We start from the raw sequence: 57,671 nt of genomic DNA, 5'->3' as shown, positions 1-57,671 counted from the left end.
CACCTCATCAAAAGCGATGCGCACCGGAATCCGCTGTGCCAGACGTACCCAACTGAACGCCGGGTTGACGTTGGGCAGCAGGTTGCTGCCGCTGGTGCGGTCGCGGTCTTCGATACCGGCGACGATGCTTTCGACATGCCCGCGCAACCGCGCGCGGTCACCGATCACGCGGATATCCACCGATTGCCCGACATGAATACCGTCGAGTTTGGTTTCTTCGAAATAGCCATCGATATGAAAGGAGTTGCTGTCGACCACCGACAACACCGGACGCCCGGCGGTGACGAATTCCTGCGGACGCGGCGCGCGGTCGTTGACGTAACCATCGACCGGGCTGCGGATCACCGAACGATCGAGGTTGAGCTGCGCACTGTCCACCGCCACCAACGCCTCGGCCAGCGCCGATTGCGCGCGGGCCACCCGCGACTGGCTTTCTTCCAGTTGCTCGGCCGGCACCAGATTGCCGAGGCCACGGTTACGCTTGGCTTCACGCTGGGCCTGGGCGAGGGTTTCTTCGCGATCGGCCACCGCGGCCCTGGCTTGGCGCAGGGCCAGTTTGAAGCGGTCCTGGTCGATGCTGAACAGCACCTGACCACGCTTGATCAACTGGTTGTCCTTCACCTCGACCTGCTGGATCAACCCGGACACGTCCGGGGCGATCTGGATGATGTCGGCGCGAATGTGGCCGTCGCGAGTCCACGGCGCGAACATGTAATACATCACCATGCGCCAGACGAGGACAACGGCAAAAGTCACGATCAGCAGGGTCAGAACCACGCGACCGATGGTCAGAAACGGTTTTTTCATGTCATCAGGTATCGACTGAGTGAGTCCACGCCGTACAGCAGCACGGCGTAAAGCGCCACGTTGAACAATGCCCGGTGCCAGACCAGACGGTAAAAGTGCAGGCGTTGCAGCACGCCATGCACCAACAAAAACAGCACGTAAGTAATGCCCATCAGCACCAGCAGGGTCGGCAGGAAAATGCCGCTGATATCCAGATCACCGATCATAGGGGCGCTCCATCGGGCAGCGGTTCTTCGGGCTCGGCGCTGGAGACGAACTCGACGCCGGGCAGCAAGGCCAGACGCAGACCGCTCAAGGCGTGCAACAGGTGGCGACGGGTTTCATCGTCGCCCTGGCCGTTGAGCGCACGGCGGGTGCGATCAAGGGTCATCAGCAGACCGCTCGGCGCCGGCAGGCGTTCGTCGGCTTTGAGGCACGCGCGGAAATACTCGCCGACCTCGCCCACCACCTGCCGCAACAGGGCGTTTGGCACGCCAGTAACGCGCGGGGTGTAGGCAAGCAGATCGAGCATGTTCAGACCGACACGCACTTCACGCATGGCGATGCCGGTGTCCTGACCGGTCAGGGCCAGACGCGGCAGGTGCTGCATCAGCCGATCGAGCAACTGCACACCCAAATGCCGATGTTCGGCGAGGCTGGCCGGTTCGGTCATGCTGACGATGTCTTTCCAGCTGAATCGGGTCAGACGCTTGGCCGCCAGCTCGGCGCCGAACGGTCGCGCCACCAGCGTCCAGATAAAGGCGAACAACAGCCCCAGCGGCCCGGCCAGGTTGGAGTTGGCGAAGGCGAAAAAGTCAGCGTCGTACGCGCCCTGAATACTGATGAACGAGGAAGTGTTGACCAGCGTCAGCAGCATGCCGAGGTAGAAGCGCGGCTGCACCGTCAGCGTACCGATGCAAATGAACGGCACGGCAAACGCCAGCACCAGCATCGGAAAATCATGCAGGTTGGGCAGAATCAGGAACAGATAAAGGCTGGCGAACAGCACCGACATCCCGGTCCAGAAAAAGAACCGGTAAATCTGCGGTGCCGGGTCGTCCATCGAGGCGAAGAAGCTGCACGCCACCGCCGCCAGGATCACCGCGCTGCCGCCGTCCGGCCAGCCGAGCAGGATCCACAGCACCGAAGCAACGATGATCGCCAGAATGGTCGAAGCCACCGAATACAACATCAGCCCGCGATCGATGAACGGCGTCAACCGGCCGAGGCGCCAGTGCCGGTACACCGCGCGCCAGTTGTCCTGGCGCTCGCACAGGATCGCATCCTGCAGGCTGCGGCAGTCCTGCCACAGATCGATGAATTCACCGAGGCGGTAGATCGCGTTGGAGAACAGCAACTGTTTGCGGTCTTCCAGCGCTTCGGCGCTTGGTTGCAGTGCGTCGAGTTGATCTCTCAGCGCTTGCCAGCGCTCGAGATTGGCGTCTGCGTGGCCCAGCCATTCCCGGGTCGCGGTCAGCAACGGCTGGAATTTTTCCACCAGCTCCGGGGTGCGGCGTTCGAGGGCGTACAGCGAATCCTCAAGGGCATCGATCACCGGCAACAGATGAATCATTCGCCCGCGCAGTTCCTTGGTGTTGCGCACGGTTTGTGGCCGCGCGCCTTCGTGGGGCAACTGGCCGATCATCAACTCGAGGCTGTTGAAATTGGCGACCATGGCCATGCGCAGCGCGGTGACTTCTTCCGGCTGCACATCGCGGCTGAGAAACTTCTGGCTGTAGCTCGTCGCATCGGCGAACCACTTGCTTACCGCGTCGTTGAACACCGGCGCCAGCCGTCGCGGCCAGAACATCGCACCGACCACCGCAGCGACGGCGATGCCAAGGAAAATCTCTTCGGTACGCGCCTCGGCTACGTCCCACACCGCCAGCGGATTATCGACCACCGGCAGAGCAATCAGCGGCAAGGTGTAACCGGCCAGCATCAGCGCATAACTGTTGGCCGTGCGCAGATGCAGGGACATGAACAGCAGAATGCCGGTCCACAACGCGATCACCACCACCAGCACATAGGGACTCTGCACGAACATCGGCACGAACAGCACCGCCGCCGCCGCGCCCAGGAAAGTGCCCGCCGCGCGGTACAGCGCTTTGGAACTGGTCGGGCCGAGAAACGGGCTGGAAACGATGTACACCGTGGCCATCGCCCAGTACGGACGCGGCATTTGCATGAGCAAGGCGATGTACAGCGCGATCATCGACGCTGCAAAAGTACGGACCCCGTAAAACCAGTCACGGGCCGGCGGCATGCCAGTGAAAAAACCGTTCAAGAATTGACCACCACAGGCGAACTCGCCGCCTCAAAAGCCCTCAGTACCCGAAGCGTAGCTTCCAGATCGCTGCGCTCGATGCCTTCCAGCACTTCGTGGCGCAAGCGCACCAGCTCGGCTTCGACCGCTTGCACCAGCTCGCGGCCGGTATCGGTCAGGCTCAGGCACTTGGCGCGGCGATCCTGAGCGTCTTCGGTGCGACAGACGTAACCGGCATGGCACAACTGATCGAGCAACCGCACCAGCGAAGGACTCTCCATCCCCGCAGCCTGGGCGACTTGCACCTGACGCACGCCCTCGCCCAAACGCCCGATCATCAACAAAGGCACGGCGCAGGCTTCGGAAATTCCGTAGTTGACCAGCGTGGTCTGGCAGATCTTCCGCCAATGCCGGGCGGCCACCACCATGGCGCTGCTGATGTTCATCTGAAGACTGTCGAGGGAATCGGACACGGGATAACGGACACTGTTAGTTTGCTAACTATCAATATCGCATTGGAGGGGAATTTCAGTCAAGTTTTGAAACAAATCTCTCCGTTAGTCGCACTATCTGACTCAAAGCTTTCTCCATCGATACTGACAAGGTATGTACGTTGTCATCACCTAATTCAGGAGCCTGATATGTCAAAACAAGCCGTTTTCACCATGAAACTGGAGCCGGAACTGCGGGAGGAGTTCATGGCGGAAGCCGAAGCGGCACACCGGCCGGCGTCGCAAATCATGCGAGACATGATGCGTCAGTATGTTCAAACCCAGCGAGAGGCCCGCGAATATGAAGCGTTCCTGCAACGCAAGGTTGAAATCGCTCGGGAATCCGTACGTGCCGGAGACGGATTGAACAACGAAGACGTAGAAGCAGCGTTCGCGGCAAAGCGCAGGCAGGCAGAAGATCACCTATGAAAATCATATGGACGCCAGCCGCCGCACAGGATCGTGCAGACATTTGGGACTACTTGCAGGCCGCCAACCCAAGAGCGGCCATTGAAATGGATCTGCGCTTCAGCGAAGCGGTTCATCGCCTTTCCGACAATCCGTTGATTGGCCGTACCGGCATTATTGCCGGTACGCGTGAAATGATTCCGCATCCCAGTTACCGTCTTGTCTAACAAACGGAGCGAGACGCCGTCTGGATCATGGCGCTGGTGCATACGGCACGGACTTGGCCTCAGCCGAAGTAATCAGCCCGCCCCTTACGCAACATCACATTCAACTGATCCACCACCTCCGCCCAATCCGCATCATCCAGAATCTCCTCGCGCAGAAACTGCGCCTGACTTTCCGTCCAGAAAAACGCGTCGGCCAGATGCAATTCCGGTTTGAGCGGGGAATGGCTGGCGATGAATTGGTCGATGCTGACCGGGTCGTCAGCGAGGCCGAGTTGTTTGAACAGGGCCGGTAGGCTGTGCTGCGGATTTTCCATGATGCAACTCCTCTGCAATTCGGTTCCGGCGTTACGCCGTTTGCTGCAGTGGAGTTGATCATAGCTGTCGCTGCGGGTTCAGGGTCTGGCGACGTCAGGTGAGCCTGCGGCCAGTTGCTCTGCCGGATAGACCGATTGCCATCCGCCGCCCAACGCTTTGTATAAACCGACCATCGCCAGGGAAACGCCGGTCGAGCTTTCCACCCATTGTTCCTGCGTGGCGAGCAAGGCGCTCTGTACGGTGAGGACGTTGACGAAATCGACCACGCCTTCGACGTATTGCTGTTGCGCGGTGCGCAGGGCGATCTGATTCTGGCGCACGGCTTCGGCGAGGCTGTCGCGACGACGCTGGCTGGCGTTGTACGCGGTGAGTTGATCGTCGATTTCATGCCAGGCGCGCAGCACAGTCTGCTGGTAGGCGATGGCCGCTTCCTGCTGTTGGGCTTCACGCAGTTGGAGCATGCCGCGCAGGCGACCGCCGTCGAACAACGGCAGGCTGAATTGCGGGCCGATGGCAAAGGCACGCGAGCCCCATGAACCGAAATCGCTGAGTTGCATCGCTTGCGAACCGAGGTTGCCGGACAGGGTGATGCGCGGATAGAAATCGCCCTTGGCCACGCCGATGTTGGCGGTGGCGGCATGCAGACGCGCTTCGGCCTGGCGGATATCGGGACGACGTTCAGCCAATTGCGACGGCAGGCCGATGGCGACTTGCAGTGGCGACTGCGGCACTGCCGCGTCTGTGGACAACGCTTGAGCGAGGGCCTGCGGCGGTTCGCCCATCAGCAGACTGATTGCGTTGATCAGTTGCGCCTGACGCTGCTCAAGTGCCGGCAGCCGTGCTTCGATGGCGGCGACTTGCGCGGCGGCTTCGGCGACATCCAGATCGGTGGCCACGCCATCGGCCAGCCGCAGCTGCGAGAGTTTAAGGCTGTGGCGGGCGACATCGAGATTCTGCTCGGTGACGGCGCGGGTGCTCTGCACCCCGCGCAGCTGAATGTAGTTTTGCGCGGTGTCGGCAAGCACCGTCAGCAGCACGCCGCGACGATCGTTTTCCGCCACCTCGAGGTTGGCATCAGCAGCTTCGGTTTCACGGCGCACGCGGCCCCAGAAGTCCAGTTCCCATGACGCCGAGAAACCGGCATCCCACAGATTGAAAGCCTCGTCGCCGTTATTTCCCGATGGATCGTTCAAGCCTTTGCCACTGTTGCGTTTGCGCCCGTAGCTGCCGCTGGCGGTGCTGTTCGGATAACGCTCGGCGGTGATCACCTGACGCGCGGCGCGGCTTTGTTGCAGGCGGCTGCTGGCCAGTTGCAGGTCGAGGTTGCTGTTCAGCGCGCGCTGGGTAAGCGCGGAAAGCTGCGGGTCGTGGAAGGTTTCCCACCAGCGTTCGTTCAGGGGTTCGCTGACGGCCTGGCTTGGGGCGGACCGGGCAGGTTTGGCCCAGTCGGCAGGCTGAGGGACTTCGGGTTTCTGGAAATCTGGGCCGACAGTGCAGGCGGTGAGACTCATTGTGAGCAAGGCACTGAAGGTTAGCTGCTGCCACTGGCTTTTTCGTGAGCAGGCTCGCTCCCACAGGGGGAACGCATTAAAAAATGTGGGAGCGAGCCTGCTCGCGAAGGCGACAGCCGATTCAACACCGATCATCGCTGCGTCACCTCGCGCCCGGACGCCGTCGAGCTGGCGGTATCAATACTCGCCTCGACCGACATCCCCACCCGCAAGCGCTCGGCCAGTGGCTGGCCCGGTTCCAGCACAATCTTCACCGGAATCCGCTGTACAACTTTGGTGAAATTACCCGTCGCGTTATCAGGTTTCACCGCCGCAAAGGTCACGCCCGTTGCCGGCGCAATGCTCTCGACGCGGCCGGTGAGGGCTTCGCCGCCGAGGCTGTCGACCCGCACTTGCACATCCTGCCCGGGCTGCACGTCGGTCAACTGGGTTTCCTGAAAGTTGGCGACCACGTAGGCCTGTTGCAACGGCACCACCGCCAACAGCTTGCTGCCCGGCGTGACGTAAGCGCCGACACGCACCGCGCGCTCGCCGATCATGCCGTCCTGCGGCGCGGTGATACGCGTATAGGACAAGTTGAAACTGGCGATTTCCAGCGCCGCCTGCGCGTGTTTCAGATTGCCTTCAGCGGCGTTGCGCTGGGCGGTGAGAATCTCGACCTGCTTGCGTTCGGCCGCCAGTTTCGCCGTCGCGGTATCGAGGCGTGCCGAGGCCTGATCGATGCGCGTGCGTGCCTGCTGCGCGTTCTGCACGGTGCCGGCGCCGACACCGGCGAGATGGTTGTAGCGATTCAGTTCCTGTTGTGCGAACGCCATTTCCGCTTTGGCCGAGACCACGGTGGCCTGCGCCTGAGCAATCAGCGAAGCCTGCCGCTCCAGAGTCGCGTTGGCGTTCTGCAACTGTGCCCGCGCGACCAGGGTTTGCGCATCCGCCGCTTCCGCCGCTGCGCGCAAATCACGGTCATCGATCAGCGCCAGCAACTGCCCGGCATTGACCTGCTGGTTGTCTTCGACCAGCACCTGCTTGATGAACCCGGCCACGCGCGGCACCACCAGGGTGTAGTCGGCAGAGACGAAGGCGTCGTTGGTGGTTTGCTCGGTGCGTTGGCCGAACAACCCGGGCATCGCCAGATACACCAGCACGCCCACCGCCAGCGCGGCAGCCACAGCCACCGCGAGTTTTTGCTTGGATTGAGTCATAAAAAAACCTTCTGTTTCAGTACAGCTGTCAGGTCGGCGCGCGCGGCGGATAGATCCGCGTCGGCAGCCAGAAAATCAGCAGGATCAACGCCACGGCAACGCCGGCCATGCACAGGTACAAATCGGACGAAGTCAGCACCACCGCCTGCTCGTGCACGCGGTGAGCGAGGCCCGGATCGCTGTGATCGGCCAGCGGCGAATTGCCGAGGCTGTCGACCAACATGGTCGAATGGAAATGCAGGCGCGCGGTGGTCAGCGCTTCGATGACGCCGGTGGCAACCACGGCGGCCAGGCCTTTGACGGTGTTGAACCACGCCGACGCGAACGGTCCTTCCATCGGCGTGATACTGCCGGTCGACAACATCAACAGCGGCAACACCGCCATCGGCTGGCCGAAAATCTGCAGCCATTGCAGGACGTAGAAATCATTGCGGATCCACTGCGAAGTCAGGTGCGAACCACCCAGGCAGGACAGCGCGAGCATGCTCAGACCAATGCCGAGCACCCAGCGGCAATCGACCCAGCGCAAGTTGCATAGCGCCGCCACCAATGGCAGCGCGATCAACTGCGGCAGCGCGGCAATGAGCATGATCGGCGCGGTTTGCGCCGGACGATAACCCTGCACCTGGGCCAGATAACTCGACGGAATCAGCACCACCGCCAGCAGCACGATCAGCACCCCGGCGAGGGTGATCAACGCAAACAACAGGTTGCGGATGCCGAGCATCTGCAGCTTGAAAAACGGAGTCGGCTGCGACCATTCATTGATCAGAAACGCCACCAGCAGCAGCGAACCGGCACCAAGCAATCCACAGATCAGATTCGACTCGAACCAGTCCAGCCGATTGCCCTGCAACAAACCGATCACCAGCATGCAGATCGCTGGAAAGCCAAGCAGCAGGCCTTTCCAGTTGAACGTCCTGAGACGTTCCAGCCGCAGCGGATCCTGCGGCAAACCGTAGGCAACGGCGACCATGGCGATCAGACACGGCACGATGATCTGCCAGAAGGTCCATTGCCAGCCGACGTATTCGGTCCAAAGACCGGCCAGCGGCGTGCCGAGCCCCGGGCCGAACGTCGCGGTCAACGCGTAGCCGGCCAGCCCGTAGAGCTTGATGTTCGCCGGGAGAAAGCGCAGCGCGACGGTCATCAGCATCGGCGGCAGCGCGCCGCCGGCGAGGCCCTGAAGGATGCGCATCAACAATAGACTTTCGTAATTCGGGGCGAACGGGCACAGCACGCCGAGCAGGGTAAAAAGACCGATGGCGCACAGAGTGAAGCGACGCAGCGAGAAGGTCACCGAGCACCACGGCGCGAAGGCCATGGCCGCGACCGACGTCGCCGTGTAGCTGGCGACCAGCCAGGTGCCTTCGTCGTAGCCGATGTGCAGCGCGCCGCGAATATCGGCCAGTGCGACTTTGGTGACCATCTCGTTGAGGCCCGAGACCAGCACGGCCAACAGCACGCCGACCAGACCAATGATGATCCGCGCCCCGAACACCGGAGGCGCAACCGCCGTCGCCGGGCTGGCCGCGGCGAGAGGCGCCGAGACCGTCAGGGATGTCATGAATGAAAAGCTCCGGGGGTGAAAATACCGGAGCATTTTAGTGGGGCTTGATGCTGACGAAAATTGACTTATTGGCAGGTTATAAGTGCATCAGACACAAATATCAAAAGCAAAAGATCGCAGCCTTCGGCAGCTCCTACAGGGGGAATGCATTCCAGTGTAGGAGCTGCCGAAGGCTGCGATCTTTGCTTTGCTTTTTATGGCTGCGCCGCCAGCCACGTTTCATCGCAGCAGGTCTTGAGGGTTTCGCGCAGCCAGCGGTGGGCCGGGTCCTTGTCGAAGCGCGGGTGCCAGGCCTGGGTCAGCATCAGCATGGGCAGTGGAATCGGCAGGTCGAATGAACGCAGTTTCAGGCCCAGCCGCCGTACGCTGAGCAGGGCCTCTTTAGGCACCGGCAGGATCAGGTCGGAGTCGGGCAGGGCAAACATGGCCGCATGGAAACTCGGCGCGATCACCGCCACCCGGCGCTCCAGCCCCAATGCATTCAACGCTGTGTCGATCGGGCCGCGAGCGATGCCACGGCGCGACATGCTGATGTGGGAAAAACCGGCGTAGCGCTCAGCCGTGATTTCGCCATCGAGCAACGGATGATTTTCGCGCACCAGGCCGACGAAATGCGTGGAGAACAGGTTCTGCACTTTCACTTCCGGCGTGAGCGGACGGGTGTTGCTGACGCTCAGATCGATGCGCCCTTCGCGCAGCGCCTCATCGTCGCCATCGCCTTCCGGGACAAAGCGCAATTCGCAATGCGGGGCGAGTTGGTCGAGGGTGTCGAACAGCTTGCCGCCGTAAACGCCGACGAAGAAATCATTGGCGCGGATGCTGAAGCGCCGGCGCAAGGTGCCCAGCTCGACGCTGTCGGCGGAGCGAAACAGCAGCGCCGCCTGCTCGACCACGTCGCGCACCTGTTCGCGCAGTTCGAGGGCTTTGGGGGTCGGCACCAGGCCACGCCCGGCGCGCACCAGAATCGGATCGCCGATGGCGTCGCGGATCCGCGTCAGCGTGCGGCTCATGGCCGCCGGGCTGAGGTTCATCCGCCGCGCCGCGCCGACCACACTGCCCTCGTCGAGCAACGCATCGAGGGCGACCAGAAGGTTCATGTCCGGGAGTTGCATGCTGAGCACTCTTGGCTAATCTGGATTGATCCGGGCGCAATGCTAACAAACATCCCTCAAGAGTGACGATGCCAGCGCTGGCCTCTTCGCGAGCAGGCTCGCTCCCACATGAGTACGCATTCCAAGGTGGGAGCGAGCCTGCTCGCGAAGAGGCCGGCCCAGCCAACGAAGAAATCAGCGCTGCATACCCCAGCGCTTGACGGTCACCCGCTCGAGGGTGGCAAACACCAGATTCTCCACCAGCAAACCAATCAGGATCACCACCGCCAACCCGGCAAATACCTTGTCGGTGTACAGCTCATTGCGATTCTGAAAGATGTACCAGCCCAGCCCGCCCTTGCCACTGGTCGCGCCAAACACCAGTTCGGCGGCGATCAAGGTGCGCCAGGCAAACGCCCAGCCAATCTTCAAACCCGCGAGAATCGACGGCAGCGCGGCCGGGATCAGGATGAACAAGACCAGGCGCAATCCCTTGAGGCCATAGTTGCGCCCGGCCATGCGCAGCGTATCGGAGACGCCGAGAAATCCGGCATAGGTGTTCAGCGCCAGCGCCCACAAGACCGAATGCACCAGCACGAAAATCAGGCTGTTCTGGCCCAATCCGAACCAGAGCAGCGCCAACGGCAGCAGGGCAATCGCCGGCAACGGGTTGAACATCGAAGTCATCGTACTGAGCAGATCACGTCCCAACTGGGTCGATACCGCCAATGTCGTCAGGGCAAAGGCGAGGCCGATGCCGATCAGGTAACCCTTGATCAGCACCACCAAAGATATCCACACCTTGACCAGCAACTCGCCACTGAGCAGACCGTCGAACAGTGCCTGCGCGGTTTGCAGAAAACTCGGCAGCATCAGGTCGTTGTTCTGAATCCGCGCGACCACTTCCCAGATAATCGCCAGCACGATCAGGATCAGGCTTTTGCGCAGCCAGCCCTGTTGCCACAGGCGCGTGCCGAGCGGCAATTCACGCTCGACCGGCACTGCGGTCAGCGGCTCGAGCACGGTTTCGAATTCTTCACGCACGGATGATGAATGGCTCATCGGGTAGTCCTCCTGGCCGCTCAATAGGCGATGCGAATGTCGTTGAAGTCGTGATCACGTTCGGTCTCCGGCGCCTGGCCCTCATCGAACAGCAGACGATGAATGCGCCGCGCCGATTCCTGAAACGCTACGCCGCCGAGACTGTGCAGATCGTATTGATGGCTGTGCACTTCGGCGCGCACCCGGCCCGGATGTGGCGACAGCAAGAGGATGCGATTGCCTACCACCAAGGCTTCTTCAATCGAATGAGTGACGAACAGCAGGGTGAAGCGCACCTCTTCCCAGAGCAGCAGCAACTCCTCCTGCATCTTGCGTCGGGTCAGCGCATCGAGTGCAGCGAAGGGTTCGTCCATCAAGAGGATTTTCGGCTGCATGGCCAAGGCCCGGGCGATCGCCACCCGCGCTTTCATGCCGCCGGACAAGGTGTGCGGATAGGCGTCGGCGAACGCCGCCAGACCGACCTTTTGCAGATAGTGCAGCGCGCGTTCTTCCGCGTCTTTCTTGTTCAAGGTGCGCGAGGCGAGCAGCGGGAACATCACGTTCTGCTTGACGGTTTTCCACGGCGGCAGCTGATCGAATTCCTGAAACACCACAATGCGGTCCGGCCCCGGCGCATCGACGCGCTGGCCTTGCAGACGGATCTCGCCTTCGCAGGGCTGGATGAACCCGGCCACCGCTTTGAGCAGGGTCGATTTACCGCACCCGGACGGGCCGAGCAGGACGAAACGATCAGCGGGGTCGACGGCGAAACTGACTTGGTGGGTGGCGCGCACCACGCGTTGCGGCGTGCGGTATTCGAGGCTGACGTGATCGACGGTCAGCAACGCTTCGCTGTGGGCGATCGGGTTGCTGGCCGCGTGGCCTGGCAAAGGGGCGTTCATGGTCGATCTCCGGCAAATCAGAAAGGCGCATCGCCCTGAATGGTCGTGCGATACAGCTTGCGGCGCAGGTGCGCAGGACAGCCGGCGGCGAGATGGATCAGCGAACGGTTGTCCCAGAACACCAGATCATGCGGCTCCCATTGATGGCGGTAGATATTTTGCGCAAGCACGCTGTGGGCGAAGAGCTCGGCCAGCAACTGGCGGCTCTCGTCGTCGGGCAGACCGACGATGCGCGTGGTGAAGCCTTCGCTGACGAACAAGGCCTTGCGGCCGTTTTCCGGATGAGTGCGCACCACCGGGTGCACCACTTCGGCGACCTGAGCCAACTGTTCAGGGGTCAGGGTCGGGCGCCAGTTGCCTTCGAATTTGCTTTCGCTGTAGCGCGCCGTGTAGGAGTGCGCGGCAAAGCGCCCTTCAACCGCATTGCGCAACGCGGCCGGCAAGTCGTCCCAGGCTTTGTGCATGTCGGCGAACAGCGTATCGCCGCCCTCGGCGGGCAGCTCTTGGGCGTGCAGCATCGAGCCGAGGCTCGGCAGCTCTTTATAGGAAAGATCGGAATGCCAGAACTTGCCGGCGTCACCGAGACCGATGTTCTGGCCGTTCTCGATAATGTTGGAAACAATGAGGATTTCCGGGTGGTTGGCCAGCAGGAATTGCTTGAGCACATGGATCTGCAATACGCCGAAGCGACGGCTGAAATCGATTTGCTGTTGCGGGGTGATCTGCTGATCGCGAAAGACCACGACATGGTGATCCAGATGTGCGCGGTGAATCCGCGCGAAGTCCTGATCATTCACTGGCCGGCTCAGGTCGAGGCCAACGATCTCGGCACCGACGGCACCGCTGAAGGGACGAATTTCGAAGATTTGCGGCGCGGCAGTTGCGGCGCTTTCGATGGCAGTAGCGGCGGACATCAATCATCTCCCACGCACGGCGCGCTCACAAACGCGCTCGTCGATCAGACACTCACGCTGGATTGCGTGTCGGTTCAGGTCGTGCGGCGCGCCGATTGGTCGGCAGGTACGCAGGAGGATGACTTTATAGCTATAAGAATTTGAAATTAAATACCGTTAATGAATAACGATATGGCGAATGGTGAGGAGGTGGGTGACGATTTGTGTCACTTACCGACAGTTTCGTAGAGCCTCAGCGGGCGCCTTCGCGAGCAGGCTCGCTCCCACAGTTGGAATGCAATCTCCTGTGGGAGCGAGCCTGCTCGCGAATGGGGCGTCAACAGCGCTGAAGACCTAGCGCTCGTGCAACGCCTCAGCCCGTGCGCGGATAATCGGCTTGAGCAAATAGCTCAACACCGACTTCTTGCCAGTGATGATATCCACCGAAGCGACCATCCCCGGAATGATCAACAGAGGTTTCTCGTCTGTGCCCAAATGACTGCGCTCGGTGCGTACCTTGATCACGTAGTAAGTGGTTTTTTTGTCTTCATCGGTGATGGTATCCGCGCCGATCTGCTCCAGCTGCGCCTTCAGCCCGCCGTAAATGGTGTAGTCATAGGCGGTGAATTTGACGATCGCTTCCTGCCCCGGATGCAGGAACGCGATGTCCTGCGGGCGGATCTTGGCTTCGACCAGCAGGGTGTCGTCCAGCGGCACGATTTCGACCATGTCGCTGCCCGGCTGGATCACGCCGCCAATGGTGTTGACCAGCAACTTGTTGACAATGCCCCGCACGGGCGAGGTGACCAGCGTACGGCTGACGCGGTCTTCCAGTGCTTTGCCGGTGGCCTGGGCCTTGTTCAGATCGGTGCGCGCTTCGTTGAGTTGGGTCAGCGCTTCGCTGCGGAATTTGCCACGGGTTTCGTCGATCTTGCGCTGCACTTCCTTGATCGCCGATTCGGCGCGCGGGATCGCCAGCGTGGTCGCATCGAGCTGGCCTCGGGTTTCCACTTCGGCACGCTTGAGGCGCAACACTTCCACCGGCGAGACCGCGCCCTGCGCCACCAGTGGCTCGGACATGTTGATTTCCTGACGCTGCAAGCCGAGTTGCTGGCGGTACTGCGCCTGCTTGGAGCTGAACTCACGCAGCTCTTGCTGACGCTGGATCAACTGTTCCTGCAAACCACCGATTTCGTCGTGCAACTGCTGACGCCGGCTGATGTACAGCGACTCTTCGCTTTTTGCCTGGCCCGGCACGGCTTTGAGCACGTCCTCGGGAAAATTCAGCGGACGATCATCGACTTCCGCGCTCAGACGCTCGACCCGCAGCAACATCGACAGGCGATCGGCCTCGGTTTCGCCAACGTTGGAGGCGAAACGCGTGTCATCGAGACGAATCAGCGGCGCGCCGGCCTCGACGATCTGGCCTTCCTTGACGAACAGCTCGGAGACGATACCGCCCTCCAGGTTCTGGATTTTCTGGATCTTCGACGACGGAATCGCCTTGCCGTCGCCCTTGGTCACTTCGTCGATTACGGCGAAGTTGGCCCAGAGCATGAGGAACACGAAGAAGCCGATAATCGCCCAGATGGTCAGGCGCACGACGCGCGGGGCGTCTTCGATCAGCGCCTTGTTGACCTCCGGCAGCGGCTGGCCCTGCAGCGAGGCAGAGCCCTTGAAGTAGCGACGGATCGACTCCTTGACACCGGACTTAAGCAACACTGATCTGCCCCTTCTTCAACGCTTCCATCACGGCGGCTTTCGGGCCGTCGGCGAGAATCTGCCCGCGATCGATCACCAGCAGGCGATCAACCAGCGACAACAGCGATGCCCGGTGCGTGACCAGCACCACGGTCTTGTTTTCAATCACCGCTGCGAGGCGTTGCTTGAGGCGTTCTTCACCGGTGTTGTCCATCGCACTGGTTGGCTCATCCATCAGCAGAATCGGCGGATTGAGCAACAGCGCCCGGGCCAGGGCGACGTTCTGTCGTTGGCCGCCGGAGAGGTTCTGCCCGCGCTCGCCGACTTGCAGTTCATAGCCTTGCGGGTGCAAACGGGCGAATTCGTGGACGCCGGCCAGTTCTGCGGCTTGCAGCACCAGCTCGTCTTCGACGTAACGCGCGCCGGACACCAGGTTGTCACGCAGCGTACCGGACAGCAGTTGAATGTCCTGCGGCACGTAGCCGATGTTGTAGCGCAGTTCGCTGACATCGATCTGGCGGATGTCCACGCCGTCGACCAGCAAGGCACCGTCGTCCGGTTGGTAGAGGCCGACCAGCAGTTTCGCCAGCGAACTCTTGCCCGAACCGCTGCGGCCAATGATGCCGATCTTCTCGCCGGGACGGATGACCAGGTTGATGTTCTTCAGCGCCGGGTTCTGCTGGTCCGGGTAGGTGAAACTGAGCTGACGGCATTCGATCGCACCCTGCAAGACCTTGCGGCTCAGCGGGCGCTCCTCGAAATTGCGCTCCTGCGGCAGCTCCATCATCTGGTCGACCGAAGTCATGGTCACACGCGCCTGTTGATAGCGCGTGAGCAGGCCCGACAGCGACGCCAGCGGGCTCAGCGCACGGCCACTGAGCATGTAACAGGCGATCAGCCCGCCCATGCTCAGGTTGCCGGCGATGATCTGGTACACGCCGAAGACGATCATGATCACCCCGGCCAGTTGCTGGATCAGCAAGGTGATGTTCATCGCCAGGCCGGAGAGCATTTTCACTCGCAGCTCAAGGCGGCTGAGGGTGCCGATGGTTTGCTCCCACTGATACTGGCGCTCGCTTTCGGCGTTGTTGACCTTGACCGCATCCAGACCGGCGAGGGTTTCGATCAGGCTCGACTGGCGCTCGGCGCCCAGCGCCATGGTGCGCTCCATGGTCGCGATCAGCGGCTTCTGCAAGGCATAGCCGATGAGCAGGGCAATCGGGAACGCCAGCACCGGAATCCACACCAGATGCCCGCCGAGAATGGCGATGACGATGAAAATCAGAATGGTAAACGGCAGGTCGATCAGGCTGGTCAGGGTCAGCGAGGCGAGGAAGTCGCGCAGGCTCTGAAACTCATGGATGTTCTGGGCAAAACTGCCGACCCGCGCCGGGCGGTATTTCATCGCCATGCCGACGATGCGCTCAAACAGCGTGGCGGAGATGATCAGGTCGGTTTTCTTCCCGGCCAGATCCAGGCACAGGCTGCGCAGACTCTTGAGGATCAGGTCGAAGATATAGGCGCCGGTAATGCCCAGCGCCAGTACCCACAGAGTTGCTTCGGCCTGGTTCGGCACCACGCGGTCGTAGACGTTCATCACGAACAGCGGCGCGGCCATGGCGATGATGTTGATCAGAAAACTGGCGGCGATCGCATCGGCGTACAGCCAGCGCGAACGCTTGAGGGTGTCACGGAACCACGAGCGTGCGCGCGGGATCAGCGTGCCGTGGTTGACGTCGAATTTGTGCTGCGGCTGGGCGAAGAACACTTTGCCGATGTAATCGTCGCTCAGCAGTTCGCGGCTGACCACCGACTCGCCGCCGTCGCTTTCGCTGAGCAGCACGCGCGCTTCGTGGTCGCCCTGCCAGCCGAGCAGAACGGCACTGCGGCCATCCTTGAGCAGCAGCAGCGCGGGCATGGCGATCGCCGGAATTTCTTCGAGCTTGCGCTGCAACACCCGACCCTGCAGGCCGGCGCGAGCCGCTGCGCGCGGCAGCAGCTCGATACTCAAACGTTGCTTGGGCAGCGGCAGGCCGGTGGTCAGCATCGCCGCGCTGGCAGGCTTCTGGTGCAGCATGCACAGGGCGAGCAGACCATCCAGCAACGGATCGTCATGCAACGCGCGTGGATCATGGCTGAGTTGAACTCGACTGACTTCTGATTCCACGCTCGACACTCTTTAACAGTTGAAAGGGATAACTCAGTTCATCCCAGGCAGCTGGACCTTGGGCTTCACGTCGTTCTGCACAACGGATGCCAACGGCGCGACCACTCCCTGGCTTTTGAGCAATTGGCCCATGGTCGCCTTGATTCGGTACTGAGTAAATAACTGAATGTTCTTGATTTCCGCCAGACGCCGCGAAGCAGTGAACAGTTCGTTTTCGCTGTCGAGCAAGTCCAGCAGGGTGCGCTCGCCGAGGCTGAATTGACGCTGGTAGGCGGTACGCACCGAGGTGCTGTGGTCGACGTACTGCTGAGCGATCGGCACCTGGGCATTGGCATTGTTCAGGGCGTTCCAGGCCAGGCCGAGCTCTTCGTTCAACTGGCGCAGGGCGTTGTTGCGGATGTCCAGCGCCTGGTTGGCCAGGTACGACTTGGATTCCAGATCAGCCTTGTTGCTGCCACCGGAATACAGGTTGAAACGCATGCGCAACATGGCCTGCCATTCGTTGTTGTGACCGTTCTGGCCGTCGAGATCGTTGTCGGCGGTACGGCCCAGTTCGGCGTCGAAGCGTGGGTAGAAGGTCGATTTGGCGGTGGCGAACTGCTTCTCGGCAGCGGCGATGTCCGACTCGGCGGAGCGCAGGATCGGGCTGTTTTCCAGCATCTGCGCACGGGCCTCATTGAGGTTGGCCGGCATCATCGCCATGAACGGTGCCGGACGCTCGAGCTGGTCTGGCATCTGGCCGACGGCGCTGAGGAAGTTGGTTTCCGCGTCGGCGAGGTTGGTCTGTTCGGTGATCAGGTTGTTGCGGGCCTGCGCCATACGGGCTTCGGCCTGATCAAGGTCGGCACCGCTGCCGACGCCGCGCTGGGTGCGCAGCTGGATCTGGTCGTAGATGCGCTGGTGGCTCTTGAGGTTTTCCTCCGCCAGACGGACGAATTCGCGACGGGTCAGGACGTCCAGATACACCTGGGCGACTGTCAGCGCGGTACGCTCTGAAGTGCCGAGCAGAGAGTACGCGCGCGAGCTGACGTTGGCTTGTTGACGCGCTACTTCGTTGGACGTCGCGAAACCGTCAAAAACCATTTGCGAGAGACGTAAACTTGACTCACTGCGGTTCAACGTCTCCCAGTGATTGCCGCCGCCATTGGCCCGGGTCGTTACGCTGTCAGTGCCTTCGCGGCCATAACCGCCCAGCAGATCGACCTTGGGCAGGTATCCCCCTTTCGCAGCCTTTAACTGATAATCCGCCGCCAATCGACTGTTGACCCCCGCCTGAATCTCCGGATGGACATCCAGCGCCTGTTGCATGGCTTCTGGTAAGGATTGTGCTTGTACAAAAGAGGCGGCGAGAGCGAAGGGAGCGGCAAGGAGCAAAAGCGAACGCATGGTTGGAATTTTCCCGGAACTTCTTGTCTTGAATCACAGCAGAAACGTGGCGCTGCGTCGGATGATGGCAACCCGAAAGACCGTATGTCGGAAAGTTCAAAACAGGAACTGGATGACAGGCTGAAGGACAGGTCGCCGCGGAAATATCAATGTGACATTAGTGGGGCGATTGTTTAGGATGGCTCCCAGAAGGTCAATAGTTTGGCATAAAGTTAATCGCGATAATTTATAGCCAGATTATTGACGAAAACCCAGCGTCAATAAGTTATCCATTTATAGAAAGTACGTCCAGACTGAAGTGGCGCCGACGCCCGTCAGGTCCATGGAAGTCAACTGAATGTGACACCCCGGAGAGTCTTCAATGAGCAGTGTTGTTGCCGTCGTCAAAAGCATTGTCGGTCAGGTTTTCGTGGTGTCCCCAGAGGGCGTGCGTCGCGTACTCGTTGAAGGCGATCGCCTGTATGTCGGCGACCAGATCGATACCGGTCTGTCCGGCGCGGTGTCGCTGGAACTGGCCGATGGCCGCATGCTCGATCTGGGCCGCGACACCCAGTGGAGCGCCAGCTCGCCTGAGTCCAGCACTGACCTGGCCGAGGCGACGGCGCAGGCTGCGCCTTCTGTAGAAGAACTGCAGCAAGCCATTGCCGCCGGGGTCGACCCGACCACCGCACTCGAATCCACCGCTGCCGGCCCAACTGCCGCAGGTACCGGTGGTGCTGCCGGTGGCGGTCACAGCTTCGTCATGCTCGACGCCACCGCTGGCCGCGTCGATCCGACCATTGGCTTCCCTACGGCGGGCATCAACTCCGCCGGGCAAGTCGCGCAGGACACCACGGGCGGCCTGACCACCGACACCACCACCAATGCGCTGCGTGATTCGACCCTGAGCCTCAGTGCCACGCCGACCATCACCGAAGCCGGCGGCGTGCTGGTGTACACCGCGACCCTGACTCAGGCGCCGCTGACCGACCTGACCATCACTCTGTCCAATGGCGCAGTGATCGTCATCCCGGCCGGCGCCACCACCGGCACCGTCAACGTGCCGCTGGCGCCGAACGACACGGTCTATAACGACCCGACCCAGATCGACGTGACCGTCACCGGCACCACCGGCGGCAACGGCATCACCGTGACCCCGCCAACTGTCCCGGCGACCACGCAAGTCACCGACACTGTCGACACCACTACCGTTACTTTGACGGCTGGTTCGAGCGTGACCGAAGGTGGCCAGATCACTTACACCGCGACATTGACCAACCCGGCGCAAACCCCGGTAACCGTCACACTGTCGAACGGCTCGACCATTACCATTGGCGCTGGCCAGACTACCGGCACCGTCAACGTGCCGACGCCGGCCAACGACGTGTACAACAACGGCAGCACCGTCAGCACCACGATCACTGGCGCTACCGGTGGCAACTTCGAAAACCTGGTGCCGAACCCGACGCCAGCCGTCACTACGATCACTGATTCGGTCGACAACACCGGCCTGACCTTGACCGCGACCAACAACGTCGTTGAAGGCGGACAGATCACCTACACCGCGACCTTGACCAACCCGGCGCAAACCCCGGTAACCGTCACCCTGTCGAACGGCTCAACCATCACCATTGCGGCTGGCGAAACCGTCGGCACCGTGAACGTGCCGACTGCGGCCAATGACGTTTACAACAATGGCAGCACCGTCAGCACCACGATCACTGGCGCTACCGGTGGCAACTTCGAAAATCTGGTGCCGAACGCTACGCCAGCCGTCACTACGATCACTGATTCGGTCGACAACACCGGCCTGACCCTGACCGCGACCAACAACGTCGTTGAAGGCGGACAGATCACTTACACCGCGACGCTGACTAATCCAGCCCAGACGCCGGTAACCGTCACCCTGTCCAACGGCTCGACCATCACCATTGCGGCCGGCGACACCGTGGGCACCGTGAACGTGCCGACTGCGGCCAATGACGTGTACAACAACGGCAGCACCGTCAGCACCACCATCACCAGTGCAACCGGTGGCAATTTCGAAAACCTGGTGCCGAACCCGACGCCAGCCGTTACCACCATTACCGACTCGGTCGACAACACCGGTCTGACCCTGACCGCGACCAACAACATCGTTGAAGGCGGACAGATCACCTACACAGCGACCTTGACCAACCCGGCGCAAACCCCGGTAACCGTCACCCTGTCGAACGGCTCGACCATCACCATTGCTGCGGGCGAAACCGTGGGCACCGTCAACGTGCCGACTGCGGCCAATGACGTTTACAACAATGGCAGCACCGTCAGCACCACGATCACCGGGGCTACCGGTGGCAATTTCGAAAATCTGGTGCCAAACACCACACCTGCCGTGACCACCATCACCGACTCGGTAGATGACACTGGCCTGACCCTGACCGCGACCAACAACATCGTTGAAGGCGGTCAGATCACTTACACCGCGACACTGACCAACCCGGCGCAAACCCCGGTAACTGTCACCCTGTCGAACGGTTCGACCATTACCATTGCTGCGGGCGAAACCGTTGGCACCGTCAACGTGCCGACTGCGGCCAACGACGTTTACAACAACGGCAGCACCGTCAGCACCACGATCACTGGCGCTACCGGTGGCAATTTCGAAAATCTGGTGCCGAACGCTACGCCAGCCGTCACTACGATCACTGATTCGGTCGACAACACCGGCCTGACCCTGACCGCGACCAACAACGTCGTTGAAGGCGGACAGATCACTTACACCGCGACGCTGACTAATCCAGCCCAGACGCCGGTAACCGTCACCCTGTCGAACGGCTCAACCATCACCATTGCGGCTGGCGACACCGTGGGCACCGTGAACGTGCCGACTGCGGCCAATGACGTTTACAACAATGGCAGCACCGTCAGCACCACCATCACTGGCGCTACCGGTGGCAATTTCGAAAACCTGGTGTCAAGCAACACGCCTGCGGTCACCACGATCACCGATTCTGTCGACAACACCGGCCTGACCCTGACTGCGACCAACAATATCGTTGAAGGCGGTCAGATCACCTACACCGCGACGCTGACTAATCCAGCGCAGACGCCGGTAACCGTCACTCTGTCCAACGGTTCGATCATCACCATTGCGGCCGGCGACACCGTCGGCACCGTCAACGTGCCGACTGCGGCCAATGACGTTTACAACAACGGCAGCACTGTCAGCACCACCATCACCAGTGCAACCGGTGGCAACTTCGAAAACCTGGTGCCGAACGCTACGCCAGCCGTCACTACGATCACTGATTCGGTCGACAACACCGGCCTGACCCTGACCGCGACCAACAACGTCGTTGAAGGCGGTCAGATCACTTACACCGCGACGCTGACTAATCCAGCCCAGACGCCGGTAACCGTCACCCTGTCCAACGGCTCGACCATCACCATTGCGGCCGGCGACACCGTGGGCACCGTCAACGTGCCGACTGCGGCCAATGACGTTTACAACAATGGCAGCACCGTCAGCACCACGATCACTGGCGCTACTGGTGGCAATTTCGAAAACCTGGTGCCAAGCAACACGCCAGCGGTGACCACGATTACCGACTCGGTGGATGACACTGGCCTGAGCCTTAGCGCCACCGGCTCCGTGGCCGAGGGTGGCCAGATCACCTACACCGCCACGCTGACGAATCCGGCCGGCACCCCGGTAACCGTGACCCTTAGCAACGGCTCGGTGATCACCATTGATGCCGGCAAAACCACCGGCACCGTTACCGTTCCAGCGCCTGCCGATGACGTCTACAAAGACGCCGGCCAGGTCGAAGTCAGCATCAAGGACGCCACCGGCGGCAACTTCGAAAATCTGGTGCCGAACACTACGCCGGTAGTGACCGAAATCACTGACACCGTCGATACCTCGACGGTGAAGCTGACCGCAGACACCTCGGTTGCCGAAGGCGGCACCGTGACTTACACCGCCACCGTCGGCGCGCCAGTCACCGGCTCCCCTGTGGTCGTGACGTTGGCCAACGGTCAGAACATCACCATCGCCGTCGGCCAGACCACTGGCTCAGTCACCTACACCGCACCGAACGATGCCTTGGACGGCAACGCTCCGCTGACCAACGCGATCACTGGCGTAAGCGGTGGCAACTACGAAAATCTGGTGGCGGACAACACTCCAGTTTCGACTTCAGTCACCGACGTTACCGACACCACTAACCTGTCGCTGAGTGCGACCGGCTCTGTGGCTGAAGGTGGTTCGATTGTTTACACCGCGACTTTGACCAACGCCGCTGGCTCGCCAGTAACCGTTACCTTGTCGAACGGCGCCGTGATCACCATCAAGGCTGGCGAAACCAGCGGCACTGCAACCGTTGCGGCCCCGTCCGATGACGTTTACAAAGACGCCGGTTCCGTCCAGGCAACGATCACCAGCGCTACCGGTGGCAATTTCGAGAACCTCGTTCCGAGCACCACGCCAGCGGTCACTCAAGTCACCGACACCATCGACACTTCGACCGTCAAACTGACTGCTGATACTTCAGTGGCCGAAGGCGGTACCGTGACTTACACCGCCACTGTCGGCGCGCCAGTCACCGGCACGCCCGTTGTCGTGACCCTGGCCAACGGCCAGAACATCACCATCGCCGTCGGCCAGACCACCGGCAGCGTCACCGCCCCGGTATCGAATGACGTGCAGATCGGTCACGCACCGCTGACCAATTCGATCACCAACGTCAGCGGCGGCAACTACGAAAATCTGGTCGCCGACAAGACCCCGGTCAGCACCACCGTGACCGACACCGTCGACACCACCAGCGTCGCGCTGACTGCCACTGGCAACGTCAACGAAGGTGGTCAGATCACCTACACCGCGACGCTGAGCAATCCTGCCGGTACGCCGGTCACCGTAAATCTGAGCAACGGCTCGGTCATCACCATTGAAGCCGGCAAGACCACCGGCACCGTGACCGTTCCGGCACCTGCCGATGACGTCTACAAAGACGCCGGCAAAGTCGAAGTGACGATCAAGGACGCCACCGGTGGCAACTTCGAAAATCTGGTGCCGAGCACTACGCCTGCGGTGACCAATGTTGCCGACACGGTCAACACCACGCACCTGACCCTCAGCGCAGAAAGCTATGTGCTCGAAGGCTCTTCGATCACTTACACCGCAACGTTGACCAACGCCGCGCAAACGCCGGTAACCGTCAACCTGAGCAATGGCCAGACCATCACCATCGAAGCCGGCAAGACCAGCGGTTCGGTGACGATTGCCGCACCGAGCGATGACGTTTACAAGGACGTCAGCAAGCTCACCGTGACCATGACCGATGCCAGCGGTGGCAACTTCGAGAAACTCGACGTCAGCAAGACCCCGGTCAGCACCACGGTCAACGACACCGTCGACACAACCGCACTGACCCTGACTGCCAGCGATACCGTCAGCGAAGGTGGCCAGATCACCTACACCGCGACCCTGAGCAACCCAGCCGGCACTGCGATGACCGTGACCCTGGCCAACGGCGCGGTGATCAACATCGCGGCCGGTGCCACCAGCGGTTCGGTGAATTTCCCGGCGCCTGCCAACACGCCGTACATCGATGGCAGCAACGTGCGGACGGCGATCGCCAGCCACAGCGGCGGCAATTTCGAGCGCGTCGATGCCGATCGTTCGGCTGTGGTGACCAAAGTCACCGACGCCGTCGACACCACCAACATCAGCCTGAGCGCCACCAGCAGCGTGGCCGAGGGCGGCTCGATCGTCTACACGGCGACCCTGAGCAATCCGGCCGGCACGGCCATGAGCGTGACCCTGAGCAACGGCGCGGTGATCAACATTGCCAAGGGTGCGAGCACTGGCACTGCGACCGTCGCTGCGCCTGGCGATGATGTGTACAAGGACGCCGGCAAGGTCGATGCGAGCATCACCAAAACCAGCGGCGGCAACTTTGAAAATCTGGTTATCGACAAGACTCCTGCGGTAACTGATGTCACCGACACCATCGACAACAGCACCGTTGCGCTGACCGCCAGCGCCAGTGCGGTTGAAGGCGGCGTGGTTGTCTACACCGCGTCCGTGACCGCACCGGTCACCGGTTCGCCAGTGGTGGTGACCCTTTCCAACGGCCAGACCATCACCATTCCGGTTGGCGCCAGCAGCGCCAGCGTGAACTTCACCGCACCGAACGATGCACAGGCCGGCGGCAACACCCTGAGCGTGAAAATCGACGGTGCCAGCGGTGGCAATTACGAAAACCTCGTAGCCGACCAGACCCCGGCGGTGACCTCGGTGACTGACGTCGCCGACACCACCAGCTTGTCGCTGTCCGCGACCGGCTCTGTGGCCGAGGGCAGTTCGATTGTCTACACCGCGACCCTGAGTAACCCGGCCGGCACGCCGGTGACCGTGAATCTGAGCAACGGCGCAGTGATCACCATCGAGGCCGGCAAAACCACCGGCACCGTCACCGTTCCGGCACCTGCCGATGACGTCTACAAAGACGCCGGAAAAGTTGAAGTCACGATCAAGGACGCCACCGGCGGCAACTTTGAAAACCTGGTGCCGAGCACCACGCCAGCGGTCACCGATGTCACCGACACCGTCGACACCTCGACTGTCAAACTGACCGCCACCGAAACCGCAGCCGAAGGTGGCACCGTCACCTACACCGCCACCGTTGGCGCACCGGTCACCGGTTCGCCTGTGGTCGTAACCCTGGCCAACGGTCAGAACATCACCATCGAAGTCGGCAAGACCAGCGGCAGCGTGAGCACCACCGCGCCGAACGACGCACTCGCCGGCCACGCGCCGCTGACCAACTCGATCACCAACGTCAGCGGCGGCAACTTCGAAAATCTCATCGCTGACCAGACCCCGGTCAGCACCACCGTGACCGACACCGTCGACACCACCAACCTGTCGCTCAGCGCGACCGATGCGGTGAACGAAGGCGGCCAGATCACCTACACCGCGACCTTGAGCAATGTTGCCGGCACACCGGTCACCGTGACCCTGTCGAACGGTGCGACCATCCTCATCGAGGCCGGTAAAACCACCGGCACCGTGACGGTCGATGCTCCGAAAGACGACGTCTACAAAGACGCCGGCAGCGTTGAAGCGACCATCCAGAGCGCAACCGGCGGCAACTTCGAAAACCTCGTTACCAGCAAAGCGCCAGCGGTGACTGCGGTCAACGACACCATCGACACCTCCACCGTATCGCTGAGCGCCACCGCGAACGTTGCTGAAGGCGAAACCGTGGTCTACACCGCGACCGTGGGCGCGCCAGTGACCGGCTCTCCGGTCATCGTCAGCCTGTCCAACGGTCAGACCATCACCATCGCCGTTGGCGAAACCACCGGCAGCGTCAACTACGTCGCGCCGAACAGCCCGCTGGCGGGTGGCAGCTCGCTGAGCGTGACCATTGATGGCGCCACGGGCGGCAACTACGAAAAACTCGTGGTCGACGGCAAGTCCGCCGACACCGTGGTATCGGACACTACCGACACCACCAACCTGAACCTGACCGCCAGCGATTCGGTCGCCGAAGGTGGTCAGATCACCTACACCGCAACCCTGACCAACCCGGCCGGCACACCGGTGACTGTGACCCTGTCGAATGGCGCCACGATCACTATCGACGCGGGTAAAACCACCGGCACCGTGACAGTCGATGCACCGAAAGACGACGTCTATAAAGATGCCGGTAAAGTCGAAGTGACCATCGAGGGTGCGACCGGCGGCAACTTCGAGAACCTGGTGCCAAGCGCGGTTCCAGCGGTGACGAATGTCACCGATACCATCGACACTTCAACGGTCAAACTGACAGCTGATACTTCGGTGGCCGAAGGCGGTACCGTGACTTACACCGCCACCGTCGGCGCGCCAGTCACCGGCTCACCAGTTGTGGTAACTCTGGCCAACGGTCAGACCATCACCATCGGCGTCGGTCAGACGACTGGCACTGCAACTGCTGTTGCTGCGAACGATGCGTTGGCCGGTAATGCTCCGATCACCAATTCGATCACTGGCGTGAGCGGCGGCAATTTCGAAGATCTGGTGGCGGACAAAACTCCGGTTTCGACTTCTGTCACCGACGTTGCCGACACCACCAACCTGTCGCTGAGTGCGACCGGCTCTGTGGCTGAAGGTGGTTCGATTGTTTACACCGCGACATTGACCAACGCCGCTGGCTCGCCAGTAACCGTTACCTTGTCGAACGGCGCTGTGATCACTATCAAAGCAGGCGAAACCACCGGCACCGCGACCGTTCCTGCGCCGTCCGATGACGTCTACAAAGATGCCGGCTCCGTGCAGGCGACGATCACTGGCGCTACCGGCGGCAACTTCGAGAACCTCGTTCCGAGCACCACGCCAGCGATCACCCAGGTCACTGACACCATCGACACTTCGACGGTCAAACTGACCGCTGATACTTCTGTAGCCGAAGGCGGGACGGTCACCTACACCGCTACCGTTGGTGCTCCGGTCACCGGCTCGCCAGTTGTGGTAACTCTGGCCAACGGTCAGACCATCACCATCGGCGTCGGTCAGACTACTGGCACTGCAACCGCTGTTGCTGCGAACGATGCGCTGACCGGCAACGCGCCGATCACCAACTCGATCACTGGGGTAACCGGCGGTAACTTCGAAGATCTGGTGGCGGACAAAACTCCGGTCTCGACTTCTGTCACCGACGTTACCGACACCACCAACCTGTCGCTTAGCGCGACCGGTTCTGTGGCCGAAGGTGGTTCGATTGTTTACACCGCGACATTGACCAACGCCGCTGGCTCGCCAGTAACCGTTACCTTGTCGAACGGCGCTGTGATCACTATCAAAGCAGGCGAAACCACCGGCACCGCAACTGTTCCGGCACCGTCCGACGACGTCTACAAAGATGCCGGTTCCGTGCAGGCAACGATCACCAGCGCTACCGGTGGCAACTTCGAAAATCTGGTACCGAGCACCACGCCAGCGGTCACTCAAGTCACCGACACCATCGACACTTCAACGGTCAAACTGACCGCTGATACTTCGGTGGCCGAAGGCGGGACGGTCACCTACACCGCCACCGTTGGTGCTCCGGTCACCGGCTCGCCAGTTGTGGTAACTCTGGCCAACGGCCAGACCATCACCATCGGCGTCGGTCAGACCACTGGCACCGCAACCGCTGTTGCTTCGAACGATGCGTTGGCCGGTAATGCTCCGATCACCAACTCGATCACTGGCGTAACCGGCGGCAACTTCGAAGATCTGGTGGCGGACAAAACTCCGGTCTCGACTTCTGTCACCGACGTTGCCGACACCACCAGTCTCTCGCTCAGCGCCAGCAATTCGGTGGCTGAAGGTGGCCAGATCACTTACACCGCGACACTGACCAATGCTGCTGGCTCGCCAGTGACCGTGACCCTGTCGAACGGCGCCGTAATCACCATCAAGGCTGGCGAAACCACCGGCACCGCAACTGTTCCGGCACCGTCCGACGACGTCTACAAAGATGCCGGTTCCGTGCAGGCAACGATCACCAGCGCTACCGGTGGCAACTTCGAGAACCTCGTTCCGAGCACCACTCCAGCGGTCACTCAGGTCACTGACACCATCGATACTTCGACCGTCAAACTGACGGCTGATACGTCGGTGGCTGAAGGCGGCACCGTGACTTACACCGCCACCGTTGGTGCGCCAGTTACTGGTTCGCCTGTTGTGGTAACTCTGGCCAACGGTCAGACCATCACCATCGGCGTCGGTCAGACTACTGGCACTGCAACCGCTGTTGCTGCGAACGATGCGCTGACCGGCAACGCGCCGATCACCAACTCGATCACTGGCGTAACCGGTGGCAATTTCGAAGATCTGGTGGCGGACAAAACTCCGGTTTCGACTTCTGTCACCGACGTTGCCGACACCACCAACCTGTCGCTTAGCGCGACCGGTTCTGTGGCCGAAGGTGGTTCGATTGTTTACACCGCGACATTGACCAACGCCGCTGGCTCGCCAGTAACCGTTACCTTGTCGAACGGCGCCGTAATCACCATCAAGGCTGGCGAAACCACCGGCACCGCAACTGTTCCGGCACCGTCCGACGACGTCTACAAAGATGCCGGTTCCGTGCAGGCGACGATCACCGGCGCTACCGGCGGCAACTTCGAGAACCTCGTTCCGAGCACCACGCCAGCGATCACCCAGGTCACTGACACCATCGACACTTCGACGGTCAAACTGACCGCTGATACTTCTGTAGCCGAAGGCGGGACGGTCACCTACACCGCCACCGTTGGTGCTCCGGTCACCGGCTCGCCAGTTGTGGTAACTCTGGCCAACGGCCAGACCATCACCATCGGCGTCGGTCAGACTACTGGCACCGCAACCGCTGTCGCTTCGAACGATGCGCTGACCGGCAACGCGCCGATCACCAACTCGATCACTGGCGTGAGCGGCGGCAATTTCGAAGATCTGGTGGCGGACAAAACTCCGGTCTCGACTTCTGTCACCGACGTTACCGACACCACTAATCTGTCGCTCAGCGCCACCAACTCTGTTGCCGAAGGTGGCCAGATCACTTACACCGCGACTTTGACCAACGCCGCTGGCTCGCCAGTGATCGTGACCCTGTCGAACGGTGCTGTGATCACCATCAAGGCTGGCGAAACCAGCGGTACTGCGACCGTTCCGGCGCCGTCCGATGACGTCTACAAAGATGCCGGTTCCGTCCAGGCGACGATCACCAGTGCCACCGGCGGCAATTTCGAGAACCTCGTTCCGAGCACTACGCCTGCGATCACCCAGGTCACTGACACCATCGATACCTCGACCGTCAAACTGACCGCCGATACATCGGTCGCTGAAGGCGGCACTGTCACCTACACCGCCACTGTGGGCGCGCCGGTAACCGGTTCGCCTGTCGTCGTGACTCTGGCCAACGGCCAGACCATCACCATCGGCGTCGGTCAGACTACCGGCACTGCAACCGCTGTTGCGTCGAACGATGCACTGACCGGCCACGCTCCGATCACCAACTCGATCACTGGCGCAACCGGTGGCAACTTCGAAAACCTCGTCGCCGACAAGACTCCGGTCAGCACCACCGTGACCGACACCGTCGACACCACCAACCTGTCCCTGTCGGCGACCGGTTCCGTGGCCGAAGGTGGCCAGATTACGTACACCGCGACATTGACCAACGCCGCTGGCTCGCCAGTGACCGTGACCTTGTCGAACGGTGCAGTGATCACCATCAAGGCTGGCGAAACCACCGGCACCGCAACTGTTCCGGCACCGTCCGACGACGTCTACAAAGACGCCGGTTCCGTCCAGGCGACGATCACCAGCGCTACCGGTGGCAACTTCGAGAACCTCGTTCCGAGCACCACGCCAGCGATCACCCAGGTCACTGACACCATCGACACTTCGACCGTCAAACTGACTGCTGATACTTCAGTGGCCGAAGGCGGGACGGTCACCTACACCGCCACCGTTGGTGCTCCGGTCACCGGCTCGCCAGTTGTGGTAACTCTGGCCAACGGCCAGACCATCACCATCGGCGTCGGTCAGACGACTGGCACTGCAACTGCTGTTGCTGCGAACGATGCGTTGGCCGGTAATGCTCCGGTCACCAATTCGATCACTGGCGTGAGCGGCGGCAATTTCGAAGATCTGGTGGCGGACAAAACTCCGGTTTCGACTTCTGTCACCGACGTTACCGACACGACAAATCTGTCGCTGAGTGCGACCGGTTCCGTGGCCGAAGGTGGCCAGATCACGTACACCGCGACATTGACCAACGCCGCTGGCTCGCCAGTGACCGTGACCTTGTCGAACGGTGCAGTGATCACCATCAAGGCTGGTGAAACCAGCGGTACTGCGACCGTTCCGGCGCCGTCCGATGACGTCTACAAAGATGCCGGCTCTGTGCAGGCAACGATCACCAGTGCCACTGGTGGCAACTTCGAGAACCTGGTGCCGAGCACTGCTCCAGCCGTCACGACAGTCACCGACACCATCGACACCTCGACCGTCAAATTGACCGCCGATACTTCGGTGGCTGAAGGCGGTACCGTGACTTACACCGCCACCGTCGGCGCGCCAGTCACCGGCTCGCCTGTGGTCGTGACTCTAGCCAACGGCCAGACCATCACCATCGGCGTCGGCCAGACTATCGGCACTGCAACCGCTGTTGCGTCGAACGATGCACTGACCGGCCACGCTCCGATCACCAATGCGATCACCAACGTCAGCGGCGGCAATTTCGAGAATCTCGTCGCCGACAAGACCCCGGTCAGCACCACCGTGACCGACACCGTCGACACCACCAACCTGTCCCTGTCGGCGACCGGTTCCGTGGCCGAAGGTGGATCGATTGTTTACACCGCGACATTGACCAACGCCGCTGGCTCGCCAGTGACCGTGACCTTGTCGAACGGCGCCGTAATCACCATCAAGGCTGGCGAAACCACCGGCACCGCAACTGTTCCGGCACCGTCCGACGACGTCTACAAAGATGCCGGTTCCGTCCAGGCGACGATCACCAGCGCTACCGGCGGCAACTTCGAGAACCTCGTTCCGAGCACCACGCCAGCGATCACCCAGGTCACTGACACCATCGACACTTCGACCGTCAAATTGACCGCCGATACGTCGGTGGCCGAAGGCGGGACGGTCACCTACACCGCCACTGTGGGCGCGCCAGTTACTGGTTCGCCTGTCGTCGTGACTCTGGCTAACGGCCAGACCATCACCATCGGCGTCGGTCAGACCACTGGCACCGCAACCGCTGTCGCTTCGAACGATGCGCTGACCGGCAACGCGCCGATCACCAATTCGATCACTGGCGTGAGCGGCGGCAATTTCGAAGATCTGGTGGCGGACAAAACTCCGGTTTCGACTTCTGTCACCGACGTTACCGACACGACAAATCTGTCGCTCAGCGCCAGCAATTCGGTGGCAGAAGGTGGCCAGATCACTTACACCGCTACGCTGACCAACGCCGCTGGCTCGCCAGTGACCGTGACCCTGTCGAACGGCGCCGTAATCACCATCAAGGCTGGCGAAATCACCGGCACCGCAACTGTTCCTGCGCCATCCGATGACGTTTACAAAGACGCCGGCTCCGTCCAGGCGACGATCACCAGTGCCACTGGTGGCAACTTCGAGAACCTGGTACCGAGCACTGCTCCAGCCGTGACGACAGTCACCGACACCTTCGACACCTCGACCGTCAAATTGACCGCCGATACGTCGGTGGCCGAAGGCGGCACCGTGACTTACACCGCCACCGTCGGCGCGCCAGTCACCGGCTCGCCTGTGGTTGTGACTCTGGCCAATGGTCAGACCATAACCATCGGCGTCGGTCAGACTACCGGCACTGCAACCGCTGTTGCTTCGAACGATGCACTGACCGGCCACGCTCCGATCACCAACTCGATCACTGGCGTAACCGGTGGCAACTTCGAAAACCTCGTCGCCGACAAGACCCCGGTCAGCACCACCGTGACCGACACCGTCGACACCACCAACCTGTCCCTGTCGGCGACCGGCTCCGTGGCTGAAGGTGGCCAGATTACGTACACCGCGACATTGACCAACGCCGCTGGCTCGCCAGTGACCGTGACGTTGTCGAATGGCGCCGTGATCACCATCAAAGCAGGCGAAACCACCGGCACCGCTACTGTTCCTGCGCCATCCGATGACGTTTACAAAGACGCCGGCTCTGTGCAGGCGACGATCACCAGTGCCACTGGTGGCAACTTCGAGAACCTGGTGCCGAGTACTGCTCCGGCCGTGACGACAGTCACCGACACCATCGATACCTCGACCGTCAGATTGACCGCCGATACTTCGGTGGCTGAAGGCGGTACCGTGACTTACACCGCCACCGTCGGCGCGCCAGTCACCGGCTCGCCTGTGGTTGTGACTCTGGCCAATGGTCAGACCATCACCATCGGCGTCGGTCAGACCACTGGCACCGCAACCGCTGTTGCTTCGAACGATGCACTGACCGGCCACGCTCCGATCACCAACTCGATCACTGGCGCAACCGGTGGCAATTTCGAGAATCTCGTCGCCGACAAGACCCCGGTCAGCACCACCGTGACCGACACCGTCGACACCACCAACCTGTCCCTGTCGGCGACCGGTTCCGTGGCCGAAGGTGGATCGATTGTTTACACCGCGACATTGACTAACGCCGCTGGCTCACCTGTGACCGTGACCTTGTCGAACGGCGCCGTAATCACCATCAAGGCTGGCGAAACCACCGGCACCGCAACTGTTCCGGCACCGTCCGACGACGTCTATAAAGATGCCGGTTCCGTCCAGGCAACCATCAGCAAAGCCACCGGCGGCAACTTCGAAAACCTGGTGACCAGCAGCACACCTGCCGTCACCAGCGTTACGGACACCATTGACACCACCACCGTAAAACTGAGCGCAACCGCTACTGCGGCCGAAGGCGGCAACGTCGTCTACACCGCAACAGTCGGCGCGCCCGTAACCGGCTCGCCTGTCGTCGTGACTCTGGCCAACGGCCAGACCATCACCATCGGCGTCGGTCAGACCACTGGCACCGCAACCGCTGTTGCTTCGAACGATGCACTGACCGGCCACGCTCCGATCACCAACTCGATCACTGGCGCAACCGGTGGCAACTTCGAAAACCTCGTCGCCGACAAGACCCCGGTCAGCACCACCGTGACCGACACCGTCGACACCACCAACCTGTCGCTCAGCGCGACCGGTTCGGTGGCGGAGGGTGGCCAGATCACCTACACCGCGACTTTGACCAACGCCGCTGGCTCGCCAGTAACGGTGACCTTGTCGAACGGCGCCGTGATCACCATCAAGGCAGGCGAAACCACAGGAACGGTGAACGTTCCAGCGCCAGCTGACGACGTCTACAAAGACGCCGGCACCGTGCAGGCGACCATCAGCAGCGCCACCGGAGGCAGCTTCGAAAAACTGGTACCGAGCACCACGCCAGCGGTGACCAGCGTCACCGACACAGTCGACACCACCACCGTCAGCATCACCGGCAGCAGCTCGGTGACCGAAGGCCAGACCGCCAGCTATACCGTCAGCCTCAATCACCCGGCGCAGACCGAAGTGACCCTGAAAATCGTCTACAGCGGCACTGCTGCCGACGGTTCGGACTTCACCGGCGTGTACACCGTGAAGATCCCGGCGGGCGCCAGCAGCGCGCAGTTCAACGTCGCCACCCTCGATGACAAGATCACCGAAGGCACCGAGAACTTCGTGGTCAAGATCGATTCGGCTACCGGCGGCAACTTCGAGAACCTCGCGGTCAGCAGCACCAACGGCAGCGTCAGCACCTCGATCATCGACAACGACGCACCACCGGTGCTCGATCTGGATGCCAACAACTCCAGCGGCGCGACCGGTGCCGATTACAAAGTGACGTTCACCGAGAACACCCCGGGCGCCGGCGTGTCGATCGCTGACACCGACCTCAGCATCACCGACCCGGACAGCACCATGCTGACCGGTGCCACCGTGGTGCTGACCAACCGTCAGGACGGCGATGCGCTGAATCTGGGCAACAGCGTCAACGGCATCACCATCAATGCCAACAGCACCAACGGCACGGTGACCCTGACCCTCTCGGGTAACGCGACCCTGGCCGACTACATGCAGGCCATCAAGAACATCAGCTTCACCAACAGCAGCGAAAACCCTAGCACCGTGCCGCGCGTCATCACCGTGACGGTGACCGATGGCGGCAACTACTCGAACACTGCGACCACCACGGTCAACGTGGTGGCAGTCAACGATGCACCGGTCGCCGCGCCGAGCAATGTCACCGGCACCGAAGACACGCCGCTGGTACTCGGCTGGTCGACCTTCGGCGTCAGCGATGTCGACAGTCCGGCGAGCAGCCTCGGTATCAAGATCACGCAGCTGCCGGGCGAGGGCAAACTGCAGTATCTGGACGGCTCGACCTGGAAGGATGTTGCCAACAACCAGACCTTCAGCAAGGCCGACATCGACGCCGGCAAGCTGCGTTTCCTGCCGGATGCCAACGAGTCGGGCACCAACGGTTACGGCGGCACTGGTCTAGGCAACAATCAGGCGGACTACGCGCAGATCAAGTTCCAGCCTACCGATGGCCAAGCGCTGGGCAGCACCGGCACAGTGAAGATCGACATCACGCCAGTGGCGGATGCGCCGACCGTGGCCGTGGCTGATAGCAGCGTTAAATCCACTGGCCTGATCAAGGAAGTCTGGACCGGTCTGTCGGGTCTGGGCACTGACGGCAGCGGCGCGAACTCGACCACCCTGAAAAACGTCATCGACGCGGCCGGCAAACCGAACTCCAGCGGCAACGTCACTAACGTGCAGTCTGACGGCAGTGTCGCCGCCGGTACGGCGTCGAAAACCTCTGGCCTGATCTACCTGGAAGCCGGCAAGACCTACACCTTCAGCGGCGTGGCCGATGACAGCCTGCTGATTACCATCGGCGGCAAGAGTGTGGCTTCCGGTACCTGGGGCGCGGGCGGTGCGATCAATGGTTCGTTTACCCCGACTACCAGCGGTTACTACACCCTCGACATCTACCACCACAACCAGAGCGGCCCGGGCAGCTACGACGTCAACCTGTCGGTCAACGGCGGCACGCCGATCGACCTCAGCAATGCCGGCGTGCCGATCTACACCGGTGTGCAGGACCTGATCAACTCGGGCGTCACCGTCTCCGATCTGCACGGCACCAACGGCGAAGGCTATTACGACGGCTACAAGCTCAACACCGGCGCCGAAGGCACCACGGTGAAACTGTCGGCGATCAGCACCGCGCTGACCGACACCGACGGCTCGGAAACCCTGAGCGTGAAGATCAGCGGTGCGCCGGTCGGTTCGGTGCTCAGCGATGGCGCGGGTCATACCTTCACCGTTACCGCGAGCAATGGCGAAGCCAACGTCACCGGCTGGAACCTCGGCTCTCTGACCGTGACCCCGCCCACCTACTACAACGGCCAGTTCAACCTGACCGTGACTTCGACGTCCACCGAACAGGTCGGCGGCTCGGCAAGCAGCACCGCGACCATTCCGGTCACGGTAGTGCCTGCGGTTTACAACGCGGTCACCGCCACCTCGGGTGACGACAACGTCACCGGCACCGACGCCAACGACATCATCGTCGCTGACATCGGCGGCCTGACCGTGGTGCCGGGCACCAACTACAACATTGCGTTCATGGTCGACAGCTCGGGCAGCATGAGCACCTCGTCGCTGAACGCTGCGAAAGACTCGCTGACCTCGGTGTTCAACAGCCTCAAGCAAAGCCTGGGCGGCAGCAACTCGGGCACGGTGAACATTTTCCTGGTGGACTTCGATACCCAGGTCAACAAGTCGGTGTCGGTGAATCTCAACGACCCGAATGCACTGACGTTGCTCAAAGCCGTACTCAACTCGATGGGCTCCGGCGGCGGTACCAACTACGAGGACGTGTTCAAGACCACGGCCAACTGGTTCCAGAGCGCCGATGCGGTCGCCAACACCGGGGCCAAGAACCTCACGTACTTCATCACCGACGGCCAGCCCACTTACTATCAGACCGGCGAGCAGACCAACCCGACGCTGTATGGCAACGTGAAACTCGACAGCGTGGTGAACACCAGCAACTACAAGCAGGGCGATACGTTCAGCACCTACATCGACAACTCGCACTACCTGACCATCAACAGTGCCGGCAGCGTTGTGCTGCAAACCTACAACTCGTGGTGGGGCTGGAGCAGCGAGACCCTGGGCACGATTCACGCGCAGGGCGACGGCACTTATGAATTGTCGAACCTCGCGGGTACCGGCAACAGCACCAACTCGTCGACGACCAGCAACTCCACCAGCGGCTTTGCCTTGCTGAGCGGATTGTCGAGCGTCGAAGCCATTGGTCTGAACAATGACGTCAGCCTCAACGACCTCAAGCCGTACGATTCGGACAAAACGCCGCAAACCAACATCGATCCGAAGGATCTGGCCAACTCGATCATCGGCCATACCGAAGCGACGATGCCGGGTAACGACACCGTCAATGGTGGCGAAGGCAACGACATCCTGTTCGGCGATCTGGTCAGCTTCAACGGCATTGCCGGCGAGGGTTACCAGGCGATGCAGGCGTTCGTTGCCAAGGAAACCGGCGTCGATGTCAGCAAAGTCAGCACCAGCAACGTGCACCAGTACATCACCGAGCACTATCAGGCGTTCGATGTGTCCGGTGCGCACGATGGCAACGACACGCTGCTCGGTGGCGCAGGCAATGACATCCTGTTCGGCTCGGGCGGCAACGACCTGCTCGACGGCGGCAAAGGCAATGACATCCTGCTCGGCGGCACCGGCAACGACACGCTGATCGGCGGTCAGGGCAACGACATCCTCATCGGCGGTTCCGGTGGCGACACCTTCGTCTGGAAATCGGGCGACACCGGTAACGACGTGATCAAGGATTTCAAAGCCAGCGAAGGCGACCGCATCGACCTGCGCGATCTGTTGCAGGGCGAGACCGGCAGCACGATCGACAACTTCCTGAAGATCACCACGGTGGATGGCACGTCGTCGCTGCAAGTCAGCTCGGCGGGCAAATTCAACTCGGGCGATGCCGCTGCGGCCACGCCAGACGTGACGATCAAACTGGAAGGCAACAACTGGGCGAGCGCCAACCTGCACAACCTGATTGCCGGCAGCGACCCGACCATCAAGGTCGATCACAACAACAGCTGAGGCTGAAACAACGACGGCCGCCTCCTGTGAGGCGGCCGTCGCGTTTGCGGGCAATGCAGCGGTGACGATTTAATCGTCGCCCCGCATACTGACGCGCAGTTGGCTATGCTGCTGACAGCATGACGCTGTTCATTTGTGAGGGATGCTCAATGTTTTACGTGCAACGCGATGCGCAGGGCCAGTTGATTCGCGTGGAAGCTGCGGCGTACGCCGAGGCCACGGAAACGCTGCCCGCCGACAACCATGAGATTCAGGCGTGGTACGCCAACGAAGCCGTGGAAAACAGCCTCAAACAGCTCAAGCAGAGCGACTTTGAAATGATTCGGGTACTCGACGACCTGATTCAGGTGCTGACCCAGAAAGGCGTGATCCGCGTCACCGACCTGCCGGCGGCGGCCCAGGCCAAACTGATGGACCGCACCCAGGCGCGTGAAGCGCTGGGCGGGTTGAGCCAGTTGATCGATGAGGATGAGGGCGGGTTGATCTGATCCTGGATCTTCACCAACTGGACTGGCCCTTTCGCGAGCAGGTTCGCTCCCACACTGGAATGCATTTCAAATGTGGGAGCGAGCCTGCTCGCGAAGGCGGCATCACTGAAGACAAGTTACTTCCAGGGCTTCGGCTCACCGAGCAACTGCCCCTGCACGCCATACAAGCCCATCTCGCGAATCACTGACAACTCGCCTTCAGTCTCGACCCGTTCGGCAATCAGCGGCAGATCGATGCTGTGCGCGGCGCGCTGGATCGCTTCGATGAACAGGCGCTTGTCGCTCTCCTGATCGATCGCGCGGATGTAGCTGCCGTCGATTTTCAAATACGCCAGGCCCAACCGCGCCAGGTTGCCGATCATGCTGAAGCGCCCGCCGAAGCGCTGCAGACTCAGCGAGAAGCCAAGCTCGCGCAGGCGTCGGGTCAACTGCTCCAGCACCGCCTGTTCAGGCAATTGCTCCTCGCCGATCTCCAGAGTCAGACGCGCGCCGAGATTGGAATGCGCGCGCAAAATTTCGAAGACTTTGTTCAACGCCTGCGGGTCGGCCAGCGTTGCTGAGGACAGGTTCAGCGCCAGTGAATCCTCGTGCCCTTTCATCTGTTCCAGCACGCGTTCGAGCATCAGCCGGTCAAGCCGCGCGGTCCAGCCGAAGCGCTCCAGCCACGGCAGGAAACGTCCGGCGGGAATGGTCTGGCCCTGCTCGTCGAGCAGACGCGACAGCACCTTGTAATGCAGCACCAGTTGCGTGTCCTGCGCCGCAACCACCGGCTGGAAATACAACTCGAAACGCTGCTGACTCAAGGCCTGATCCAGCAGTCGATGCCAAGCGTGATGGTCGTCACCGACCTCCGCCACCAGACTCTGATCGATGCACGCCCAATTCTGCTCACCCTGCCCTTCGGCCTGTGCGAGCGCCTGATCGCCCAGTGTCAGCACCGCTTGCGGGGAGTCACCGTGGGCAAACGGCGCCAGCCCGATCGAAGCCACCGCCGGCACATCGGTCGCGCCAGTGGCATGCAGGCTGCTCAAGGCGTTGTCGAGATTCTGCGCCAACTGCAACGCTTCCTCGCGCACCAGCCCGGGGGCGAGCACAGCGAATTCACCGCCGCGTATACGCGTGACCAGATCCTGGGTCTGTGGATATCTGGCGCACTCGCGGGTCAGTTGCTCACCGACGGCCTTGAGCAACTGGTCGGTACGCTGGCCGCCGAGTCGCTGGTTGAGCCCGGCGAGGTCCTTGACCCGCAACAGCAGCAGGTAACCGGAACTGGCCTGCTCCGGGTTGCTCACGCGGTTGTTCAATTGCATTTCGAAATAGCGGCGGTTGGCCAGGCCGGTGAGGTTGTCCTGATAGGACTCGGTACGCAATTTTTCGCTGCGCTCGGCCTGCTCCTGGAACAGCGTCTTGAGCTTCTCGACCATCTGATTCATCGCCTGCACCACGCGACGCAATTCAGGCGTGCGCGGCAGGTCCGGCAGGCTGAGAAACTCGCGGCGGGCAATCGCATGGGACTGCTGGACCATGTAATCGAGGGGCTTCAACTGCCGACGCAGCAACAGCGCGCCGAGCACCGCACTCAGTGCGCCGCAGATCAGCAACCAGCCAAGGCTACCCAGCGCGCTCTGCCACAGCTTGGCCACGGCGAACATCGGATGGCTGACGACCTCGACCCGAGCCGCCTGCTCCCAGCCACGGCTGACCAGCGCATCGCCACCCGCCGGCTCCAGGCCGATCAGTTTGACGAACCAATCCGGCACGTTGCTCACCGCCGGGGTACCGCTGCGCTCGACGATGGTCTGCTCGGTCTTCACGTCGACCACCCGGATGCTTGCGTAATAGCCGCTGTCGAAAATCGAACTGACCAGCAGCTCGACCATCGCCGGGTCGTCGATATTCGGCGTCAGCGACAACGCCAGCGCCGTCGCCGCGTCCTGCGCGTGGGAGCGCAACTGGTTGACGTACTGGGTGCGCGAGCTCTCCAGGCTGACCATGAAGCTGCCGGTGAAGGCCACGACCAGGAACAGACAGATAGCGATCAACAGCTGTTTGAACAAAGACATCTGAGCGCGTGCTCCTAGTTAGTCGTCTCGACCGGAAAACCTTCGGCCTGCATTTTTTTCAGCACATCCTGCCAGCGCGACAGGCGTTTGGTGTCGCCGACCTTTTTGTTGCCCTTGGCGCCGGGCAAATACAGGCCTTCGGCATTGAAAGAGTAGACCGGCAGCAAATCGGTCCGCTGCGCCGCCGGCTGGATCGGATCGATCAGGCTGTCGAGCACCAGCGGCATGGCATCGGGGGTCGCATAGTACGTCAACACCATGTGCGCGCGGTTCTGGCGCAGCGCCTTGACGTAGGTGATGCGCAGCTTGTCACTGGATACTCCGAGATGGCGCAGGCTGAAATACTTGGCGATGGCATAGTCTTCGCAGTCACCGGCGCCCTTCCACAGCGCTTCGACCGGGGTTTCCCAATAATCCACTTCGCGCCACAGATCGATGTCTTCGACGTAGCGCACCTGCTTGTTGAAAAACAGGTTCACCACTTTGAGCTTGTCCATCTCACTGGCCTGCTTCTGCGTCGCCAGCAGATTCTGCCAGGCGTCGATGCGCTGCTGCCCGGCGCCCAGCGGCCCATAAAGAGCCGTGGCCTTGCGGCTGATCGCGGAAAAATCCCAATCGGCGTGCAGACCGCCCAGCATGACGCCGGCCAGCAGCAATGTGCAGCCAAGCCAGCGCAGGGTCCGAGGGATCGCGAAACGTACCGCCACTGCAGGTTTCCAGAAGGACAGAAAGGAAGCGTTTGATGGTGAAGCTTAGCCCGGCAAAAAACAATGGCACCGTGAGATCATCGAAGACCCGCTAGACTTGAGATTGCCGCGTAACGTTTTACAAGGTTTGACAACCTGTAGAGCAATCACTAGTGTCATTTGGATCCAAATATTGCGACCTACAGGGTGTGTTGTCGTGACTCAGAAGCCCAAACCGCTGCACAGCATCAAAGTCGAAGGACCGATTCCTGCGCATTTGGCCCGGTCGGTGATTGAAGAAACCCTGCGCTCGGCCATTCTCGATGGACGCCTGCCCTGTGGCACTGCGCTGCGCCAGCAGGATCTGGCCGATCTGTTCGGGGTCAGCCGCATGCCGGTGCGCGAAGCCTTGCGCCAGCTCGAAGCGCAGGAGCTGCTTAGCGTCACCACGCACAAAGGGGCCGTGGTCGCCCCGCTGATTCAGGGTGATGCCGCTGAAACCTACGAGTTGCGCATTCTGCTCGAATCCGAGGCATTACGGCAGTCCATTCCGCTGCTGACTGAGGCCGAGCATCAACTCGCCGCTGGCTACATCGACGAACTGGAAGCGCAACACGACTACAACGAAATCGGCCGCCTCAACCGTCTGTTCCACATGGCCTTGTACAGCAAGGCGCCCAATCAGCGACTGCTGCGCCTGGTGGAGGACGGCTTGAACGAAGAAGAACGTTTTCTGCGTTTCAATCTGGAAGCGATGGGCCTGGGCAAACTGTCTCAGGACGACCACCGTGCCATGCTTCAGGCCGTGATCGAGCGGGACATCCCGCGCTCGCTCGAAATGCTGGAGCAGCACCTCAACCGTGGCGTTGAAGTCATCACCCGCTACCTCGCGACTCCCGCCGCACAGAAGCGTCACACCGCACGCTGATATCTTGTACGTCGAATAATCCCCTTACAAATCTGCGCGACCGCTCTGCTGCCGGCCCTGGCAGCGGATCGGCGTGCCCGCTGGTGCCCGCCCCGGCCCCGCCGACGCATTTCTGCTGCCCGCCGATGACCAATCGGTAATAGCCGTGACGGCAATTTACCCGCACTCTTCAAGCGCCAACCCTATAGAACGGGGACGCGCCGCCCTGACGGCACAGTCCCCGCAACAGGAACCTACGGAAGGAGCCTTGTCACGGGAAACAGGAAGTCATGGCGCCGGTCCCGGCCAACTTTCGTCCCCCTATGAATTCAGTAAATCCCCTTAGTTGAAAGTTGCTTCGAGTGAGGCATTCACTCTTGTTTATCAATTTTGGCCGTTATTAGCCGAAAGGAGTAACTACGCCTGAATAAAACTTGCCTGGAAAGTTTTATCGGCAACTCTCATATTCAAAAAACAGCCAACTTAAAATAATTGAAAATAAACTTGTTAATTGCTTTTGCCCTGTATTAGTTTTCTCTCGCCAGGTTTGAACTTCTCCGTTCAGCGCGGCATACCTGAAACACCATCGGCAGTAACCGTGGCGCCGCAATGGAGCCACATCGCAATCAAGTTTCGCCCGACCAACTTGCTATCGAACTAGTTCGACCGCTTACAGCAACTGAAAGAACCGTGCACTTCATATCACTGATAAAGGACATCATGATGCCCACTAAGCAGCAACTCGCCCTGAAGAAAGCCGAACTGAGTATTCACCCGATCTTTTCCGAGATTACTTCGTTATCGGTATTACGCCGTTTCATGGAAACCCATGTATTTGCCGTATGGGACTTCATGTCGCTGACCAAGCGCCTGCAACAGGAACTGACCTGCACGCGTTTACCCTGGTTGCCGCCGCGCGATCCTCACGCCGCTCGGCTGATCAACGAGATCGTGCTGGGCGAGGAATCGGATGATCGCCTCGATGCCGGCCACTACAGCCACTTCGAGTTGTACCTGGATGCGATGCGCGAGATCGGCGCGAGTACCACGGCGGTGGAGCGTTTCGTCACGTTGCAGCAGGAAGGCGTGAGCTACGACGTCGCGTTGCAGAGCATCGATGTCGACCCGGCAGCCGCACAGTTTGTCCGCGATACCTTGCGCATTGCCCTGGAGGCGCCGGGACACAGCGTTGCCGCCGCGTTCCTGCACGGTCGCGAGAGCGTCATTCCGACGATGTTCCAGCGCATCCTCGATGACTGGGGCATCGGCATCGAACAGGCACCGACCTTTCGCTACTACCTGCAACGGCATATCGAAGTCGACTCTGAAGACCATGGCCCCGCCGCCGAACAGCTGCTGGAGCGTCTGGTCGATGGCGATCCGCAGCGCGCAGCTGAAGTCTATGCCAGCGCCATCGCCGCCGTGGAAAGCCGCATCGCCCTGTGGGACGGCCTGCGCTTGAGCATGGGCGCAAAAGTTGCCGAGGTGGCCCAATGAACGCCGCCGACTATCAATCCTTCGCTGATGCCTGGGAAAGCCGCGCGACCATCCGCACTCGTCCGCGCCGGGTGCTCGAAGACGATCAGCGCCTGATCTACCCGCTCAGCCGCCAGGCGCTGGTGCTCAGCGAAACCTTCCTGCGTGAATGCCCGCAACAACGTGATTTCGCCCTGGTGCAGACGTTGTACAAATTCATCAACGACGTAGTGATTTTCGAGACCGAAATCGTCGACAAGACCGCGCGCAGCATCGCCAAGAATCGCTTTGCCGTGGCGTTCCCGTTCGCCTGTCGCTACGACGCGATGACCGTAGTGGTCGATGAGGATTACCACGCGCTGGTGGCCATGGACTTCATGCAGCAAACGGTCGCGCTGACCGGTATCGAGCCGATTCAGTTGCCTGACGAAATCGAACTGAGCCGGGCGATCCCCGCTGCCGTCGCGCTGGCCCCGGAACACCTGCGCAGCGCGGTGGAATTGATCTGCGTGGCGATCGCCGAAAACACCGTGACCGGTGATGTCGCCGCGTTCGCCCGCGACGATTCGGTCAAGCCGTCGATCAAAGGCCTGATGGCCGACCACTTGCTCGACGAGGGTCGCCACTCGAGTTTCTGGGCGCGGATGGTGCGCATCTATTGGCACACCGCCAGCGACACGGACCGCGAAACCATCGCGCAGATTCTGCCGGTGTTCATCGGCCATTACCTGACCAACGACATCCAGAAGTCCTTCGATTTGCGCTTGATCGACGCACTGCCGGTCAGCGACACCACGCGCCATTCACTGCGCGAAGAAATCGCCGGACTGGCCTTCCCGATCAATCGCCACCACCCGCTGGTGGGCAACATCGTCAGGTTTTTCCACAACAGCTCGCTGCTCGACACACCGTCCGTGCAGGACGCCCTGCGCGACTATCTGGTTTGAGGAGGCCGACATGAAACGTCTCGACATTTTGCTCACCGGCACCAGCCAGGCGATGACCGACCTGGCCCGGGAACTCGAACAGCACGGCCATGCACTGACCCGCAGCGGCGCGATACAAGCGGCGGTGGATCTGATCATCGACGATGGCTTTATCGGCGCTGGCGACTTCTGCGCGATCCCGCACCTGCACCTGCGCTTGGGTGTCGCCGCGCAAGGCCATGGCGGCCTGCCGACCCTCGACTTACTGTGCTTTCTCGGCTCGTCGCTGATCAGCCGCGTACCGATTGGCGATGAGCCATCCGGCAACGGTCAGTCGCTACGCCTACGAGCGCTTGCCCATGTGGTCGACGAAGTGGCGTTGCTGGTCAGCCGCTTTTCCCGCGATGCCGATTATTTGCGCCACGCCCCGGCCCTCAAGGCGCCGGATTTCGAACGCCTGGAAGACCTGCTGTTTCTCGACAAGCTAGCGTACGTCCACCGTCTCAACGACACGGCACACCCGGCGCTGCTGGAGCAGGCGAAAATCCCGCTGATCGAGCGCCTGCAACAGAGCCTGATCGAACATGCCGAACGACCGGCGCTGCACCTCGGTGGACAGTCCATCAACTACCGCCAGTTGCACGCCCACAGCCGGGCGATTCAACGGCGATTGCTGCCATTGCTTGAGCAACATCCGCAGCCGTGGGTAGTCGGCGTCTGCCAAGGCAAAAGCCCGGCGCTGTTCGCCTCGATTCTGGCGATTCTCGGCAGCGGCGCGGTGTACTTGCCGCTGGAGCCCAGCCATCCATTGCCGCGTCAGCAATACATCCTGGAAAACGCCGGCGCGGTGCTGTTGCTTCACGATGGACAGCAGGCGCTCAGCGAAACGATAGCGGGGCTGAATGTCAGTGGCATCGAGGCGACCGACGCGGACTTCAATCGACCGCTGATGCTGCACCGTCCCAAGCTCGATGCGCCGTGCATGGCGCTCTACACCTCGGGTACCACCGGGCATCCGAAAGGCGTGCTGCTCAGCCAGGCCAATCTCGCCCACTTCACCGCGTGGTACGCCGACTACGTGCAGTTGCGCGCCGAGAGTCGGGTGTTGCAGTTCTCATCGCTGAGCTTCGACTCATCGCTGATCGACATCTTCCCCAGCCTGCTCACCGGCGCCGAACTGGTGGCGCCCGACGACACCCAGCGCCGCGATCCTTTGCAGCTGGTGGCGCTGATTCGCCGGCGGCAACTGACCCACGCCTTCCTGCCACCGGCGCTGTTGAGCATCCTGCCGCTGGAGCAACTGGAGGGCGTGCAGGTGATGACCGGCGGCGATGTCTGCGAGCCGTTCGTCATCGAGCAACTGACCCGTCAAGGCGCCCTGCACAACCTGTATGGCCCGACCGAAGCCACCGTGCTGATCACCGCGCGCCAGCTCAAACCCGGGGACGGCAACCGCACGCTGGGAGGGCCGATCGCCAACAGTCGGGTGCTGATTCTCGACGACGATCTGCAACCGGTGCCCGATCAAACCGTCGGTGAACTGTTCATCGTCGGCCCCGGTGTCTGCATCGGTTACCTGAACAATCCGCAGCAGACCGCCGAGCGTTATCTGAACCTATCGCTGCCCGGCGGCGAAACCCTGCGCGCCTATCGCAGCGGCGACATGGCCAAGTGGGGCGAGCACGGTATCGAGCTGTGCGGGCGGCGCGACAATCAGGTGAAAATCCGTGGCTTTCGCGTTGAGCCGGAAGAGATCGAGCGCTGCCTGCGCGAGAGCCGCTTGTATCGGCAGATTGCCGTGGTCATCGACCGTCAGCGGCGCATTCTGGCGTTCCTCGCTCAGCCACAGACCGAGACTGCCCGCGACGAATTGAAGGCGCATGCCCGGCAATTTCTGCCGGACTACATGCAGCCGGTGGCATGGACTGAGCTGGCGCAGATGCCGTTCGCCAGCAACGGCAAAGTCGATCGCAACGCGCTGCTTGCATTGCCGGTGACGGTGCAGGACAGCGCTGCGAAATGCCTGCCGGCCAATGCTGACGAAGCGCTGCTTCTGGAGATCTGGGCCGAATTGCTGGAGCTGCCGACCAGCGACATTTCCACTGACGAAAGCTTCTTCAATCTCGGCGGCCATTCGATCCTGCTGTCGCGGATGTTGCTGCGCTTGCGCGAGGAGTTTGGCCGAAGCATTTCGATCAATCGCTTCATCGAACAGCCGACCATCAGCAAACTGGCGACGCTGGTGCGCGGCACCGGCGACAGCGCGGTACTCAGTGCCCAGGCCATGGCCGACTCTGAGCGTAAGCTGGATATCGAACCGCTGCCGATCAGCCGCATGGGCGATGTGCACAAGGTGATCGTCACCGGTGCCAACAGTTTTGTCGGCGTGCACATCGTCGAAGCGCTGCTCGGTTGGGGCGCCAGCGAAGTGGCCTGTCTGGTGCGCGACGGCGCCGGGCAAACGGCGGCGCAACGTTTCGCTCAGGCACTGCGCGAAAACCGTCTGGAGCACCTCGATCTCAGCCGTGTGCGGGTTTACGCAGCTGATATCAGTCGCTCGCAACTGGGCCTGGGCGATGACGATTACCAGCGCCTGGATCGCGAGTTCGGCGCGCTGGTGCACAACGCCGCCAACGTCAACCACGTACTCGATTACGAGTCGCTGGCCGCGGACAACGTCGAGCCGATCTTCGCCCTGCTGAAGTTGTGCGAAGGGCGGAGTAAAAAGGTCTTCAACTTTGTCTCGACCCTGTCGGCATCCAGCACCGTGGATGACGCCGGTCGAGTGCTGGAACTGCCCGCCGCCGCGACGCCGCCGATCTACATTCGCAACGGCTACAACCTGTCGAAGTGGGTCGGCGAACGCATCCTCGAAAGGGCGCGCGAGCAGGGTGTGCGGGTCAATCTGTATCGCCCCGGCAACATCAGCTTCAACAGCCTGAATGGCGTCTGCCAGCCGCACAAAAACCGTTTGATGCTGATGCTCAAGGGCTCGATCCAGCTCGGCCAGGTGCCGGCCTTTGCGCTGAATTTCGACCTGATGCCGGTGGACTTTCTCGCCCGCTTCATCGCCTTTCATGCCAGCCGTTATTCAGCGGATCGCGCGGTGTTCAATCTGCACAACCCCGAGCCGCTGAGCTGGGATGCCTACGTCGCGTCGTTCCGCGAAACCGGCAGCGAATTTTCGCTGGTCAGCGTCGCCGATTGGCAACAGCAACTGAACCGGGTCGACGCCGACAACGCGCTGTTCGGCGTGCTCGGTTTCTACCTCAACGGCTTCGAAGAAGACATCGGCGACATCTCGCAGATCGGCCACGCCAACGCCGAGGCCGGCGTGCAGCAGATGGGCGCGCACTACCCGCAAAAATCCCCGGCGCTGCTGCGTCGCGGCTGCGATTACCTGAAACAAATCAACTTCATCTGACTCATCCACAAGGAGCAACACCATGAGCAATCTGCAACCAGACACCCTGATCAAAAACCCGCAAGGCTGCCACGTCGTGTCGTCGGTGGAAGTGCCGGCGGACGCGGCAAAAGTCTGGGCGATCGTTGGCGATTTCGCTGGCTTCGATCGATTCATTCCGGCGCTGTCGCACACCGAAATGACCGGCGAGGGCGTGTCTTCGCTGCGCAAGAAATTCTTCAAGAACGGCAACGTCGTGGTCGAACAACTCAACTCGCGCGATGAACAGGCACAGCGCATGACCTGGACGACGATTTACAACACCCTGGGGGTGGCGAATCTGTGGGCGGCAATGCAGGTGGAATCGCTGAGCGAAGGGAAGTCGCGAGCAACCTGGACGATCATTGCCGAACCGGCTTGCGGCGGAGAAGAGGCGCTGCCGGAGTTCAGGGATTTCGTGCAGGGGTTTGCCGATGATGCGATGGGCAATGTGCTGAAGCTGCTTGTCTAAGGCTTTGGCTTTGCGGTGATCGTCAGACCGCTTTCGCGAGCAGGCTCGCTCCCACATTTGGAATGCATTTCCCTGTGGGAGCGAGCCTGCTCGCGAAGAACGATAACGCGGTCTGCGATCTGTAAATCAGATCTTGAAACTGTCAACCAATTGCTTCAACCGGTTCGCCTGCTGCGACAACGCATCACAATCCTTCAACGTTTCATTGAGGTTGGCCACGCTCTGCTGGTTCAACAGGTTGATCTGGTTGACGTCGACGTTGAGGGTTTCCACCACCGCCGTCTGCTCTTCCGTCGCCGCTGCAACCGATTGGTTCATGCCGTCGATTTCGCCGATGCGCTGGGTCACGCTGACCAGGCGCAGACCGGCCTGATTCGCCACTTCCACGCTTTGCTCGCTGGACGCCTGACTCGCGTTCATGGTGCTCACCGCTTCGCGCGAACCGACCTGCAGCGAGGTGATCATCTTGTGGATCTCTTCCGCCGATTCCTGGGTGCGATGCGCAAGGTTGCGCACCTCATCGGCAACCACGGCGAAACCACGTCCGGCTTCCCCGGCACGCGCAGCCTCGATGGCAGCGTTGAGCGCCAACAGATTGGTCTGCTGCGAGATGCCTTTGATCACATCGAGAATGTGGCCGATGTTATCGGTGCTCGCGTTCAAGGTTTCGATCTGCGTGCACGACAGGCTGATTTTCTGCGACAGCTCGGTCATCGCCTGGATGGTTTGCTCGACCACCTGACGACCATCATCGGCCTGCTCGGAAGCACCGCTGGCGTGCTGCGAAGCATCCGCCGCGTTGCGCGCGATCTCCTGAGTGGCGGCGCCCAGCTGATTGATCGCCGCCGCGACGCTGTTGGTGCGCGCACTTTGCTCATCGGAACCGACGATCGAAGCGTTGGACGAAGCCATCACCCGTTGTGACAGGTCATGTACGTGACGGGTCGCCGACGACACTTCGGAAATAGAAGCGTGAATGCGCTCGACGAACTGGTTGAACGCACTGCCCAGTTCACCGAACTCGTCTTTGCTCTCGACCACCAGACGCCGGGTCAGATCGCCCTCGCCCTGGGCGATGTCTTTCATCGCGCGGCCCATGGTGGTCAGCGGACGCATCAACACGTTGATCAACAGGCTCAACAGCAACGCAATCGCCGCGACCGCGACAAACATGGCGATCAACGCCGAAGTGCGGAATTGGCTGAGGGCGGCGTAGGCCTTATCGCGATCGATCGACAGACCGATGTACCACTGCGCATTCGGCAGATCGCTGACCGGGGTGAACGAGAGAATGCGCTCCTGACCGTTGAGCACGACATTCTGGTTGCCCTTCTCGATGCGCACGCTGGTGTTCGGGTAGATGTCCTTGAGGTTTTTCATTACCTGATCTTTGTCCGGGCTGACGATCACCTGACCGTCGGCACTGACCAGAAATGCATGGCCGAGGCCACCGAAATCCACCGAGTTGATGATCTTCACCAGGGTTTCCAGGCTCAGGTCACCACCGACCACACCGAGCAGTTCTCCGTCCTTTTTCACTGGCATCGCGATGGTTACTACCAAGCCACCGACGGCCGCCATGTACGGCGGGGTCAGCATGGTTTTGTCAGCGGCCACTGCCTGCTTGTACCAAGGGCGCTGACGCGGATCGTAACCGTCCGGCATCTTCGCATCAGGGCGCTGGGTGAAGACACCGTTGGCTTGCCCGACGTAGGTGAACTGGAAGTTCGACGTAAAGGCCGGCTGATCGACGAGGCCAGGAAAATCGGCATTTCTGCCTTGATGAGCAACGTTCTGCGCGAGGTTTTCCAGCACCAGAATCCGCCCGCTCATCCAGTTCTGCACGCTGCTGGCGGTCAGGTCACCGGCCTGCTGCACGGAAGACTGCAGGTTCTGGCGAATGGTGTTTCGCTGCAAGTAATCGTTGTAGAGCGTGAACAGCGCGAACGCCAGGACCACGACGCCCGAAGCGGCCAGGAGGATTTTATGGCTGAACTTGAGATTCATTTCATGGGACTTCTTATGCCAAAAGTGGGGATGCGTTCCGGTTGCAACATTCCATGTACAGCGCAGGCAGCGTTCTTCAGGGCCGCTCTACTTTGGTGCACGCATTTCTCACCAGTCTGTCGGCCAGCGGCAGAGAAATCTTAGGGCTGCGTGAGAAATGGCCGGGTTTTGGACAGGTTTCCCGCCGAACGGCGTGCCAGAGCGGCTGCGAGGGAATTTTTTAGCAACGACATCGGAGCGGCAGTTGCAAAATCTGTAACCCTTGATGACAATGCGACTAATTATCATTTGTGACGTTCGGGCTGGCGTGGTCATGTCTTCACCTGAGTTGGTCGTACAGGCGCTTTACGGTAGTCATCACGGCTGGCTCAACGCTTGGCTGCGCGCAAGGCTGGGCAATGCGGCGGATGCGGCTGATTTGGCGCAGGACACTTTCCTGCGTCTGCTACAACGCACCGAACGTCTCGAACTGAAAGCGCCCCGAGCTTTCTTGCGAACCATCGCGCGCGGTCTGGTGATCGATCATTGGCGCCGCGAGGAAATCGAGCGGGCCTATCTGGAGACCATTGCTCACTTGCCTGAAGGCGAAGTACCTGACGCCGAATCCCGCGCGTTGGTGCTGGAACTGCTGGAAAGCATTGCGCGCATGCTTGAGGGACTGAAGCCAAAAGTGCGTCAGGCATTTCTGCTCGCGCAGTGCGAAGGGTTAACGCACAAACAGATCGCCGAGCAGTTGGGCGTGTCGGTACGTTCAGTGGAACGCTACGTCGCCGATGCGCTGTATCACTGCTATGTGTTGCGGTATGAAAGCTGATGCCTGTGGATAACCTCTCACTCGGTCGCCGCGTCGAACCGCGCCAACAGGTGGTCAAGCAAGCGATTCACTGGCTACTGCGGCTGCGCAACAACCACGGCAATTCGCGGTTGACTCGTCAATGCGAGCAATGGCGCGCCGAGCATCACGAACACGAAATCGCCTGGCAGCGGGTGCAGTCGCTGCAAGCCGAATTGAGCTCCAGTCTGCGTGCCGTGCCGGGTGCGCAGGTCGCTTTCAACACCCTGGAAAACAGTGCGCAAGGTCTGGGCCGTCGCCAGGCCTTGAAGTTGATGTCCGGCGCGCTGTTGTTGGGCTCCGCCGCGTGGCTGGCCAAGGACAGCGCCGCCTGGCAGCAATGGAGCGCCGACTACGCCACGGTGACCGGCGAACGGCGCGGTTTCCAGTTGCCCGACGGCACGCGCATCGAACTCAACACCGCCAGCGCCGTGGATCTGGATTACACCGCGCAGCAGCGCCTGATCAAACTGACCCGTGGCGAGATCATCGTTACCTGCGGCGGCTCTGACGAGGGCGCGGCGACCGATCGACCGCTGCGCATACAGAATCGCCACGGCAGTTATGCGCCGGTCGATGCGCGTTTCATTTTGCGTCAGGAAGAACAGTGCACGCGGCTCAGCGTTACCCGTGGCCGGGTGGTGGTTCGCGCTGGCGGTCATTCGCTCGAAGCGCTCGCCGGGCAGAGTTTTCTGGTCGACCAAAGCGGTTTGCGCGCAGCGCCGACGCTGGATATGGATGCAGGCGCCTGGCTCGACGGTCTGATCGTCACGCGCAATATGCGGCTAGGTGACTTCCTCGCTGAAGTCGCACGCTATCGCCCGGGTTTTCTCAATTGTGCGGCAGATATCGCAGACTTGCGCCTCTCTGGGGTGTTCCGTCTGGAGGACACCGACAGGCTGCTGGCGATTCTGCCGCAAACGTTGCCGGTGCAACTGCGCTATCGCACCCGCTGGTGGGTGACCCTTGAGCATGCGGTGTGAAATTTTTTTGGCGGGTTTTTCCAGGCAGTCCGGCTTAGTCAGTAAGCACTTCAACTCAGCCCCCGCGACTGCCTACGGAAATCCACAATGACTGTCCGCGCCATTTGTAAGAATCCTCTGAATTTCACTGCACCATCGGCACCGCTGCGCCATGCGGTTCGGGCAGCACTGTTGTCCTCCGCGCTGGGCGTCAGCTTATTACCAAGTCTGGGTCTGGCCGCCAACACTGCCGGCACCGAGATCAGCCACCGCTACAACATTGCTGCCGGGCCATTGGGCGAGGCATTGAATCAGTTCGCCCGGCAGGCCGGCATCACCTTGGCGATGACGCCGCAACAGACCCAAGGTCAGCAATCTCCCGGCGTGCAGGGTGAATATTCGACCGATCAGGCCTTGACCCATTTGCTCGGCGGTTCCGGACTGGAAGCCGTCAGCCAGGACGGCAGCAGCTACATTCTGCGCCCGCTGGCTGAAAGCCAAGCAATGGCCTTGCCGGCTACTGATATCAAAGGTTTTGCCCTCGGCAACGCGCTGGGCAGCATGGCCGGCTACAACGCCACGCACAGCCAGATCGCCACCAAGACCAGTACCGCCCTGCTGGAGACCTCGCAAAGCGTATCGGTGGTGACGCGTGAGCAAATGGATGACCAAGGCTCGCAAACCGTCTCGCAAGCGATGCGTTACGCCCCGGGCGTGCTGACCAATCCGTACGGCGCCACGCACCGTTACGACTACGTGGCGATGCGCGGTTTCAACGACGGCTCGGTGGACAACATTTACCTCGACGGCCTGAAGTCGATGGGTGACAGCGGCACTTACAGCACCATGCAGGTCGATCCGTATTTCCTCGAGCGTGTGGACATTCTCAAAGGCCCGTCGTCCGTGCTGTACGGCCGCAGTTCGCCCGGCGGTCTGGTCGCGCTGACCAGCAAAAAGCCGTTGTATGAGGCTTATCATCAGGTGCAGGCCACGGTGGGGACACAAGGCCAGCGCGGGGTTGGTTTTGACTTCAGCGGCCCGGTCGATGACGACAAGCGCATTGCTTATCGTCTGACCGGTTTGAGCGATCAGTCCGACACGCAGTTCGATCACAACAAGGAAAAACGCTTCGCCCTCGCGCCGACGCTGAGCATCGATTTCAGTGAAGACACCTCGCTGACTCTGCAGGCCTATCTGCAACACGATCCGGACGGTGGTTACCACGGCGGCGTTCCGGCGGACGGCACGATCCATCAGCGCAATGGCGACCGCATCTCGCCGCGATTCTTCGAGGGCGAGCCGGGGATCGACGGCTACTCCCGTGACCAGCAATCGTTCGGCTATCAGTTCGAACATCGTTTCAACGACGTCTTCACGGCGCGGCAGAACTTCCGCTATCTCGACTCCAAAGTGAACATGGATCAGGTCTACGCCTATGGCTGGACCACCCCGACCAGCAATGAACTGAACCGCTATTACACCGGCGGTGATGAGCGCCTGCATGCGTTCATCGTCGACAACATGCTGCAGGCCGAATTCTTTACCGGCGCGACCAAGCACACAGTACTGATGGGCGCCGATTATCAACGGCGCAAAACCGTGGTCGACTGGACCAGCGGTGGACTGGCGCCAATCAATGCGTTCAATCCGGCGTATGGTAACTCGGCGATCGAAATGTACGGCGACACCAGCTATCTGCGTCGTCTCGAGCAGACTGGTGTGTATCTGCAAGACATGATCGAGATGGACAAATGGCGCTTCTCGCTGGGCCTGCGTCAGGATTGGGTAGAGACATCCGACGAAAACCGCATTGCTGAAGCCGGGCGTCCCGTTGGTACGGAGATCAATGATCGCCGCACCAAGCTGACCGGCCGTGCGGGCGCTCTGTACCTGTTCGATAACGGCCTGGCGCCGTATATCAGTTACTCCGAGTCATTCAACCCGAACTCCTATGCCGACAGCGCTGGCAATCCACTGGCCCCCACCGATGGCACGCAGTGGGAAGTCGGTTTGAAGTACCAGCCGCCGGGCACCGACAACCTGTTCACCGCCTCGCTGTTCCGCATCGATCAGGAAAACCTCGCGACCAAACTGCCGCAGGAAAACTTCTATCGCGCGGTCGGTGCCGTACGCTCGCAAGGTCTGGAGCTGGAAGCGCATATGCAACTGACCGACAACTTCAAAGTACTCGGCAGTTACACCTTCACCGATATTGAATATTCGAAATCGATGATCAGCACTTTGAGTACGCCGACCGATGTCATCGAGAACAAAGGCAACTCACCGACTCAGGCGCCGCGACACATGGCCTCGCTGTGGGCTGACTACAAGTTCGACAGTGCCGCGCTCGATGGGCTGCGGTTGGGCGGTGGTGTGCGCTATGTCGGCTACAGCTGGGCCGATGCCGAGAACACCTTGAAGGTGCCGTCTTACACGTTGTTCGACGCCTCGATTGGTTATGACCTGGGCAAGATTGGTTTGAAGGGTGTTGATGTTCGGCTCAATGCGAACAACCTGACCAACGAGTCTTATGTTGCGTCCTGCGCCAGTCTGAACTTCTGCTACATGGGCGAAGAACGCAACGTAGCGGCGACCGTCAGCTATCAGTTCTAAAGCATTGTTCTGTGCATGAAAAAGCCAGCCCCTGATGTCAGGGGCTGGCTTTGTCGTTTATTCCGGGTGTCTTGCATGCGTGCGTTTCTGGTTTTGTTGCATCGTTACATTGGCTTGGCTACAGCGGTGTTTCTGTTGCTTGCGGGCCTCACAGGCAGTGTGCTGGCGTTCAATCACGAACTGGATGAGTGGCTGAATCCGCAGTTCTACGAGGCGACTTCACTGGGTGAGCGCTTGCCGCCGGGCGCGTTGGTTGATGCGGTGCAGACTGCGCATCCGAAACTGCAAGTCTGGTACATGGAGTATCCGCAGGAGGCGGGGCATACGGCGGTACTGGCGGCAGTTCCACGCAAAGATCCAGCAACGGGCAAGTCGTTCGATGAACGCAATCAGGTGTTTTATCTGGATCCGGTGAGTGCGCAGCAGAAAGGCGCTCGCTACTGGGGCGAATGCTGCTTCCAGCGGGAGAACTTCATCCCGTTCATTCTGGAGTTTCACTACAACCTGACATTGCCCGGTAACTGGGGATTGCTGTTGATGGGCCTGGTGGCCATCGCGTGGGTGATCGACTGCTTCATCGCATTGTGGCTGACCTTGCCGCGCGGCAAGCCCTTTTGGAAGAAGTGGGCTACTGCGTGGAAGGTGAAAGGCGGGCATGCCTACCGTTTGAACTTCGATCTGCATCGCGCCGGCGGATTGTGGTTGTGGCTACTGCTGTTACCGATCGCCGTCAGCAGCGTGGCGATGAACTTGCCGAGCCACGTGTTCAAGCCTGCGGTTTCGTTATTTTCGCCGATCGAGCCGAGCGTTTACGAAGCCAGAGGACGAATGCCCGCCGATCAACTGGGGACGACACAGTTAAGTTATCAACAGGCGTACGAAAGGGCATTGCACGAAGGGAAACGATTAGGACTGACGGCGGCGATCGGCGAGTTGTATTACAGCTTTGAATACAACTTCTACGGCGCGGGGTTTGGACAGCACGATACAGACGCACACGGTAAATCCTGGTTGTTCTTTCACGGTACCGACGGACGCTTGTTAGGACAGGAAATCGCCGGACAGGGCACGCTTGGGGAGCAGTTCTATCGACTCCAGTTGCCGATACATGGGGGACGGATCATCGGGATGACAGGGCAGGTAATGATCGCGGTATTGGGTGTGTTGATTGCGGGGCTGTCAGGGACGGGCGTTTATATCTGGTGGCGCAAGTGGCAGGCACGACGCGGCAGCAAGACTCGCAGAACGGCCTGATCTTTCGTACACGCTTAAATGACAAAACCCCTGTCTGCGTTAGCAGACAGGGGTTTCGGAATTCAATCTTGACGATGACCTACTCTCACATGGGGAAACCCCACACTACCATCGGCGATACATCGTTTCACTTCTGAGTTCGGGATGGGATCAGGTGGTTCCAATGTTCTATGGTCGTCAAGAAATTCTTTATCTGGCCCGTCAACACGGTAACAAGCCAGCAAAAACAGGAACTTCTACTAAAACAAAACCCAACTGCTTTCGCAATTGGGGTTTCGGAATTTAATCTTGACGATGACCTACTCTCACATGGGGAAACCCCACACTACCATCGGCGATGCATCGTTTCACTGCTGAGTTCGGGATGGGATCAGGTGGTTCCAACGCTCTATGGTCGTCAAGAAATTCGGGTACTGACTCGTGACCAGATGGCCTCGCTTCAGCAAATTGGGTATGTGACAGCTTTCGGTGTTTGTGCGCTTCGAACTTTCGGTTCGTTTCGTCTTCACACACCGCAATCTGGTCTCTTTCGAGTTCGCAAATTGCTTGGGTGTTATATGGTCAAGCCTCACGGGCAATTAGTATTGGTTAGCTCAACGCCTCACAGCGCTTACACACCCAACCTATCAACGTCGTAGTCTTCGACGGCCCTTCAGGGAACTCAAGGTTCCAGTGAGATCTCATCTTGAGGCAAGTTTCCCGCTTAGATGCTTTCAGCGGTTATCTTTCCCGAACATAGCTACCCGGCAATGCCACTGGCGTGACAACCGGAACACCAGAGGTTCGTCCACTCCGGTCCTCTCGTACTAGGAGCAGCCCCTCTCAAATCTCAAACGTCCACGGCAGATAGGGACCGAACTGTCTCACGACGTTCTAAACCCAGCTCGCGTACCACTTTAAATGGCGAACAGCCATACCCTTGGGACCGGCTTCAGCCCCAGGATGTGATGAGCCGACATCGAGGTGCCAAACACCGCCGTCGATATGAACTCTTGGGCGGTATCAGCCTGTTATCCCCGGAGTACCTTTTATCCGTTGAGCGATGGCCCTTCCATACAGAACCACCGGATCACTAAGACCTACTTTCGTACCTGCTCGACGTGTCTGTCTCGCAGTCAAGCGCGCTTTTGCCTTTATACTCTACGACCGATTTCCGACCGGTCTGAGCGCACCTTCGTACTCCTCCGTTACTCTTTAGGAGGAGACCGCCCCAGTCAAACTACCCACCATACACTGTCCTCGATCCGGATAACGGACCTGAGTTAGAACCTCAAAGTTGCCAGGGTGGTATTTCAAGGATGGCTCCACGCGAACTGGCGTCCACGCTTCAAAGCCTCCCACCTATCCTACACAAGCAAATTCAAAGTCCAGTGCAAAGCTATAGTAAAGGTTCACGGGGTCTTTCCGTCTAGCCGCGGATACACTGCATCTTCACAGCGATTTCAATTTCACTGAGTCTCGGGTGGAGACAGCGCCGCCATCGTTACGCCATTCGTGCAGGTCGGAACTTACCCGACAAGGAATTTCGCTACCTTAGGACCGTTATAGTTACGGCCGCCGTTTACCGGGGCTTCGATCAAGAGCTTCGCGTTAGCTAACCCCATCAATTAACCTTCCGGCACCGGGCAGGCGTCACACCCTATACGTCCACTTTCGTGTTTGCAGAGTGCTGTGTTTTTAATAAACAGTCGCAGCGGCCTGGTATCTTCGACCGGCATGAGCTTACGGAGCAAGTCCTTCACCCTCACCGGCGCACCTTCTCCCGAAGTTACGGTGCCATTTTGCCTAGTTCCTTCACCCGAGTTCTCTCAAGCGCCTTGGTATTCTCTACCCAACCACCTGTGTCGGTTTGGGGTACGGTTCCTGGTTACCTGAAGCTTAGAAGCTTTTCTTGGAAGCATGGCATCAACCACTTCGTCACCCAAAGGGTAACTCGTCATCAGCTCTCGGCCTTAAGATCCCGGATTTACCTAAGATCTCAGCCTACCACCTTAAACTTGGACAACCAACGCCAAGCTGGCCTAGCCTTCTCCGTCCCTCCATCGCAATAACCAGAAGTACAGGAATATTAACCTGTTTTCCATCGACTACGCTTTTCAGCCTCGCCTTAGGGACCGACTAACCCTGCGTCGATTAACGTTGCGCAGGAAACCTTGGTCTTTCGGCGTGGGTGTTTTTCACACCCATTGTCGTTACTCATGTCAGCATTCGCACTTCTGATACCTCCAGCAAGCTTCTCAACTCACCTTCACAGGCTTACAGAACGCTCCTCTACCGCATCACCCGAAGGTGATACCCGTAGCTTCGGTGTATGGTTTGAGCCCCGTTACATCTTCCGCGCAGGCCGACTCGACTAGTGAGCTATTACGCTTTCTTTAAAGGGTGGCTGCTTCTAAGCCAACCTCCTAGCTGTCTAAGCCTTCCCACATCGTTTCCCACTTAACCATAACTTTGGGACCTTAGCTGACGGTCTGGGTTGTTTCCCTTTTCACGACGGACGTTAGCACCCGCCGTGTGTCTCCCATGCTCGGCACTTGTAGGTATTCGGAGTTTGCATCGGTTTGGTAAGTCGGGATGACCCCCTAGCCGAAACAGTGCTCTACCCCCTACAGTGATACATGAGGCGCTACCTAAATAGCTTTCGAGGAGAACCAGCTATCTCCGAGCTTGATTAGCCTTTCACTCCGATCCACAGGTCATCCGCTAACTTTTCAACGGTAGTCGGTTCGGTCCTCCAGTCAGTGTTACCTAACCTTCAACCTGCCCATGGATAGATCGCCCGGTTTCGGGTCTATTCCCAGCGACTAGACGCCCTATTAAGACTCGCTTTCGCTACGCCTCCCCTATTCGGTTAAGCTCGCCACTGAAAATAAGTCGCTGACCCATTAT

The 57,671-nt window shown here is 60.5% G+C and carries 31 protein-coding genes, 3 rRNA genes and 1 pseudogene (2 of these 35 only partly in view); 13 read left to right on the top strand and 22 right to left on the bottom strand.

The window, feature by feature from the left end; genetic code table 11:
• The 4 genes in view from AB4N53_RS20730 to AB4N53_RS20715 are tightly spaced (each overlapping or abutting the next) and all read right to left on the bottom strand, a layout consistent with a single transcriptional unit that may run on beyond the window.
• Positions 1–807, bottom strand: partial view of an efflux RND transporter periplasmic adaptor subunit gene (locus AB4N53_RS20730; RefSeq protein WP_460122729.1) — the 5' portion only. 81 nt of this gene lie to the left of the window's left edge; the window shows 807 of its 888 coding nt (coding positions 1–807); the start codon lies at positions 805–807; its stop codon lies beyond the left edge, outside the window.
• A complete protein-coding gene (locus tag AB4N53_RS20725) occupies positions 804–1,013 on the bottom strand; it encodes a DUF1656 domain-containing protein (RefSeq protein ID WP_016772264.1) in 210 nt (69 codons plus the stop codon). Before AB4N53_RS20725 ends, AB4N53_RS20730 begins: the two co-directional genes overlap by 4 nt.
• Entirely contained in the window at positions 1,010–3,073 is a 2,064-nt protein-coding gene (locus AB4N53_RS20720) for an FUSC family protein (protein WP_460122727.1), read from the bottom strand. Before AB4N53_RS20720 ends, AB4N53_RS20725 begins: the two co-directional genes overlap by 4 nt.
• A complete protein-coding gene (locus AB4N53_RS20715; RefSeq protein WP_016772266.1) occupies positions 3,070–3,498 on the bottom strand; it encodes a MarR family winged helix-turn-helix transcriptional regulator in 429 nt (142 codons plus the stop codon). The genes AB4N53_RS20720 and AB4N53_RS20715 overlap by 4 nt, the downstream gene beginning before the upstream one ends.
• Positions 3,499–3,693: 195 nt before the next feature.
• Here AB4N53_RS20715 and AB4N53_RS20710 point away from each other — a divergent pair, with 195 nt between their 5' ends.
• Together AB4N53_RS20710 and AB4N53_RS20705 are read left to right on the top strand one after the other, a co-directional pair.
• A complete protein-coding gene (locus AB4N53_RS20710; protein ID WP_016772267.1) occupies positions 3,694–3,972 on the top strand; it encodes a hypothetical protein in 279 nt (92 codons plus the stop codon).
• On the top strand, positions 3,969–4,178 hold the full coding sequence (locus AB4N53_RS20705; RefSeq protein WP_460122725.1) for a type II toxin-antitoxin system RelE/ParE family toxin: 210 nt from the start codon (positions 3,969–3,971) through the stop codon (positions 4,176–4,178). Before AB4N53_RS20710 ends, AB4N53_RS20705 begins: the two co-directional genes overlap by 4 nt.
• Positions 4,179–4,237: 59 nt before the next feature.
• Here AB4N53_RS20705 and AB4N53_RS20700 read toward each other — a convergent pair whose 3' ends face one another.
• The 11 genes from AB4N53_RS20700 to AB4N53_RS20650 form a co-directional block, all read right to left on the bottom strand.
• Complete coding sequence (locus tag AB4N53_RS20700) at positions 4,238–4,492, bottom strand: DUF2789 domain-containing protein (protein WP_460122723.1); 255 nt, start codon at positions 4,490–4,492, stop codon at positions 4,238–4,240.
• A 78-nt stretch (positions 4,493–4,570) separates the two neighbouring features.
• A complete protein-coding gene (locus tag AB4N53_RS20695; RefSeq protein ID WP_460122721.1) occupies positions 4,571–6,139 on the bottom strand; it encodes an efflux transporter outer membrane subunit in 1,569 nt (522 codons plus the stop codon).
• Positions 6,136–7,203 carry an HlyD family secretion protein gene (locus tag AB4N53_RS20690; RefSeq protein ID WP_460122719.1) on the bottom strand — a complete coding sequence of 356 codons (1,068 nt, stop codon included), beginning with the start codon at positions 7,201–7,203 and terminating at the stop codon, positions 6,136–6,138. The genes AB4N53_RS20695 and AB4N53_RS20690 overlap by 4 nt, the downstream gene beginning before the upstream one ends.
• A 28-nt stretch (positions 7,204–7,231) precedes the next feature.
• The gene (locus tag AB4N53_RS20685) at positions 7,232–8,770 is read right to left on the bottom strand and encodes an MFS transporter (protein WP_460122717.1); all 1,539 of its coding nucleotides are present in this window, start codon (positions 8,768–8,770) and stop codon (positions 7,232–7,234) included.
• 197 nt (positions 8,771–8,967) lie between these two features.
• The gene (locus tag AB4N53_RS20680) at positions 8,968–9,885 is read right to left on the bottom strand and encodes a LysR family transcriptional regulator (RefSeq protein WP_460122715.1); all 918 of its coding nucleotides are present in this window, start codon (positions 9,883–9,885) and stop codon (positions 8,968–8,970) included.
• 174 nt (positions 9,886–10,059) lie between these two features.
• Complete coding sequence (locus tag AB4N53_RS20675; RefSeq protein WP_460122713.1) at positions 10,060–10,926, bottom strand: ABC transporter permease; 867 nt, start codon at positions 10,924–10,926, stop codon at positions 10,060–10,062.
• A gap of 20 nt (positions 10,927–10,946) precedes the next feature.
• Positions 10,947–11,807 carry an ABC transporter ATP-binding protein gene (locus AB4N53_RS20670; protein ID WP_460122711.1) on the bottom strand — a complete coding sequence of 287 codons (861 nt, stop codon included), beginning with the start codon at positions 11,805–11,807 and terminating at the stop codon, positions 10,947–10,949.
• 17 nt (positions 11,808–11,824) lie between these two features.
• Positions 11,825–12,721: a TauD/TfdA dioxygenase family protein gene (locus AB4N53_RS20665; RefSeq protein WP_460122709.1), complete on the bottom strand. Its 897-nt coding sequence runs from the start codon at positions 12,719–12,721 to the stop codon at positions 11,825–11,827.
• 333 nt (positions 12,722–13,054) lie between these two features.
• Positions 13,055–14,422 (bottom strand): HlyD family type I secretion periplasmic adaptor subunit, encoded by a 1,368-nt coding sequence (locus AB4N53_RS20660; RefSeq protein ID WP_024011116.1) that lies wholly within the window; start codon positions 14,420–14,422, stop codon positions 13,055–13,057.
• A complete protein-coding gene (locus AB4N53_RS20655) occupies positions 14,412–16,568 on the bottom strand; it encodes a type I secretion system permease/ATPase (RefSeq protein ID WP_460122707.1) in 2,157 nt (718 codons plus the stop codon). Before AB4N53_RS20655 ends, AB4N53_RS20660 begins: the two co-directional genes overlap by 11 nt.
• A gap of 33 nt (positions 16,569–16,601) precedes the next feature.
• Positions 16,602–17,954 carry a TolC family outer membrane protein gene (locus AB4N53_RS20650; RefSeq protein ID WP_039756280.1) on the bottom strand — a complete coding sequence of 451 codons (1,353 nt, stop codon included), beginning with the start codon at positions 17,952–17,954 and terminating at the stop codon, positions 16,602–16,604.
• Between the two features lie 361 nt (positions 17,955–18,315).
• Between AB4N53_RS20650 and AB4N53_RS20645 the strand changes: the two genes are divergently transcribed.
• Both AB4N53_RS20645 and AB4N53_RS20640 read left to right on the top strand, forming a co-directional pair.
• Positions 18,316–36,654: a LapA family giant adhesin gene (locus AB4N53_RS20645; RefSeq protein ID WP_460122705.1), complete on the top strand. Its 18,339-nt coding sequence runs from the start codon at positions 18,316–18,318 to the stop codon at positions 36,652–36,654.
• A 149-nt stretch (positions 36,655–36,803) separates the two neighbouring features.
• Complete coding sequence (locus AB4N53_RS20640; RefSeq protein ID WP_016772279.1) at positions 36,804–37,142, top strand: hypothetical protein; 339 nt, start codon at positions 36,804–36,806, stop codon at positions 37,140–37,142.
• Between the two features lie 116 nt (positions 37,143–37,258).
• Here the strand turns inward: AB4N53_RS20640 and lapD are convergent, their stop codons facing one another.
• Both lapD and lapG read right to left on the bottom strand, forming a co-directional pair.
• Complete coding sequence (gene lapD, locus AB4N53_RS20635; RefSeq protein WP_341638306.1) at positions 37,259–39,205, bottom strand: cyclic di-GMP receptor LapD; 1,947 nt, start codon at positions 39,203–39,205, stop codon at positions 37,259–37,261.
• Between the two features lie 14 nt (positions 39,206–39,219).
• A complete protein-coding gene (gene lapG / locus AB4N53_RS20630; protein ID WP_460122702.1) occupies positions 39,220–39,912 on the bottom strand; it encodes a cysteine protease LapG in 693 nt (230 codons plus the stop codon).
• Positions 39,913–40,108: 196 nt separating this feature from the next.
• On the opposite strand from lapG, the gene AB4N53_RS20625 reads away from it, so the two are divergent.
• From AB4N53_RS20625 to AB4N53_RS20605, 5 genes are all read left to right on the top strand, one after another.
• Entirely contained in the window at positions 40,109–40,819 is a 711-nt protein-coding gene (locus AB4N53_RS20625) for a GntR family transcriptional regulator (protein ID WP_071174000.1), read from the top strand.
• A 699-nt stretch (positions 40,820–41,518) separates the two neighbouring features.
• On the top strand, positions 41,519–42,295 hold the full coding sequence (locus AB4N53_RS20620) for a DUF3050 domain-containing protein (RefSeq protein WP_460122700.1): 777 nt from the start codon (positions 41,519–41,521) through the stop codon (positions 42,293–42,295).
• A complete protein-coding gene (locus tag AB4N53_RS20615) occupies positions 42,292–43,221 on the top strand; it encodes a diiron oxygenase (protein WP_460122698.1) in 930 nt (309 codons plus the stop codon). Before AB4N53_RS20620 ends, AB4N53_RS20615 begins: the two co-directional genes overlap by 4 nt.
• Before the next feature lie 10 nt (positions 43,222–43,231).
• Positions 43,232–46,624 carry an amino acid adenylation domain-containing protein gene (locus AB4N53_RS20610; RefSeq protein WP_460122695.1) on the top strand — a complete coding sequence of 1,131 codons (3,393 nt, stop codon included), beginning with the start codon at positions 43,232–43,234 and terminating at the stop codon, positions 46,622–46,624.
• Positions 46,625–46,646: 22 nt separating this feature from the next.
• A complete protein-coding gene (locus tag AB4N53_RS20605) occupies positions 46,647–47,114 on the top strand; it encodes an SRPBCC family protein (protein WP_460122693.1) in 468 nt (155 codons plus the stop codon).
• A 126-nt stretch (positions 47,115–47,240) separates the two neighbouring features.
• Here AB4N53_RS20605 and AB4N53_RS20600 read toward each other — a convergent pair whose 3' ends face one another.
• Both AB4N53_RS20600 and AB4N53_RS20595 read right to left on the bottom strand, forming a co-directional pair.
• On the bottom strand, positions 47,241–48,026 hold the full coding sequence (locus AB4N53_RS20600; RefSeq protein WP_370593577.1) for a methyl-accepting chemotaxis protein: 786 nt from the start codon (positions 48,024–48,026) through the stop codon (positions 47,241–47,243).
• 117 nt (positions 48,027–48,143) lie between these two features.
• Positions 48,144–49,121, bottom strand: a pseudogene (locus tag AB4N53_RS20595) (cache domain-containing protein); the annotation flags it as partial.
• A 313-nt stretch (positions 49,122–49,434) separates the two neighbouring features.
• Between AB4N53_RS20595 and AB4N53_RS20590 the strand changes: the two are divergent.
• From AB4N53_RS20590 to AB4N53_RS20575, 4 genes are all read left to right on the top strand, one after another.
• Positions 49,435–49,935: a sigma-70 family RNA polymerase sigma factor gene (locus tag AB4N53_RS20590; RefSeq protein WP_041479723.1), complete on the top strand. Its 501-nt coding sequence runs from the start codon at positions 49,435–49,437 to the stop codon at positions 49,933–49,935.
• Entirely contained in the window at positions 49,935–50,936 is a 1,002-nt protein-coding gene (locus AB4N53_RS20585) for a FecR domain-containing protein (RefSeq protein ID WP_460122691.1), read from the top strand. Before AB4N53_RS20590 ends, AB4N53_RS20585 begins: the two co-directional genes overlap by 1 nt.
• 87 nt (positions 50,937–51,023) lie before the next feature.
• Positions 51,024–53,528, top strand: coding sequence for a TonB-dependent siderophore receptor (locus AB4N53_RS20580; RefSeq protein WP_460122689.1), 2,505 nt, complete (start codon positions 51,024–51,026; stop codon positions 53,526–53,528).
• 75 nt (positions 53,529–53,603) lie between these two features.
• The gene (locus tag AB4N53_RS20575) at positions 53,604–54,782 is read left to right on the top strand and encodes a PepSY-associated TM helix domain-containing protein (protein ID WP_460125201.1); all 1,179 of its coding nucleotides are present in this window, start codon (positions 53,604–53,606) and stop codon (positions 54,780–54,782) included.
• Positions 54,783–54,848: 66 nt separating this feature from the next.
• On the opposite strand, the gene rrf (AB4N53_RS20570) is transcribed toward AB4N53_RS20575, so the two are convergent.
• The 3 genes from rrf (AB4N53_RS20570) to AB4N53_RS20560 all read right to left on the bottom strand — a co-directional run.
• A 5S ribosomal RNA gene (gene rrf, locus AB4N53_RS20570) occupies positions 54,849–54,964 on the bottom strand.
• Between the two features lie 104 nt (positions 54,965–55,068).
• Positions 55,069–55,184, bottom strand: a 5S ribosomal RNA gene (gene rrf / locus AB4N53_RS20565).
• Between the two features lie 155 nt (positions 55,185–55,339).
• Positions 55,340–57,671, bottom strand: a 23S ribosomal RNA gene (locus tag AB4N53_RS20560); it runs 562 nt beyond the window's last position.

The sequence above is a fragment of the Pseudomonas sp. H3_E04 genome (assembly GCF_054668915.1).
Note: the sequence above shows the minus strand (reverse complement) of the source record. Positions and strands in the feature narration are given on the sequence as shown.

Bases quoted from the DNA above. Each gene is read 5' to 3' on its own strand.
- AB4N53_RS20725 (WP_016772264.1), bottom strand. From the start codon at position 1,013: ATGATCGGTGATCTGGATATCAGCGGCATTTTCCTGCCGACCCTGCTG.
- AB4N53_RS20715 (WP_016772266.1), bottom strand. From the start codon at position 3,498: ATGAACATCAGCAGCGCCATGGTGGTGGCCGCCCGGCATTGGCGGAAG.
- AB4N53_RS20710 (WP_016772267.1), top strand. From the start codon at position 3,694: ATGTCAAAACAAGCCGTTTTCACCATGAAACTGGAGCCGGAACTGCGG.
- AB4N53_RS20705 (WP_460122725.1), top strand. From the start codon at position 3,969: ATGAAAATCATATGGACGCCAGCCGCCGCACAGGATCGTGCAGACATT.
- AB4N53_RS20700 (WP_460122723.1), bottom strand. From the start codon at position 4,492: ATGGAAAATCCGCAGCACAGCCTACCGGCCCTGTTCAAACAACTCGGC.
- AB4N53_RS20695 (WP_460122721.1), bottom strand. From the start codon at position 6,139: ATGATCGGTGTTGAATCGGCTGTCGCCTTCGCGAGCAGGCTCGCTCCC.
- AB4N53_RS20690 (WP_460122719.1), bottom strand. From the start codon at position 7,203: ATGACTCAATCCAAGCAAAAACTCGCGGTGGCTGTGGCTGCCGCGCTG.
- AB4N53_RS20685 (WP_460122717.1), bottom strand. From the start codon at position 8,770: ATGACATCCCTGACGGTCTCGGCGCCTCTCGCCGCGGCCAGCCCGGCG.
- AB4N53_RS20680 (WP_460122715.1), bottom strand. From the start codon at position 9,885: ATGCAACTCCCGGACATGAACCTTCTGGTCGCCCTCGATGCGTTGCTC.
- AB4N53_RS20675 (WP_460122713.1), bottom strand. From the start codon at position 10,926: ATGAGCCATTCATCATCCGTGCGTGAAGAATTCGAAACCGTGCTCGAG.
- AB4N53_RS20670 (WP_460122711.1), bottom strand. From the start codon at position 11,807: ATGAACGCCCCTTTGCCAGGCCACGCGGCCAGCAACCCGATCGCCCAC.
- AB4N53_RS20665 (WP_460122709.1), bottom strand. From the start codon at position 12,721: ATGTCCGCCGCTACTGCCATCGAAAGCGCCGCAACTGCCGCGCCGCAA.
- AB4N53_RS20650 (WP_039756280.1), bottom strand. From the start codon at position 17,954: ATGCGTTCGCTTTTGCTCCTTGCCGCTCCCTTCGCTCTCGCCGCCTCT.
- AB4N53_RS20645 (WP_460122705.1), top strand. From the start codon at position 18,316: ATGAGCAGTGTTGTTGCCGTCGTCAAAAGCATTGTCGGTCAGGTTTTC.
- AB4N53_RS20640 (WP_016772279.1), top strand. From the start codon at position 36,804: ATGTTTTACGTGCAACGCGATGCGCAGGGCCAGTTGATTCGCGTGGAA.
- lapD (WP_341638306.1), bottom strand. From the start codon at position 39,205: ATGTCTTTGTTCAAACAGCTGTTGATCGCTATCTGTCTGTTCCTGGTC.
- AB4N53_RS20620 (WP_460122700.1), top strand. From the start codon at position 41,519: ATGATGCCCACTAAGCAGCAACTCGCCCTGAAGAAAGCCGAACTGAGT.
- AB4N53_RS20615 (WP_460122698.1), top strand. From the start codon at position 42,292: ATGAACGCCGCCGACTATCAATCCTTCGCTGATGCCTGGGAAAGCCGC.
- AB4N53_RS20610 (WP_460122695.1), top strand. From the start codon at position 43,232: ATGAAACGTCTCGACATTTTGCTCACCGGCACCAGCCAGGCGATGACC.
- AB4N53_RS20605 (WP_460122693.1), top strand. From the start codon at position 46,647: ATGAGCAATCTGCAACCAGACACCCTGATCAAAAACCCGCAAGGCTGC.
- AB4N53_RS20600 (WP_370593577.1), bottom strand. From the start codon at position 48,026: ATGGCTTCGTCCAACGCTTCGATCGTCGGTTCCGATGAGCAAAGTGCG.
- AB4N53_RS20590 (WP_041479723.1), top strand. From the start codon at position 49,435: ATGTCTTCACCTGAGTTGGTCGTACAGGCGCTTTACGGTAGTCATCAC.
- AB4N53_RS20585 (WP_460122691.1), top strand. From the start codon at position 49,935: ATGCCTGTGGATAACCTCTCACTCGGTCGCCGCGTCGAACCGCGCCAA.
- AB4N53_RS20580 (WP_460122689.1), top strand. From the start codon at position 51,024: ATGACTGTCCGCGCCATTTGTAAGAATCCTCTGAATTTCACTGCACCA.
- AB4N53_RS20575 (WP_460125201.1), top strand. From the start codon at position 53,604: ATGCGTGCGTTTCTGGTTTTGTTGCATCGTTACATTGGCTTGGCTACA.